The organism is Gilliamella sp. CG13, assembly GCF_046635805.1.
GTDB lineage: Bacteria > Pseudomonadota > Gammaproteobacteria > Enterobacterales > Orbaceae > Gilliamella > Gilliamella apicola_I.
In genome coordinates this window covers 115344-156665 of sequence record NZ_JBIDFM010000003.1, presented here as the reverse complement: position 1 = coordinate 156665, position 41322 = coordinate 115344, and the positions used below count along the sequence as shown (strand labels likewise).

At 36.0% G+C, this 41322-nt stretch carries 35 protein-coding genes and 1 CRISPR repeat array (1 of these 36 cut by a window edge); of the genes, 4 read left to right on the top strand and 31 right to left on the bottom strand.

Translation table 11 applies throughout. From position 1 onward, the window contains the following. Positions 1 to 47: 47 nt before the first annotated feature. Positions 48 to 503: direct repeats of the CRISPR family, unit length 29 nt; unit sequence CGGTTTATCCCTGTGTATACAGGGAACAC. Positions 504 to 927: 424 nt separating this feature from the next. The 29 genes from ACGH6R_RS06225 to tssB form a co-directional block, all read right to left on the bottom strand. Further along, on the bottom strand, positions 928 to 1551 hold the full coding sequence (locus ACGH6R_RS06225; RefSeq protein ID WP_411599180.1) for an XRE family transcriptional regulator: 624 nt from the start codon (positions 1549 to 1551) through the stop codon (positions 928 to 930). A gap of 169 nt (positions 1552 to 1720) precedes the next feature. Then, complete coding sequence (gene tssE, locus ACGH6R_RS06220) at positions 1721 to 2146, bottom strand: type VI secretion system baseplate subunit TssE (RefSeq protein WP_065557844.1); 426 nt, start codon at positions 2144 to 2146, stop codon at positions 1721 to 1723. Further along, positions 2147 to 2662 (bottom strand): type VI secretion system lipoprotein TssJ, encoded by a 516-nt coding sequence (gene tssJ / locus ACGH6R_RS06215; protein WP_267379321.1) that lies wholly within the window; start codon positions 2660 to 2662, stop codon positions 2147 to 2149. 2 nt (positions 2663 to 2664) lie between these two features. Next, the gene (gene tssG / locus ACGH6R_RS06210) at positions 2665 to 3726 is read right to left on the bottom strand and encodes a type VI secretion system baseplate subunit TssG (protein ID WP_065557842.1); all 1062 of its coding nucleotides are present in this window, start codon (positions 3724 to 3726) and stop codon (positions 2665 to 2667) included. Further along, positions 3690 to 5453, bottom strand: a complete 1764-nt coding sequence (tssF, locus tag ACGH6R_RS06205; protein WP_065557841.1) for a type VI secretion system baseplate subunit TssF — start codon at positions 5451 to 5453, stop codon at positions 3690 to 3692. Before tssF ends, tssG begins: the two co-directional genes overlap by 37 nt. A gap of 87 nt (positions 5454 to 5540) precedes the next feature. Beyond that, positions 5541 to 7151, bottom strand: a complete 1611-nt coding sequence (gene tssA / locus ACGH6R_RS06200) for a type VI secretion system protein TssA (RefSeq protein WP_411599179.1) — start codon at positions 7149 to 7151, stop codon at positions 5541 to 5543. A gap of 20 nt (positions 7152 to 7171) precedes the next feature. Beyond that, the gene (locus ACGH6R_RS06195; protein WP_411599178.1) at positions 7172 to 10504 is read right to left on the bottom strand and encodes an ImcF-related family protein; all 3333 of its coding nucleotides are present in this window, start codon (positions 10502 to 10504) and stop codon (positions 7172 to 7174) included. Further along, entirely contained in the window at positions 10491 to 11726 is a 1236-nt protein-coding gene (locus ACGH6R_RS06190) for a hypothetical protein (RefSeq protein ID WP_411599177.1), read from the bottom strand. Before ACGH6R_RS06190 ends, ACGH6R_RS06195 begins: the two co-directional genes overlap by 14 nt. Further along, a complete protein-coding gene (locus tag ACGH6R_RS06185) occupies positions 11726 to 11998 on the bottom strand; it encodes a PAAR domain-containing protein (protein WP_411599176.1) in 273 nt (90 codons plus the stop codon). Before ACGH6R_RS06185 ends, ACGH6R_RS06190 begins: the two co-directional genes overlap by 1 nt. Positions 11999 to 12432: 434 nt before the next feature. Beyond that, positions 12433 to 13101: a hypothetical protein gene (locus ACGH6R_RS06180; protein WP_411599175.1), complete on the bottom strand. Its 669-nt coding sequence runs from the start codon at positions 13099 to 13101 to the stop codon at positions 12433 to 12435. A gap of 207 nt (positions 13102 to 13308) precedes the next feature. Further along, complete coding sequence (locus tag ACGH6R_RS06175) at positions 13309 to 13977, bottom strand: hypothetical protein (protein ID WP_411599174.1); 669 nt, start codon at positions 13975 to 13977, stop codon at positions 13309 to 13311. Between the two features lie 46 nt (positions 13978 to 14023). Next, entirely contained in the window at positions 14024 to 14149 is a 126-nt protein-coding gene (locus tag ACGH6R_RS06170) for a hypothetical protein (RefSeq protein ID WP_411599173.1), read from the bottom strand. A 34-nt stretch (positions 14150 to 14183) separates the two neighbouring features. Beyond that, positions 14184 to 14852, bottom strand: coding sequence for a hypothetical protein (locus ACGH6R_RS06165; protein ID WP_411599172.1), 669 nt, complete (start codon positions 14850 to 14852; stop codon positions 14184 to 14186). Positions 14853 to 14877: 25 nt separating this feature from the next. Then, complete coding sequence (locus tag ACGH6R_RS06160; protein ID WP_411599171.1) at positions 14878 to 15021, bottom strand: hypothetical protein; 144 nt, start codon at positions 15019 to 15021, stop codon at positions 14878 to 14880. Positions 15022 to 15055: 34 nt separating this feature from the next. Beyond that, the gene (locus tag ACGH6R_RS06155) at positions 15056 to 15724 is read right to left on the bottom strand and encodes a hypothetical protein (RefSeq protein ID WP_411599170.1); all 669 of its coding nucleotides are present in this window, start codon (positions 15722 to 15724) and stop codon (positions 15056 to 15058) included. Between the two features lie 45 nt (positions 15725 to 15769). Then, positions 15770 to 15895, bottom strand: a complete 126-nt coding sequence (locus ACGH6R_RS06150) for a hypothetical protein (protein ID WP_411599169.1) — start codon at positions 15893 to 15895, stop codon at positions 15770 to 15772. Between the two features lie 34 nt (positions 15896 to 15929). Further along, complete coding sequence (locus ACGH6R_RS06145; protein ID WP_411599168.1) at positions 15930 to 16598, bottom strand: hypothetical protein; 669 nt, start codon at positions 16596 to 16598, stop codon at positions 15930 to 15932. 46 nt (positions 16599 to 16644) lie between these two features. Beyond that, positions 16645 to 16770, bottom strand: a complete 126-nt coding sequence (locus ACGH6R_RS06140; RefSeq protein WP_411599167.1) for a hypothetical protein — start codon at positions 16768 to 16770, stop codon at positions 16645 to 16647. Between the two features lie 34 nt (positions 16771 to 16804). Further along, positions 16805 to 17473: a hypothetical protein gene (locus tag ACGH6R_RS06135; protein WP_411599166.1), complete on the bottom strand. Its 669-nt coding sequence runs from the start codon at positions 17471 to 17473 to the stop codon at positions 16805 to 16807. 46 nt (positions 17474 to 17519) lie between these two features. After that, positions 17520 to 22304, bottom strand: coding sequence for a toxin VasX (locus tag ACGH6R_RS06130; protein ID WP_411599165.1), 4785 nt, complete (start codon positions 22302 to 22304; stop codon positions 17520 to 17522). A 35-nt stretch (positions 22305 to 22339) separates the two neighbouring features. Then, a complete protein-coding gene (locus ACGH6R_RS06125; RefSeq protein WP_411599164.1) occupies positions 22340 to 23251 on the bottom strand; it encodes a hypothetical protein in 912 nt (303 codons plus the stop codon). Further along, positions 23233 to 25668, bottom strand: coding sequence for a type VI secretion system Vgr family protein (locus ACGH6R_RS06120; RefSeq protein ID WP_411599163.1), 2436 nt, complete (start codon positions 25666 to 25668; stop codon positions 23233 to 23235). Before ACGH6R_RS06120 ends, ACGH6R_RS06125 begins: the two co-directional genes overlap by 19 nt. Positions 25669 to 25722: 54 nt before the next feature. Next, positions 25723 to 28590 (bottom strand): type VI secretion system ATPase TssH, encoded by a 2868-nt coding sequence (gene tssH / locus ACGH6R_RS06115; protein ID WP_411599162.1) that lies wholly within the window; start codon positions 28588 to 28590, stop codon positions 25723 to 25725. A gap of 70 nt (positions 28591 to 28660) precedes the next feature. Beyond that, positions 28661 to 29149, bottom strand: a complete 489-nt coding sequence (locus tag ACGH6R_RS06110) for an Hcp family type VI secretion system effector (RefSeq protein WP_065559516.1) — start codon at positions 29147 to 29149, stop codon at positions 28661 to 28663. A gap of 35 nt (positions 29150 to 29184) precedes the next feature. Next, entirely contained in the window at positions 29185 to 30945 is a 1761-nt protein-coding gene (locus tag ACGH6R_RS06105) for an OmpA family protein (protein WP_411599161.1), read from the bottom strand. Positions 30946 to 30956: 11 nt separating this feature from the next. Beyond that, entirely contained in the window at positions 30957 to 31622 is a 666-nt protein-coding gene (gene tssL / locus ACGH6R_RS06100; protein ID WP_267379293.1) for a type VI secretion system protein TssL, short form, read from the bottom strand. 9 nt (positions 31623 to 31631) lie between these two features. After that, positions 31632 to 32984, bottom strand: coding sequence for a type VI secretion system baseplate subunit TssK (gene tssK, locus ACGH6R_RS06095; protein ID WP_065559519.1), 1353 nt, complete (start codon positions 32982 to 32984; stop codon positions 31632 to 31634). Between the two features lie 52 nt (positions 32985 to 33036). Beyond that, positions 33037 to 34569: a type VI secretion system contractile sheath large subunit gene (gene tssC, locus ACGH6R_RS06090; RefSeq protein ID WP_065559520.1), complete on the bottom strand. Its 1533-nt coding sequence runs from the start codon at positions 34567 to 34569 to the stop codon at positions 33037 to 33039. Positions 34570 to 34640: 71 nt separating this feature from the next. Continuing rightward, positions 34641 to 35141 (bottom strand): type VI secretion system contractile sheath small subunit, encoded by a 501-nt coding sequence (tssB, locus tag ACGH6R_RS06085; protein ID WP_065559521.1) that lies wholly within the window; start codon positions 35139 to 35141, stop codon positions 34641 to 34643. 601 nt (positions 35142 to 35742) lie between these two features. On the opposite strand from tssB, the gene ACGH6R_RS06080 reads away from it, so the two are divergent. The 4 genes from ACGH6R_RS06080 to ACGH6R_RS06065 are packed head-to-tail and all read left to right on the top strand — an operon-like array spanning position 35743 to position 39253. Beyond that, the gene (locus ACGH6R_RS06080) at positions 35743 to 36663 is read left to right on the top strand and encodes a metal ABC transporter substrate-binding protein (protein WP_267360655.1); all 921 of its coding nucleotides are present in this window, start codon (positions 35743 to 35745) and stop codon (positions 36661 to 36663) included. Continuing rightward, positions 36663 to 37559 carry a manganese/iron ABC transporter ATP-binding protein gene (locus ACGH6R_RS06075; protein WP_411599160.1) on the top strand — a complete coding sequence of 299 codons (897 nt, stop codon included), beginning with the start codon at positions 36663 to 36665 and terminating at the stop codon, positions 37557 to 37559. The genes ACGH6R_RS06080 and ACGH6R_RS06075 overlap by 1 nt, the downstream gene beginning before the upstream one ends. After that, a complete protein-coding gene (locus tag ACGH6R_RS06070; protein ID WP_267350507.1) occupies positions 37560 to 38420 on the top strand; it encodes a metal ABC transporter permease in 861 nt (286 codons plus the stop codon). A gap of 2 nt (positions 38421 to 38422) precedes the next feature. After that, positions 38423 to 39253 (top strand): metal ABC transporter permease, encoded by an 831-nt coding sequence (locus tag ACGH6R_RS06065; protein WP_411599159.1) that lies wholly within the window; start codon positions 38423 to 38425, stop codon positions 39251 to 39253. Positions 39254 to 39329: 76 nt separating this feature from the next. Here the strand turns inward: ACGH6R_RS06065 and dnaB are convergent, their stop codons facing one another. Further along, the gene (gene dnaB, locus ACGH6R_RS06060; RefSeq protein ID WP_411599245.1) at positions 39330 to 40739 is read right to left on the bottom strand and encodes a replicative DNA helicase; all 1410 of its coding nucleotides are present in this window, start codon (positions 40737 to 40739) and stop codon (positions 39330 to 39332) included. 62 nt (positions 40740 to 40801) lie between these two features. Continuing rightward, on the bottom strand, positions 40802 to 41322 hold the 3' portion of the coding sequence (gene truA, locus ACGH6R_RS06055) for a tRNA pseudouridine(38-40) synthase TruA (RefSeq protein ID WP_267350512.1). It continues 271 nt past the right edge of the window; the window shows 521 of its 792 coding nt (coding positions 272-792); the start codon falls outside the window, past its right edge; its stop codon occupies positions 40802 to 40804.

Genomic DNA, 41322 nt, shown 5'->3' with positions numbered 1-41322 from the left:
GTATACAGGGAACACCTCGGAGTAACACGTTATAAAATCGCTCCAATCGGTTTATCCCTGTGTATACAGGGAACACAACCTCTAATTCGTATTGACGATCAACCGGCACGGTTTATCCCTGTGTATACAGGGAACACCTCGGAGTAACACGTTATAAAATCGCTCCAATCGGTTTATCCCTGTGTATACAGGGAACACAATATTGGCGGTAAAGTGGCGGTCGAGCTGACTGGTTTATCCCTGTGTATACAGGGAACACTTAGCATCATTACCGTTTGTCTCCCAATTTTGCGGTTTATCCCTGTGTATACAGGGAACACTTTATATCGGCATCAGTTTTACTTTTCGAGTGCGGTTTATCCCTGTGTATACAGGGAACACAATGACATAAAACCTCCTAATTTTTAATTTTGCGGTTTATCCCTGTGTATACAGGGAACACACAATATGTTTTACTTTGAATACTGAATATAGCGGTTTATCCCTGTGTATACAGGGAACACTCTAATTATAACCTATTGTTTATTAAATAAAATAGGAGCATGTAAAATTCTACCGGTTTTTTGTTGTTTTTTTAGGCACTTTGTTTCAAGACGCATTTTAAATTTAATTTGAAGCTTATCAAATAGTTACCTATATTTAAAACGATTTTTTAATGGCGTACACTTTTATAATTTTTCAGCGCACCGACCAATTTTGTTGACTACATCAAATCTTACTTTTTGGTGTTTGATTTTGAGGAACTATTCTATATTGATTTTGCCTTTGCGTCTTTGCTTTATTCGGCTTATGCCGAATGTTATAACCATTAACTGTCCTGACAAACGTTGTAAAAATAACAGAAAAAGTAGTTAAGAGTTTAAACAAAGTATTACATATTAGATTTTTTAAAAAATGATTAACCTCGTATTTATTAAAAACACTCATTTAATCCAACTCAAATGCGCAATGAAAAACTTTACCAATAATTTTTATTTTTTCTGAATCTTCTATTTCATCGGGATATTCCAACGAATTGTAAGAGACTATCCTAATTCTATTATTCGACAATCTGTATAAACGTCTTAGTCTACAGAAATCAGATTGACATATTGCGTAAACAGAACCATCATTTATTTGTTGCTTGCCTTTATTAACTGCAACAATAGCGCCCTTAGGTATAACTGGCTTCATTCCGTTATCGTTAACGAGAAAACAGAATATATTATTCTCGTCTATATTTTGTTTTATTAATAAAGATCGGGAAAATCTCAATTGTTCCTTTTTATAATTGGGGTTGATTGTTTGTGCTTCATTATTTATAGCTAGCTCGATTGATTTATATAAAACAACTTCGACTTCGCTATCGTTTAAGCTAGTACTGATATCGGACGTTTTAGAATTGTTATTATTCAGTTTGTATTTTGAAACGCCATTAGATTCCATTGCTCCTTTATTATACCGTAGCCAGTTGATATCCACTCTTAAGATATGTGCCAATAAATCGAGGTCTTTTGGCTTGTTTGTTCCGTTTTCCCATTTAGAAACCGCTGCCCTTGAAATGTTACCCATTTTTTTCCGATCTCTGCCTGGCTCAATCCCCGTTTACATCTAGCTATTTTTATTCGTTCTCCAAGCATTTTTACTCCGATATGCTGTTCATTGTTAACACAGATATAAACGGTTTATTTTTATTTTATTATTAACTAATTTGTTATGCTTTTTATTTATCTATCCTTCATTAATTTCGAGCTGTTTTTTTGGTATATCTTAATTGTGCTTTACCATCGGGCATAAAATAAGTACCGTATTTGACTAGTCCACCTTCTTTAAAATAACAGACTAATTCATAGCTAAGCACCATAGAATCTTTATTTTTCTCATCAATATTGATATTTATTGATTCAAGTCGTGGCTCATAAATGAGTAATGTTTGTTCTATGGCTCTCATTAATACGTAAGCTGATGACGGTAATGCCTGAAAGATAGTGGACATGTCCGGTAGCCCATAATCAGGCATATGGTTGATAGCCCCTGCCCGACTATTTAGAATACGCTCGATATTATCCATTACACTTATAATGGTTTGTTCATTTTCGGCTATTTCATCTATCGGGATACCAGACTCAAAATAGCCATATAAGATGTCATATAATGAAGCACTCATTTACTTTTCTTCCACAAGTTTAATGCTATATTGGCTCGCGATAATTTCGCGTGGTTCAGTGATATAAAGATCGCCACGTTCCAATACTATTCGCCAACTGTTATCTTTTAGATTTGGTTCTTTGAAAAGCGCTATCACGCCTACTACATCTGCTTTTTTATCAAATGGTGTATCAATTGAAATAGATGTATCGGGTTTTAGTACAACTTCTTTGCTTTCAATGAGTGATTCTTGTAATATTTCACTGTCATTATCAACGAGTTCCTGATAAGAAGCAGCGTTAAAATTATCAGCATCTTTTAATTGATAAATTCGGATCACAACGGGTGATGAGCGTCCATCATCATCTGTATTTAATTCAGCCCTTGCTTTTAGATCTAAATGTAATGTTCTGACATTCCATTTAAAGACAGAATCCGTGATTTCAACCGCTGTTTCACTTACACTCTGAGCTATACCACAACCCATTAGCGAAATGATTAATAAACTAGCAAGTAATGTTTTCATTATTCTCATTTTTAGTCCCTTGATTGATATACTTGATAATCAACACCAGAATAGCTACCCAAATTCACTTTGATTTCGTCTTCAACAGGTTGATTATTTTCGTCAGTTTTATTAAATGAAGCAGTTAATCCTAATCTGCTATTTCTTGATTTTAGTTGGCTTCTTGGTAGAAAAATTCGCTTAATACACAGCGTTATTTTGGCATCTACACGATAGCCTAAATAAGCACGTAATAAAGCTAAAATATCATGAAATAATTGTCCGTCGGGCAATAGCTCAGCAATTTGATGTTCGTGTTGAGGCGTGATAACAAGATGAATACTTTGATTACACTCTTTAAAACGTGAACCCAATGCAGCACCACCATCTAATCCGATTCGATGTGGCCCTTGACCGCCTAATTTTGCTGGATAATCAATTGACTGCCAAATAGGATAAAATTCGCTTACACTCACTTGAGCATCATCGACCATCACACGCACTAATCCGATAATGCCTTCTGCTGTACGTGTTTTTTGAGACATTAATCCTAATAATGCAAAACATCGAGATAGTGGTGTACCTATTTGTTCAATAGTACCTTTTACACCTAATCCTATTAAACCAGACAAACATTTTGATACTGGATCACGCCCACCACTTAAATAACATGCTGGATAATGATACTTCAACCAAATACGATAAAATTGAGTAATGACCCGATGATTGAACATATCCAAAAAATCAGTCATGGATTGATAATTTTCGTCTCGCCGAATAATCTTATCAAGCAAACCAAGCGGTAATACAGCATCAACCCCATACAACCCTAAAAAACGTGTTCTAACTGTTGTTGGACGATTTATGTAGGGTGCTTTTTCTATATATTTCAGCTCACTTGCAGGGAAAGACATATCCACCGAAGGTGCAAAACGCAACGGATCTGCAGCTGGTGATTCGCTTTTACCCAATATAGGCTCGTCTGCATATAACTGCTCAAGTAACTGACAAAAACGATAAAAATTAATTTTTGGCAGTTGCTTTTCAAGCATCTGCATTAAAGGGCTGTTTTCGATGTTTTGCTCTGGTTCCATACAATTTTATTTCCTGTAGGTAGACTAATAATAACCAATTGTGTAAATAGATTAACATCGGCATATAAAGCAAAAAACTGATGTAATAATTCGCCGAACAGCATTACATCACCTTCCCCAGTAAATTGAAAACTATTGATAGTGACTTCTATTTCAATACCTCGTTGCAACATACCTTTAACTGTGCGTTTAATCATTCGATGAGAAACTTCAACGATACCTTCTAAGCGTCTACGATTAAGTTCGTTATCTGTCCAATCATATAATGCGAGTGTTCCACGTAGAACTTCAGCATTCATTAGTGACAAATAATTCGGGGCAAGATGCGAAAGAACACGCCAATAAAAGCGATCCTCAGTTGGTGGATAGCAAGGTATTGTTGGAGAACAAAGATTTCGTACTTTAGCAATATTACCATTTGAGTCAGAAAGATCATGAATTCGAGCATTACGTAAAGCTTTACGAGGTAACATACCATTAGTACCTGTTATACGTAACGATAAAGTCTCGGTTTCGAGCATTTCGTTTTTATCCCAAATTTTACCGCCCAAAATCAGCCATGTGTCATGTAAACCGGAAGCTCCTCTTCTCACTCGAGTATGATAATACCTTTCTGGCGCATCATGACGTAGCATACCTCCACGGTGTTTAAAACTCGTGAATGGAACATATCGATAACGTCCATCACGCGTAATAGCTTCTACATGTTCAACAGAATAAACTTCAACATGCCCATCTTGGCGTAATAAAGGGCGAAGTAAATATTCGCTTTCTAGCTGATTTACCACAATAGGATCGGCTTCCATATCAAATAAATTGATGACTGGTACGCAATGCAAACGAATATTATCATCTCCAAAAGGCATATCGGTTGGCCATGATTGATTGAGCGTCAATTCAATATCAATATAAGTACATGCTTCTGATATATTGCTCGTTTTTAAACCATGCAAGTCAACAAACATAAATTTTTCACGAAATGCAAAATATTCTAGTAAAAGTTGATAGCCAGAAAATGCATTATCTGGTTTTAACCATAAGCGATCGTCTTCGCTGAATCCAACGGGAGTAATATGACCATTTAACGAAACTCTTGTTTCAGGATCATCAGAGTAACGAACGTGAATTGAGCCAACTTTCTGCGTTAAAACATGATGTAGTGTTGATGCGATGGGGGCATCTGCATTTAAATAAAGGCGTAAACATGATAAATCCAACTGTTCAAAGTCTGCCAGTTCAGTAATACTCAACCGAATAGTAATCATGCTACGACCATCATGGCTTAGCCCTAATCTAGCTTGACTTATTTTAATAGGTCGTAAAGTGACGTCTTGTGTTGTTCTAAATGGACACCGTGTACCGACATGCCCCAATGGCTCAGATTGCACTTGCAATCCCTTTGGAATGACTTCTTCACGTGATAATGTCGTATAATTTGGCGTTAGTTCCACGATCGATAATGATGGGATCAGTCGTAAATAGTGAGGCCAAAGTAATGTCACTAAACTTTCCGTTAATTCGGGTAAGTCATCATCAATTTTTTGACGTAAACGACCAGTTAGAAAGGCAAACCCTTCAAATAAACGCTCTACATAAGGATCACGATCACCGACACGATCTAAGTTTAACAAACTAGCTCTATCAGGATGTATTTTGGCGAATTCTTTTCCTGCTTCTCGCAAATACCGCATTTCTGATTCGTAATAGCGTAAAATTAAATCATCCATTTTTCATCTCTTTATTTTTTTGTATATTCTGTTTAGTAATATCGTTATTGAAACTAACTACCCCATAAATAAGGTGCTTGATTAACGCTACATAACACTTAATGCTCTAGCTGGATCGAGTTGCATTAATTCGTGCTGTAACAAATCAATTTTTTCTGAAAGCTCGGGTTTAAAGCCATCTTTCAGTTGATTTTTTTGCTTCATTAGTTTTAATAAAAAACGTTTAACATCAAATATTAATTCTGGTTCCCACTGTAAAAGTGTCATTGTTTGCTGCTGACTATTGAGACCAAGCAATAATTTCATAGCGATATCTTGTTTACCCATTTGCTCAGCGACTCTTGCTTGCGTATATTGCAGCAAATAACGTTGTTTAGGTGAGCGTAAAGTAGGTAAATTTTGCAACCACTGAAATGCCTTTTCAATACTTTCACTATGCGCCAATTCTAACGCTTGTTTTTCAATTTCATTCCAATCGTTTTCGCCAGAAATCGAAATTGGTTCAATACTGTCACCTTCATCTAAATGATGAATGCGCGCATTGGTTGCAATCCAATTGAGCGTTTCATCATCGGCAAACGGTGTGCCATTATCGAATGAAAGCCGTTCTATGCCGTTTAATCTTTCAAGCATCAACCCAATATCCGTTAAAAATATGTCTGCCCAAGCTTGATGAGGTGCACCCATTTTCTGTAATGCCATTACTGTTGCTCGTTGTAAATCAAGCCAAAAATGGTTCGCACCTTCCATAAAAGCCGCTTCCACCCGTTCAAAAAGCTCTGACCATTGTTGTTGGATGATTAAACGACTAATATTTTGTTTAAGTTCTGCTCTTGGTGCAGGTAAACGAGTTCGTCCTCGATGATCTGCTGGAGGTAAATCGACAATGGTATCCCAGCGTAATATTCGTAAAAAACGACCTGCTGCAAGATAGCCTTCTGGCTTTTCTCTTAAAAATGCAGCCATTTTGCGAGCTTGATCAAGTAAGTCTCGTTGTGAACCAATTTTAGCATCCGATAGTTTAGGAAAAGATTCTGGCATTGATTCAGAAACAGGCATAGAAGATGATGCGTTTTCTGGTTGAGTACTTTTAACGGGTTGCTTTAAATTATTGCTAAAAAAGTGAACAAGCGCAGAAAGATCTGGCGCTTCAAGCTTCTGCTCTGGAGTTTCGCCAACAAACAATTTTTGACAAATACTATCGATCTGATTTAGCGCTAAAATAATTCGCGAAAGACATTCTTCTGAAATTGGCTGTAATTGGGTAAGCGGCTCAAGAAACCTTGCATTTGCTAGCCATTCTATCGCATTTTTACGAATATTATGCCGTGAAGGGTAAACAGAGGTTCCAAATTTTTCAAGTAAACCTGCTAATATTTCAACACCGTCGGCATAACCATTGGCGCCATCAATATGTAACCGAGCCAAACAATAATAAGTAACAACACGTACATCTTTACTATTCTTCTTTAAGATATTTTCACTTTCCGTCGCAACTAACTCATAATCAATTCCGGAAAGTTTAGCGATTTCTTCTTTTATTTCCTGAAAAGTATCGTGGTAAGTTAAATCTTCACCCGTTGGTTTATCAACACTAATTGGCTCTAACCAATCAGCCCACTGTAAACTTAGATTTTTTTTAGCTGATTCACTTGAATCTTGCGATCCAAATAAACGGTTTAACAATTGGCTAAACATAATAATCTTCCATCATATAATTAATTTTCAAAAACTCTATTCGGTAATGTAAAGTTACGCAATTTTAATAACGTTAGTGGTCCTTGCCCCAACTGTGTACGTAAAATATATCGTAATCTACCTTCCTCAGATACTTTCCAAACCAGCTCATAGCGACTTGAATCAAGTGGTTTAACTGATGCTTTTTCAAGTAGTCTAATCAAAGACCAATCACCATTGAAATAATCATAGAGTTTTAATCCTGTTTCATCAGAACTCCAACTTAACTGTGAATAAGGTGAATAACCATCACCAGGCCAATTGAATCGTTGCCAAGTTGGTGCTTGGTTATAATATTCTAATTTTTGTTTATTAATGATTAATTCAGTTCGGACAATATTATTACCACTGCGTGGCATTAGATCAAAGGCTAAACTAACATCACCTGATGTAATTAATTCAGATGATAAATCGTTAAATAACTCCAATGCGTTGATAAATTTCGGTGAAAAATTAAGTCCTTGAGCGTTCACCGTATTAACAACCCATCTGCCCCCTTTCTTTTCTAAGACGCCACCTAATTCATTTATAATAAAATTGTCGATAATGCCTGTATCACTACGTAAAAAACGAGCAAGTTCAGCAAACGACGCTTCGTTTTCACTATTTTTGAAAGGATAACGACCCGCAAATGACTTTTCCCATTGATGCACAATATAATTTTGCCAAATTTCGTTAAAACTTTCAGTCGCTGGGGTCAATACGACCTGCCACGATTGCTCAAGCGGTTGCTTAAATAAACTATGTCCAAATCCAGACCATTCATTACCTAAATTAGCGGCAATTAAATTTCCGTAATCTCGTGTTTCGGTCAAGTCAACTGACGTGCCTTTAAATACACTTTTAGCAAGTCCTTGCATCATTGCTTTAGGATCTGCGCTATTGGTCACATTTTGCAATTTTAAGCGGACTTGTGTGACTCGTGAAAGATAGGTTTGTAATGAAAGATTATTATTTTCATTTTTGATTAAGTTCACGATAGGTGAAAAAGTTTCTGTTAAAGGTCCTGAAGCCTCATTATTTGCTAAAGGAATAACAGATTGATTCTTTTTGCCTATGATTTGCTGTGCAGTACGAATTAAATTATCGGACAGTCCATCGCCAGAATAATCAACTTCAGACTGATATTTAACGACATTAATTAATGCAATCAAAGGGGATTGACGATTATCAGCCAATAAAGTCAATTGCTCAATAACATCAGACACATTATTAGCTGGTTGCCATTGAATATTATTTAAAAAATACGCCCAAGATGCTCCATATTCACTAAAATAACGATCTTTTAATTGCTGTCTTAACACATCGGGCGATATTGAAGCAATTAAATTGCTTTGGCTATCTTCGCCCAATACCCAGTCAATTTGCTCTTTACGTGATTTAGCTGCGCTATTAATTTCATTTTTAATAGTATCTTCCCATGCTTTACGGGTAAAAATACCGGGAACTTCAACATCATTAATAAAGAGAATATTACTATCAATTCCTTCAAGTAATTGATTTAAATTTTGATTGGTATATTGTTGACTTGCACGCTGAATAATATCTTGATAAAGCGTGTTAACGGCATTTTGAACACCAATTTTATTAATCAATATTTTTTGTATACCATTGACCAAACGTTTGTCTTCTTGAAGCGCCCAGTCTGGCTTACTTTTTAATACTTGTCCCCAAAAACGGACCAGATCTGGCATTAATCGTTGCCAATCACCATCACTAATACCTTCTGGTGCTCGCCATTTTTGTGAAGCGAACTGACTTAAGTAAATACCATCACTTTTATCCGGATGACTTAACATTAAATAAGCCTTTAAAAAATCATAAGCTGAATCGGCTAATTTTAAACGCTCTGGACTATCTGGTGGTAGCTCTGTTAGCAAGGTTAAATAATCTGTCATTAGATTATGAAACGGAGTGGCAATATTTCTAGAATTGGTCACTCGATAAGAAAGCCACAAATTTTCTAAAAGCTCATTATTATGATTCAAACCAAATCGATAGCTAAATGGCGCACCGTGTTGTTTACGATAAAGTAACTGCTCAATACGTTGTTGTAATTCAAATTGGTTTTGTAATTTGGTTGTTAAGTCTTGTTGAACCGAACTATCCGCATTTTTTACTAATTTAATACTATCGTTGATAAGGGTTGAATTTCGGAAATACGAGTTTAAAACACCTAAACCAAGCAACGTAGACACACCAAGTAAAAAGATGCAAGACACCATTCCCCAACGAATGCCCATACGTTTTCCTAACTGTGCATTGGCATCATCACTAATTGATTGCCAAGTTGGGGTCATCACTAAATAGTTATCAAAATTTAATTCTTCATTTTCTGAAAAGACTTGATGAGGTACAAAAAATAGCCCTCGAACATAAGGTGAATACGGAAAAGCGGTAAACATTCCCAAATAACGCTTAATGTGTTCAATATCACCTTTAGTTAATTTTTGACTTATTTTTAATAAAAAATCGTGAGTAATTGAGCCTTTAACTTGTTGCATTCCACGTATACAACACTCTTGGGACAATTGATACAATGACGTGTCGATTGATTGCAACGATTCTTGATTTAATGATGGGAAAATGACGCCTACACTTTGTTCGATACGACCTACTTGATGCCATTCACTATTTTGTGGCGCAACTAAATAAAGCGGAGCAGACCACTTCAATAATTTGTCACGTGCTTCTATTTGCTGTAAAGCTTTTTCAATCAACACTTGCTGTTGACGATTACTGTCAAGATAATATTTAGGCATTACCCATATAATGGCATTCAACGGTTTAGCCGCAAAAGGAATACAGCGAGAAAAACGTTTTTTTAATGCCAATAACCAAGATGTATCAAGTTCATGTTCAATATCACCACCATAAACCATCAACGTTTTATCACATAATTGCCATTTATCGTCTTGTAAATTAGGGAATACGGACTCGACATCAGTATATGATCCAATAACAAGACACTTTCTAATTTTATAACGCCAAAAAAGGCCATGACGATGACGCATAAATTTGACTGGTTCCCAAAAAGAATCAGTAACGCTTTCTTTTTTTTGTTTTTTGTTATCAATATCAATATTCGTTTTATCGTCTTCACGGAAAGTTAATTTTAAAACTTTACGTAGCCCCCAATATGTAAGACTATCAATGTGACTTAGAAGTAGCGCAATAACTAAAACGGTCAAAGATCCAATAACTTTTTCAGTTGGCCAAATCAAAAAAGAAAAGGTATCTTGCCAAATCAAAAAAATTAAAACGATTGCAATTATTAGCAACATCATCATCCACACAAATCTAAACTTTTTCATTTTTTTCGCTTCTCTTATTTTCTTCTTGCAAACAGGACACAACCGAAGCCACAAGGTTAGGCTTACCTATTACTATTAATTGTTTATTTTTCGTAAGAAATGCATTATCAATCGCCAATGCTAACCCTAACATATACGTACAACAGCCTGCATAACCTATCGAAGATTCAATATTAAAAATATTTTCAGATCCAAACTCGATTTTATTTAAATGATCCTTAACAATTGATTCTAATTCATATGAAACACCGTTAAACCAAACAGCATCAAAATTAGAATCAATGTTATTTGCCCAGTGCAAGGCATCATCAATTGTTTGGGTGAGTGTGGATTTTTTTTCACAACGATGAACTTTAATCAAAAATGGATGATCATTTAAAAGAAACCGTTTTTTATCAACTTTTTCGCCTGCTAACAAAAACATCGAAGCAAATTCACCATCTTTATCAGCGGGTGCATAAAACATTCGGGCGGTAATAAGTAATAATAATTCATGATCATGATCGCTATCGTCTAACCATGATTCAATAAAGGTGTCTGATTTATTGGGATTTTCAATGATAAAACTTGACGGTCGTCGAACAATTTTACCTAATGTTTTCGACCATAATTCGGTTATCTTATCGCTTGATTCTGTGGGCTCAATAAATAATCTTACATGTAATTTTATATCACGAGGAATTGAAGACAGCTTTTGATCTAATAACTCTTTCCAGGTGATAAAAAAAGGTTTTAAGCGTTCACAAAAATCATCACTATTACAATTATCAGGAATAGGTAAACTTGAATGATTAGTCGGACTAGAAGATTTAGGGTGAGACTTTTTAGTCATGACTATTTTGTTTTCTTTTAGTTTATTGGCATTTTCAAACTTACCATATTCAGTAACAAGAGAATGCTCTAAAACATATAAACCTCGTTGCGCATAATTAATCAATTCTTGTTTACGCGCTTCACGATGGATATTCCATTCTCGATTATAAATTTTACGATAACCATAAAGATAATAGTTATATAAAAAAAGCAAAACCCAAGCCAATAAAGGATAAATAATTATTCCTGATACAAATTGTTCGTTAGGAATGCTATAACTTAAACTCAAAACAATCGTGATGATACTTCCAATCAAAATAAATACCAGAAGTAAAATTCCCCAAAACCAACGATTAAATTTTTTTACTTCAGGTTTAGGATCAGATAATAATGTTAAATCAACTGGCATTAACCTTTCCCTACTTTTGGTACAGATGAGATTAAAGAACAACCACATGCACTTTTATGACCGTCTAAAGCAACCTTTTTGCCTTGATCAGTAAAAGTTGATTCACCTTCGATAATAGGGTTAATTCCATGATTTTTTTTGGGGCAGCTGACTAAATCACCTTCCCTTGCTACAGGTATACCTAAAACTTTCATTGTTGATGATGCAGTGATAACTTTTCCTCCATGATCCGTTGCATCACCAAGACGAATCACGCCTTTTAAATTACTCATTCTTTTTATTTCCTTTATTATTTCCTTAAATTTTTTACATATATTAACCTAATTTTATAGAAAACAATAATATTTTTTTACAAAATGGCATTCTTAACCGATTAATTTTACTGTGTTTTTAATTTTTGTTATTGAACCATAATAAAATTAAATAATTGCAAAAAAATTTAATTCGTAATTAAAAGGATTGTAACCGTTACCATGGTTTATAGAAATCGCTTACAAAATTAATAGTATAGTATTCGATTATTAAAACAATAGTCGTCGTTTAACAAAAAGTTATTTATTATCTTAAAAACTAATTTAATTCAGCTACAATAACATAAGGAACATAAAGTAACGTTTTATTACCTTGGTTGTCTGTTACAATTTTGAGTGAACAGCGTGTCGTATAATTCATGTTTTAAACAAGTAACCTAATAATGATAAGAAAGTTATAAAAGATATTTGCCACTTACACCTACTCTTAATTTTAAAGTACCATCACTTTTTTTAGAGTAATACTGGATCCCTGTCAGAAGGCTTTTACCTTCTCCCACAGACTGTATTGCACCATTAGCTTTGTATAAGCTATAAATATCTTTATTTTTTATCCAATTTGGCACATTTTCCATATGGTAACTAAAAATTATCATTGGTTTATCTTCCCATTGATTATCCACTTTCTGTATTTTTTCTACTACCACTTTGCCAAAACAGAAGTTAGTGCCACCCCACCAATCTTTATCGAGATATTTACGCCCCTCATCGGTTAGATCATAACGATATAGTGGTTTATCACCATCATACCCCACCAGTTCTTCGGTAAATAACCCTTCTTTGGCATATAACGATAGCTTTAAATTGAGTCTTTTATTCTGCTTAATTTTATCATAGGGATCTTTCGGGTTTATCTCACCTTCCAAATAGTGAATAGTATAGGGATACATATCTTTATAAATTTTTCCCACTGCAAGACAAAAAGCTCTATTACCATCCGGATTATCCCAATCATTTTCTTCCTGAATTCGGGTTTTATAATCGGTGTTATCACAACCCGTCAGTAGCGATAATAGGATTAAACTACAACTGAATAGTGAGTGTTTTATTGTTTGATTGTTCATTATCATTACCTGTTTATTAATTCGTTTATTTTATGACCTGACCACGCTATCGACCAACTAAGTTTTCAAACCAGCTAATCACCTTATATTGATAAGAAAGCAGATAAGGAAAGGCTTTATTGCCTTGAGTTTCAGTTTCAATTTTGACTAAAAAGCGTGCTATATAATTCGTGTTTTAAACAAGTAACTTAAATAATGCTAAGAAAGTTATAAAACATATTTGCCACTTACACCTACTCTTAATTTTAAAGTACCATCACTTTTTTTAGAGTAATACTGGATCCCTGTCAGAAGGCTTTTACCTTCTCCCGCAGATTGTACTGCACCATTACCTTTGTATAAGCTATAAATATCTTTATTTTTTAGCCAGTTGGGTACATTTTCCAGATGATAACTAAAAATTATCATTGGTTTATCTTTCCATTGATTATCGATTTCCAATATTTTTTCTACCACCACTTTGCCAAAACAGAAGTTAGTGCCACCCCACCAATCTTTATCGAGATATTTACGCCCCTCATCGGTTAAGTCATAACGATATAGTGGTTTGTCACCGTCATATCCCACCAGTTCTTCGGTAAATAACCCTTCTTTGGCATATAGCGCTAATCGGTGATTTAATTTATGATTAATATAAATAGGATCTTTATAATTCATATTTTTATCATAACCAGCCATATATTTAATTGTATAGGGATACATATTTTTATAAATTTCACCCACTGCCAGACAGAAAGCTCTATTACCATCCGGATTATACCAATCATTTTCTTCTTGAATTCGGGTTTTATAATCAGTGTTATCACAACCGGTTAGTAGTGATAATAGAATTAAACTGCAACTGAATAGTGAGTGTTTTATTGTTTGATTGTTCATTATCATTACCTGTTTTTTTATTCGTTTATTTTATGATCTGACCACGCTATCGACCAACTAAGTTTTCAAACCAGCTAACTACTTTATATTGATAAGAAAGCAGATAAGGGAACGCTTTATTGCCTTGACTGTCCGTTTCTATTTTGACTAAAAAGCGTGCTATATAATTCATGTTTTAAACAAGTAACCTAATAATGTTAATAAAGTTATAAAATATAATGACCACTTACACCTAAACTCAATCGTAAACTTCCATCACTTTTTATGGAGTAATAGTGGATCCCTTTTAGAAGAGTTTTACCTTCTCCCGCTGCTCGTACTGCACCATTGCTTTTATATAAGCTATAAATATCTTTATTTCTTAACCAGTTTGGAACGTTTTCCAGATGATAGCTAAATCTAACCATGGGTTTGCCTTCCCATTGATTATCAATTTCCAATATTTTTTCTACCACCACTTTGCCAAAACAGAAGTTAGTGCCACCCCACCAATCTTTATCAATATATTTGCGACCTTCATCGGTTAGATCATAACGATAAAGTGGTTTGTCACCGTCATATCCCACCAGTTCTTCGGTAAATAACCCTTCTTTGGCATATAACGATAGTTTTAAATTAAGTCTTTTATTCTGCTTAATTTTATCATACGGATCTTTAGGGTTTATCTCACCTTCCAGATAGTGAATAGTATAGGGATACATATTTTTATAAATTTCACCCACTGCCAGACAGAAAGCTCTATTACCATTCGGATTATCCCAATCATTTTCTTCCTGAATTCGGGTTTTATAATCGGTGTTATCACAACCCGTCAGTAGCGATAATAGGATTAAACTGCAACTGAATAGTAAGTGTTTTATCTTTTGATTGTTCATTATCATTACCTGTTTTTTTATTCGTTTATTTTATTATACTGCCCACGCTATCGACCAAGCCATCAAACCAGCTGACAACCTTATATTGATAAGAAAGCAGATATGGGAACGCTTTATTGCCTTGGCTGTCAGTTTCAATTTTGAGTGAACAGCGTGTCGTATAATTCATGTTTTAAACAAATAACCTAATAATGATAAGAAAGTTATAAAAGATATTTGCCACTTACACCTACTCTTAATATTAAAGTACCATCACTTTTTTTAGAGTAATACTGGATCCCTGTCAGAAGGCTTTTACCTTCTCCCACAGACTGTATTGCACCATTACCTTTGTATAAGCTATAAATATCTTTATTTTTTATCCAATTTGGCACATTTTCCATATGGTAACTAAAAATTACCATTGGCTTATCTTTCCATTGATTATCCACTTTCTGTATTTTTTCTACCACCACCTTGCCAAAACAGAAGTTAGTGCCACCCCACCAATCTTTATCAATATATTTGCGACCTTCATCGGTTAAGTCATAACGATATAGTGGTTTATCACCGTCATACCCCACTAGTTCTTCAGTAAATAACCCTTCTTTGGCATATAGCGCTAATCGGTAATTTAATTTGTGATTGATATAAATAGGATCTCTATAATTCATATCCTCATGATAACCAGCCATATATTTAATTGTATAGGGGTACATATTTTTAAATATTTTGCCAACTCTTAAGCAAAAAGCTCTATTACCATCCGGATTATACCAATCATTTTCTTCCTGAATTCGGGTTTTAAAATCGGTGTTATCACAACCCGTCAGTAACGATAATAGGATTAAACTGCAACTTAACAGCGAGTGTTTTATTTTTTGATTGTTCATTATCATTACCTGTTTTTTATTCGTTTATTTTATGACCTGACCACGCTATCGACCAACTAAGTTTTCAAACCAGCTAACCACCTTATATTGATAAGAAAGCAGATAAGGGAACGCTTTATTACCTTGGCTGTCCGTTTCTATTTTAAGTAAAAAGCGTGTCGTATAATTCATGTTTTAAACAAGTAACCTAATAATGATAAGAAAGTTATAAAACATAAAGACCACTTACGCCCATGCGTAATCGTAAAGTTCCATCACTCTTTTTAGAATAATAGTGAATTCCTTCTGCTAACTCATTTCCGGTGACTGCGGCTTCCATACTGCCATAACCTTTATATATGCTATAAATGTCTTTATTTTTTATCCAGTTGGGTACATTGTCCATATGATAACTAAATATCACCATTGGCATATCTTTCCATTGATTATCCACTTTCAGTATTTTTTCTACCACCACTTTGCCAAAACAGAAGTTAGTGCCCCCCCACCAATCTTTATCCAGATATTTACGCCCCTCATCGGTTAAGTCATAACGATACAGCGGTTTATCACCGTCATACCCCACCAGTTCTTCGGTAAATAACCCTTCTTTGGCATATAGCGATAGTTTTAAATTAACCTCATTATTTGCAGCAATTTTATCCCACGGATCTTTCGGGTTTATCTCACCGTCTAAATAATGAATAGTATAGGGGTACATATTTTTAAATATTTTGCCAACTCTTAAGCAAATGGCTCTATTACCACTGGGATTAACGTTGTCATTTTCTTTCTGGATTCGTGTTTTATAATCGGTATTATCACAACCGGTTAGTAGCGATAATAGAATTAAACTGCAACTGAATAGTGAGTGTTTTATTTTTTGATTGTTCATTAACATTACCTGTTTTTTTATTCGTTTATTTTATGACCTGCACACGCTATCGACCAACTAAGTTTTCAAACCAGCTAACCACCTTATATTGATAAGAAAGCAGATAAGGAAAGGCTTTATTACCTTGACTGTCCGTTTCTATTTTGAGTGAACAGCGTGTCGTATAATTCATGTTTTAAACAAGTAACCTAATAATGATAATAAAGTTATAAAACATAATGACCACTTACGCCCATGCGTAATCGTAAAGTTCCATCACTCTTTTTAGAATAATAGTGAATTCCTTCTGCTAGCTCATTTCCGGTGACTGCGGCTTCCATACTGCCATAACCTTTATATATGCTATAAATGTCTTTATTTTTTATCCAGTTGGGTACATTGTCCATATGATAACTAAATATCACCATTGGCATATCTTTCCATTGATTATCCACTTTCAGTATTTTTTCTACCACCACTTTGCCAAAACAGAAGTTAGTGCCCCCCCACCAATCTTTATCAAGATATTTGCGCCCCTCATCGGTTAGATCATAACGATACAGTGGTTTATCACCATCATACCCCACCAGTTCTTCGGTAAATAACCCTTCTTTGGCATATAACGATAGCTTTAAATTAAGTCTTTTATTCTGCTTAATTTTATCATACGGATCTTTGGGGTTTATCTCACCTTCCAAATAGTGAATGGTATAGGGATACATATCATTAAAAATCTTGCCAACCCTTAAGCAAATCGCTTTATTACCACTTGGGTTATTTATGTCATTTTCTTTTTGAATTCGGGTTTTATAATCGGTATTATCACAACCCGTCAGTAGCGATAATAGGATTAAACTGCAACTTAACAGCGAGTATTTTATTTTTTGATTGTTCATTATCATTACCTGTTTTTTTATTCGTTTATTTTATGACCTGACCACGCTATCGACCAACTAAGTTTTCAAACCAGCTAACCACCTTATATTGATAAGAAAGCAGATAAGGGAACGCTTTATTGCCTTGGCTGTCTGTGTCGCCTTCCGGTAAATATTCGAAGGTACAAATCACTTCAAATTTATCCACTACACGACCTATTAGTTGGTTAATGGCAAATAAACCAACGTTAGGTGGTGTTGCTATTGACGCACTATTTTCAGTGTTTGGTGATGATTCTGTGGCGGTGTCGTGATTTACCTCTTCCTGTTTTTTCTGTTCTTCTTTTTTATCTTCTTCGGTTTTGCTGTCTTTTGAAGGTGGCGTACTTATTGCCTCTTTCATTTGATACCACAATTGATTATCGCTGTTTGATTGTTCATTATTCTCTTCATTATTTTCGTTATTTTTGGCTGAATCTTTTAAATAGTCATACAGTTCTTTCTTTTTATCTCTTATCATATCACTATTGAGTATTTCAAAATATTTAGCATTTACCTGAACAGCTTCTATTACTAATTCTTCCCCTCCATGACTTATTGCTAATATGGTTTCCATTTCGCCTTCACCATGACGGATCACTACTTTCCCTTTAAATGTTGCTTTATCTTCCACAAAATCGGGCAACTGCATCACCAAATGTAGATTATACTTGGTGCCTTTATTTGCCCTTTTTATATGTTCACTGATTTCTCTCTGATCATCCGTTCCAAAATCGATTGTGAATGATCTTTTTGCGTGAGGTATCTTTGCATTTTTGTTTCTTGCTTCTTTAACAAAGTCTGTCAATTCAAATTCGTAATGTGCCGTGCGACAAAACCCTTTGCGTGACGCTAAATAAAAATCTTGTTCGGACAAGTAGTTACCTGTATCACTGATTGGATATGGCGGAAACAAATCAACATGGTTAAACTTGCCAAATATTGAGCGGTTCATCCATTTTTCCATTTCGTCCCATTCACTGGCGTCATCGTAGGTGCCAAACAGAAAATTGATGATATGCGGTGCCAACATTAAGGCTATGCCCCATGGTCCTGACAGCCCTAACATTAACCCAATTCCAGCTGCCGCAAATCCAATGATCGACGTCACCATGTAAACCACTGAACCGTCATCCCCCCGTGCCAGTGCTTTAAATGCTTTTACCAACTCGCCGATACTATCCACTAAGGCAAGCACTTTAGCCACGCCCCCAATCACTGCACCGGCTTTGTTCAGTTCTTTAAGAATTTTTGACAGGTTGTCGCCACGTTCACCAAATAAGGCGACCAGTTTTGTCCCCGTGATAATGGCTTCTGATACCGATAAGGCAATATCAAGGTGTGTTCTTAATATCGCTTTTGATACTTTATCAATCAAGGCTGAATCTGTTAATGTTTTAAGTTTTTTGTTTAACTCGCTGATTTGAATAAATTGATAGGTCAGCGTGAGAGCATTAACGACACCTGTTGCTGAGGTGTCTAACACTTCTTTGCGCCAATTTTTTTCTGCCCCAAATTTTGCGGCTTGTAATTCTTCATATTCAATCGCTTTTACGTCTTCGAATGCATCAACGTTGGCAGTGCCACGGCTGGTGGTCTTTTTGCTTTCAAAGTCAAGTCGTTCAATGTCATTTTCGAAGGTGAGCAGTATATCAAACTCGACAAATTGCCCCTTCGCTCTGGTTATGTCGCGTCCTTTCAGCTTAAACCGGTCACGAGTTGCCGAATAACGCCCACGAATACGGTCGCCTGCGGTAGTAACCAGATTACCACCGTGCTGATTTGGGTAGACCACTTTGGCTGAACTGCCCAGTTTGTCTAAAAAATCTTGTAAATTGGTTACCGGCACTTTTACGCGATAGCTCCCGTGACTTGCGGTGGTAAACATGTTCATCGCTCTGATAAGGTGCTGATTGGTCACCGGCCTGCTTAAATTATAAGTTCCATTATGTGAAAGCGTTTTCGCTACATTGGTCATGGAGAGTTTGACCAGCTCTTCGGTTAAATAAGCCCCAACTCTGACATTGTTAGGTAGTTTTAGATTACTGATCGGATCGATATAATCCGTTAAGGTATTAACACCGGACAGCGGATTATCAACGTCGGTTGTTTCTTGTTCTTGCCCTGCCTCTTGATTTGCCATTATCGCTTTGACATCTTCAGTTAATTGCAGGTCGGCTTCAGCCACATTACCTGAAGCCACATTGAACAGTGAATATGGATGACCTTCAAGAAAATGGCGATAAATACTCGTTTTATTATTGATTAATTGTGACCATAGCTGGGCTTGCTCATCAAGGTATAGATTACCGGTAAAATCACTGTCTAAAATAACCAATAAGCTGTTTAAAGCATTAATATGCCGGTCTGACGTGTCGGGTGTACATTCTTTTAACCAAAATTGTACAGGGTTTTTATTGCCAAACAACCATAACAGATATGTAAAATAGTCCTTCGATACATTTTTTACATACTTAGTTAAGTTGTTATAAAGCAACTTATCGAGTTGTTGATATTTTTGTATAGAATCATCATTGACACGTTTACCATGTTTGTTTTTCCAAACTTGATTCTTTTTCCATTCGGCAACACTTTCTTTGGCATTCGGGAATTTTACGGCAACGACATCATGATTAATCATATTAATGTTTAATGCGTCAGACTTTTGTTTATAAATAGCGAAGATTTGTTGTTTTTGTTCATCTGTCAGTTTTATGACTTCATAATCACCTAATGGTGGATTAGTTACGCCTGTATGACTAAATCCTTTTTCTTTGACTAATCGAAAATAGTAGTAGCGTCCAACCATTGACAATGCATTTTGAAATGTCCTACCATGATAGTTGAGTTGATTTTCCATACAGAATTCTTGTTCACCTACAACCTCAACAATAATCAATGGATCGAGTGCTTTTTCGTGATCTTTGCCCATCCCCGGTTGATTACCCGGCGATAGTTTATATTTAGCTTCAGAGTTTGCTCGTTTTCTATCGCTGAGTTCCACCAGATCTGGCGACGAACCTTGCGGCGGTTCTTTTATATGAAATCCAAATAATACACATTCTGAGGCGTCCTGAATCTGATTTTCACTTTTTAAAATATCTTTATAGCTTTCAATACTGGTATATTGATTACGCGCGTAACTGGTTTCGGGTTTGAAGTATAGTAAGGGTTTGTCCTCGGCATCGGTTATCTGTTTATTAAAGTAATCTTCAATGGCCTTTTTGCGTGGCCCCATAACTTTCGCCTTTATATTCGATATCCCTTGATTGATTTTTTCATTTAACCAGTACTCAACAGGCCATTTATACCGCAAATATTCAGGGATGCGATTGACATATCGGTACTGTTTGTTGTAGTCCAAATCAATCAGGTTTTCGGTATAAAAGGATTGAATAATGCTTGGGTCTATTTCGTCACCAATCTCGTCTTTTCCTTCCAGTATCAGATCTTTAACGGTTTTGCCTAAATTGGCTTGTAACCTTTTTTGAATGGCAAGGGTTTGCTCTTGACTGCGACCGGCTAAACCATCCACCACCGGTGACAATAGCTGTCTGCGCTGAACGGCAAGCTCTTCAGCTATCCCTAAGCTGTCTTCAACTAAGATAACACCGATTTCGGTCGTTTTGTAATTCGAGTTATCGTAAGCTTCGCCTTTATAGCCGTCTATTGTTTTGCTGAAATCGTCATTGAGTCCACCGACTTCTTTTTTTAAGGTATTAAACTGACTGGCTGAGCAAAATAGTTTACGGTAGTTTTCTATTATGCTTGCTTCGGTGTTTTCAAGCTGATTTTTTAAATCATAATTTTGTGCATAAAAACTGCCTTTGGCTATCTCTTTATTTAATTTGGTATCTTTTATGCCAACCGAAGCAGGTTTGCTTTGTGCCTGTGTATTGCTGTTTTGGGGTGCATTTTGTTGTGCTTTGTCTTGCTCTTCTTTTGATTTTTGACGTCTTTCATCTAGCTGTTCTTTATTGAAATAATCCAGCACTTCTTGTTTATTGCATTCCATTTCCAGCAGATAGCGTTTTGTTGGACCTTCAACTGCTTTTGTTGATTCACTCCCTTGTTTTTCGCCTTCAACAGGCGCTGCTTTGACCGGCTCTCGAGTAAAATCGCTGAATGAAAAGCTACGTTCCCCATTAGCCGTTAACTTTGATGGCTCGGTTTGTGTTAAATCAACCACCGTGAAACGTTCATTTCGGTCGTCTTCACTTTTGCGGTAGTGCTCCACCACGTCTTTATCCCAGCGGTAAGGACTGTAGGCTATCCACGCTTTGTCATAAATTTTGTTGTCCAGCGTGATAAATTTAGCTTTAAATTGGTGCCCTTCTGTAATACAGCTTTCCGGTAACTCTTTTGGTCTGGTGCCTTTAACGTCACGAAACTCTCTTAATCTAAATGCGCCAGATTTTGTCACTTCAAACACTTTGACTTTTAATAAGTTTAGATCAGTACCTTGCCACCCTTTAGCCGATTTGTTTTTTTGAAGCAAGATATAGACATAACCTTCACGTAAGGTTCGATAAACGTAGCTAAAGTGAGTAAAGGCGGTGGTCGGCTCGTGATCGGTTAGTGGCAACATGCCACTTTCCCAAATATTGGTTTTGCTATTTTTAAAAAATTTAGGCACCACACTTTTTCGAACTAAAAATAGTGGAAATCCCGTTCGTTCACAGGCGCCACATTTTCCGTTACTTAGCGCCATGTTTTCTTTCGCTTCGTGTATGAGTTCGGTTGTGACAACAGGGGCATCGGTGTTCGATTGAATGTCACTATCGTTAAAATCCGTATTGGTGGTGCTTGTCATTTTTTATCCTTATATACTCATAATTGGCTTTTGCATTATTTCAATAGCTTTTTAAAATCTGATTCAATCGCTAAAAACTGTTCTGCTAATGTTCCGGGTGCATTAAAAATAACATCATTAATAATATTTTTGATATGTTCGTGTTGCTTTAAATTGCCGTATAGCATTGAGTAAAAGACATAAATTGTTCTGTCCTTAATGTCTTGTAAACCAAGTAAACTTGATTCGTAGTAATATTCAATTATGTTGATTAAATCATTATCGCCGACTGTACTGTTGGTTTGCTCTTTAATGTCATACCAATTAATATAAAGATTAAATAGGTTTGCTGATTCATTTTGACAAAAAACAATTTTAGGATCTATTTTTGATGGCAATAATTTGCTTTCTTTATTTGCTTGAATTGCTCTCACTTTTTTTTGTATATCAACATAATAGTAGGTTAATCCTAAAGGGAACAATACATTTATCCAATCAAGATCGGTTAAATTTGTATCTTGCAAAAGTTGCATTCTAAATGGTTCGTAAAAAGGTAAAAAACGCATGTCACATAATTGACCACTCATTAAGCCTGCTTTAGGTATCCATTCTGCCATTTCATCAATAGATTGGTGTGTCACAAGCCAACCACAAACATATGATTTTGTTGTTAAAAAATCTAGATTCATTTGCAAAAGTGAGGAATGCAATAGATCCGTGTTGATATCTTTGTTTGGATATCCAATACATATCAAATGTGGACAAGAAGATAATTCATGTAATAAGCCTGGTCGCTCGACTACCGCGATATCTTTTTGTGGTAACTGTTGCTTTAAACTTGGTAGATAAAGTTTACTCAATTCACTGGTTATACCAAGCATATCGAGCAATAAATAACGATAGTTTTTTCGGTTTTGTTCATTATTTAATATTGTTTGTAAATTATCCATTAATTTGACTCCGAGCATGTACTTCCTTCCGGTAACTGAACTTTAGGTGCTTCGTAAGAAGCTGGACCGATTACAGCAAAGCTTGCTGCTTCAACTTCTACATTACCTGGTGCCATTAATTTTATCATTCCATTTTCAAGGATAATTGCTGCCCCACCGCAGGTTAATGTCAGTTTTTTGTTAGCTGATATGATTACTTCACTATCGGTACTGGTAATTTTCATATCTTGTTTTGAAGTTAAAAGCATCTGATCATTTTGCGCCTGTATATCAACATTTCCTTTTGAAGCAAAAATCTTGATACCCATTTTATTGGCAAACAAGCTTATTAAGTTGCCCGCGGTAACCATAAAACGTTTAAATGCGTTAACATCAATGGTATTTTGAGCTGTTTGAATAATATTTTCACCCGCAGTGTGTTGTATCGATTTAGGACTGACATCCGCCATGCCAGCTGGCGCATAAGTTAAAATTCCGGGTTCTTTAAGATCTTTTAGACTTTGTTCAAATAGCTGTTTTTGAACTTGTAAATCAGCAAGTTCAGCTTGTGCGGCTTCGGCTAGTTCATTAAGCCTTTTTACCATTTCGCTCGCTTGTGCTAGTTGTTTAACTGCACTGTCCATTTGTAATTGAACATGACTTGCCTGTGTTTGCTCTTCACTGGTTATATATAACCCTTTGCCTGCTCTGATTGCGCCCCATTCATCAGTGCGTAGTTCAAACCCTTCGCCACGTTTTTCTTTCTTTTCATTAACTAAGTGACCGATATTGACTTGAGTTTTACCGTATTCGGTTGCTAATTTGATGTGTTCTTGACCACGTTTGTCGTCCATACGGAGCTTGTTATTGGCAGGTGTTCGAATCACATTGCGGTGTTTATTAATCGTTGCCACATGATCAGGATGCGAACTGTCATGCATTGCATGGGCTATGTAAGGTCTGTCCGGGTTACCATTTGTAAACCCTATCATTACCCCTGTTCCGTCTATTAGCGGAAAGTGAAAACCATATGTATCACCAGAGTAAGGTTTAGCAAGTCTTAACCATAAACTTTCTTCCCCTTTTTTCCAATTTTTTAAGTCAAAATTGAATTTAACTCGATAACGTCCCATAGTGTCAATGTAACCATAGGTGTCGTTATTTGGACTTGTCACGTTGGCAGGTAAGGTGCCGCTCACTTCAGGCCAACGAATAGGTGCTGGTCGATACGGTATTAATACTTTAAATGGTATTGCCGTAAAAGATAATTCATAAGAATCCGTACGATTACCATGTCCTTCTACACTTAAAATTATAATGCCATCATCAATGTCCGATATTGGCGCACCGCTAATGGTAATACATTGACCCGGTATAAGGCTGTAGCGGTTTGTTCGACCTTTTATGATAATTTGTTTACTGATCATATGCTCATGACGTATTCGAGCATACCACTTACCACTTTCTATACTGTTTTCGTTGTTGGTTTGACTATTGTCGTTGTTATTGTTTTGTTTTTTGGCATGACCGTTATCATTCAAACCTTTATAGTGTTCTTCATAACGGTAATCAGTACCATAAGTTGTGATGTATTTAGGTTGTGTATTTTCATCACCTTTTAAATTTGCCCCTGCATTACGATAGTTGAAATCTTGAACTTTTACTGATTTTTCAACAATTTGTGTATGTAGCGACAGATCCCAAACACTTTCGGTATTACCGTCAAGTGTGCCGCTTGGTTGTTTGTAATCGATATTACCAACTTGGTGATAACCTTGCTCGTAATCGCTTATCACCATGACATCACAATTATGTTCCGCATGACTTTCAAATCGGAACCAGATTCCGACATCCGCTAATAAGCGTTGGATGAATTCGAGGTCGCTTTCTTCCCATTGGGTAATAAATTCTCGCGCCGGATAGCTGTCTTTTAATTCTAAGCGGTAGTCAATGCCTGAGAATTCATGACTTCGTAATACTTCTTCTACGACACTTACTATGCTTTGATTTTGATAGATGGCACTATTACGATTAAGTGCAAGTCTTGCTAATCTTGGCGATAATACAACCTGATAATGTGCTTCGTCTTTATTTACTGAAAGCTGATTAAATTCTGTGACAATACCATAGATAGCACGAGAATCACTTTCTGTAGGTAAATCACTGAGTGATCGGATTGCATTTCCTAGCGCTTTATTCGCTACAGGATTGAATGAGAATGAACCCTTTTTATTGAGAATCGTGTTTATTGATATACTTTTATCAGCACTGGTAAATGTGATTGTGTATTTCCACGGTTCATTGAGCTTTTCTTCTCCCTTGACTTTAAGTACTGAAATTGGCGAATCGAGACCATCAACCTTTAACGTGTAACGGTTGTGGCTAACCTCACCTGTTAGCCCATTCATTAAACCTTCGCCAAATTGACTAATGAGGTTAGTTAACTCTTTCGCCATATTTTTCTCCTTATATCCTTTTATTTAGGTTTTTCATTCAACGTCTGTAACATTTTAGGCTTTTTTAACGGCCTTTTTTTTACCTTTGCTTTCTTCTGCTGGCTTTGTTTTTGCTGACTTAACAACTTTCGCTTTAGTCGGTTTTGGTTCGTCCGAGTCAGCTTTTGTTGTTTTAGCTTTAGCAGATTTTGCTTTAGTTTGCTCACTTTCCCATTCAAGTACGATTCCTTCTGATTCGTCAAAATCAAGGATTAACGTTGGTACTTGATTGTTAGTTGTACTGCTTCGTTGTAGTAATAAATTTGATACCACAGGTAAAATTTGTTGATTTAAGATACTGTCAATGTTTCGTGCACCTGTATCTGGTAGTAAACACGCTGATACCAAGGTGTCGTAAAGTTTTTCGCCCACATTAAATACAATTTTGTAATGTTTTTGTAGTCGGCTGGCAACTTTATTGAGTTTCATTTCAACAATTTTGCGTAATGCGTCTTTACCAAGTGGTGTATAGATTACTGTTTGGAAACGTGCTAATAATGCCGGTTGGAAATGTTCACGAATGATCGGACGTAGAAGTTCTTGTTGTGTCGCAATATCGGCGTCTGGCATTTCTTCGAAAAGCGCCATAAGCTCATCACTACCTAAATTAGATGTCATTAATATTAAGGTATTACGGAAATCGATTTCACGACCTTCACCGTCACGCATAAAGCCACGATCAAAGACTTGATAGAATAAGTTAAGTACATCACGGTGTGCTTTTTCGACTTCGTCTAGTAACACAACACTGTATGGTCGTTTGCGAACGGCTTCGGTTAATACCCCACCTTGACCATAACCTACGTATCCCGGAGGTGATCCTTTAAGTTGTGATACGGTGTGCGCTTCTTGGTATTCTGACATGTTAATGGTTACCAGTGATTGTTCACCACCAAATAAGGTATCTGCTAACGCTAAAGCTGTTTCGGTTTTACCCACACCTGACGGACCAACTAATAAAAATACGCCCATTGGTGCATCTTCTGATGTCAGTCCAGTTTTTGCTGCACGAATACGTTTAGCTAATTCAAATAGGGCATTATCTTGTCCCACAACACGTTGACGTAAATCATCTTCAAGCGCAAGTAAGTGGCTTTGCTCATCTTTTAGTAAACTTTCTAATGGAACACCTGTCCAGTCTGATATAACAGATGAGACTGTGCGACTGTCAACATCAAGTGAAAGTAATGGATTATGACCTTGTAGCTCATTTAATTCTTGCTGTGCATCACTAAGTTTTTTAAGTAGCTTACTATCTGATTTATTGGTGAGTTTTTGACGTAATTCTATCAATGTTTCAATTTGTTTTTTCTCTTTTTCAAATTGAGTTTGTTGAATAGTTAATTTGTCTTGTAGTTTGGCTAACTGGATGTCTATTTCTTTTAAGCGATCGCTCGTTAAATTTTCACCTAATGCCAGATCTGCGTTAATTGCATCTTGTTCAATTTTCAGTGAGGCAATTTTAGCTTCAAGCTGTGTAATTGATTCTGGTATCGTATCTAGCCCCATACGTACACGTGCTGACGCTGTATCAAGCAGGTCAACCGCTTTATCGGGTAGTTGACGTCCACTGATATAACGTCTTGATAGTGAAACGGCTGTTTTGACAGCTTCGTCTAGGATATGTACGCCATGGTGTTTAGCATAACGTGATTTTAAGCCACGCAACATTAAACATGCTCGATCGTCATCAGGTTCGTCTACTTTAACCATTTGGAAACGACGCTCTAAAGCGGCATCTTTTTCAAAATATTGTTTGTATTCAGACCATGTGGTCGCTGCAATAGTGCGTAGTTCTCCACGTGCTAATGCAGGTTTTAGTAAGTTTGCCGCATCTGCGCCACCGGCTGAATTACCTGCACCGATAATAGTATGAGCTTCGTCAATAAATAGTAATATTGGGGTTGGAGACTGTTGTACGGCATCAATTACATTTTTTAATCTTTGTTCAAATTCACCTTTTACGCCAGCGCCCGCTTGTAATAAGCCAAGATCTAACGTTAGGATGCTAACATCCGCAAGATTTTTTGGTACGTTTCCTTCAGCAATTCGAAGTGCTAAACCTTCAACTAGTGCAGTTTTACCTACCCCTGGTTCACCGACAAGAATTGGGTTATTTTTACGACGACGGGATAGAATATCGACCATTTGTCTGATTTCACTGTCACGACCAAACACTGGGTCAATTTTACCTGATTTGGCTTTTTCAGTGACATTTTCGGTAAAGCGTTCAAGCGCTGCTTGATGATGCTTTTGTTGTGCGATTTGATTGTCATTATTACTTTTAGCATCATTCGCATCATTTTTTTGTGTTTTGTTTGCAGCTAATGCTGAGTTGGCAGTTGAGTCAATACCAAAACTGTCTGTAGCATTCATTACGCTATCTGATTGATAACTGTATTGATTAGCTGGGTTTTCGTCTGATGTTTCGTCCAGTTGTAAACGCATTTTTTGTAATGAAACTGGCGATAAGCTAAGTAGTTGCCATGCATCTTGTGCTTTTAAGCAATGTGGCATTTCTTGCAATGCTTGCAATATATGAACTGAGCGAATAACTTCTTCATGATTTTCTAGCGACGCTTTTAACCATGCTGATTGCATTACTGCTATCAACGATGGCGATAAACTTGGTTTTGTGTTAATAGTATGCGGTAGTGCGTCTAGATAATTGAGTAATCCAGTCCAAATTTTATCCATATCGAGTTGATAATGTCTTGAAATTATCGTTATGTCACCTGAACCCTGTTCTAGTAATTTTAATAACCAATGTTCAAGTGTAATTTCGGTATGTGCTCGTGTTTGGCATAATCCAGCCGCAGCTTCAAGCGATTTCGCACAGTACGGATTTAGTCGTCTTAATAAAACAGAGGGATCAGCTATCATTACTATTTCTTTCCTTAATCATTAATAAAATAAATACAGCCCCTATAAATAGGGACTGTGTAAGTTAAAATTAACCTCGGCTTTCTACCCAGCTGTCTGAGTGGATGATGTTGCCATCTTTATAAGTCCAAGTAATTTTTTCATAACGAAGTTCAATACGTTCTAAGTGGTTGTATTGTTCTTTCGTTGGATCTTTGATGTTGTGCATTTCAGGTTTAACAGATACGACTTTTACACCGTCCATTAATGTATTGAAATATTCAACTTCTTGTCCTGCATCGTTGATTTTGTACCATTTGATCTCAACTGATTTTAAGTTTTGACCAGTAGTTACAGCTTTGTATAGGTAAGGTGAAGATGCATCAACTTCTTTAACAAATTCAAGTGCTTTATGTACACGAGTTCCTGTTAATTTACCTGTATTACCATCGGTTGGGATGTATACTCGGTGATCGAATTCAACCACTTCTACACTTCCTTCACGACCAACAACGGTTACAGAACCTTTGATTTCGGCACCGCCGTCATCTTTTAAAAACATATAAGCTGGTACAGCCATTGTTTATCTCCTTTTATTGTTTTTGTTTCACACTCTTAGTTTTCATTCGTCAAAATACATGTTGACGCCTGAGGAACTAAATTTATTTCTACCCTTCGGTTTTTTGCACGATTTTCTGGAGTATCGTTATCCACTAAAGGTTTTTTTGCACCATACCCTTGGATGGCGAAACAAGTCTCTGGTATGTCACTCGCTTTTAATATCCAATCACGTACTGACATGGCTCGATTAAATGATAGTTGTTGATTTTTGGTTTCATCGCCAACTGAGTCGGTATGACCCGTTATGATCATTAACCAACCTGTACCAGGATTTGCATTAATCTGTTTTTGTATTTCCATTAATGCGTTAATTAACACTTTTTCTGAACCCGATTTTAAACTTGCTTGTCCACTTTCAAATAACGCTAAGCTATCTAGACGAATTGGCGGAGGTGGCTCTTTAACAATAACCTGCGTTTTTTCAACAATTACTTTTTCAGGCTCTGGTGGTTTTGCTACGTAGTCACTCATGGCTACATTGAGCGGTTCAACTAGCTGTAATCCACGATATAACCCCATTCCTAAACGTATAGGTTCACCTTTAGCATAGTATTCATTTAGCATGGTTTTATCATTTCGTAGTACTTCAAGTGCCTCTTTTTTCTCATCATAATTGCCCATTGGGACTAAATGGTAATGATGAATATCATTTTGAATTCTATCGATTAATTTGATGTTATTCCAATATGACGCCCCCATACTTCCCATTAAAAATAATGATGTGATAATAACTAAACCACAGATCATTGAGCTAATAGGCGAAAATGGATATGCAATTGGCATAAATTTAACTAATGCATCTGGCGGGGTGACACCGTCTTGTATTTTATGCGTATTTGGTAATGATAAACTTGTCGCATTTTCCCATATTTTTTGCATGAGATTATCGTGAACAATCGATTGGTTGGTAGGATAGATTGCTACACCAGTCGGTACACATTTAGCAATAGGTTGCTTGTCATTAACTAAAGTGGTTAATACTACGTCTTCAATCCAACTTTCTGTTTCACTTAAAAATGGACGAAGTCTTAATCGTCGTTCACGTTCATCTGTTGGAATTTTGATGTCATTAACCCAATTTGTAATTGGCGACAAATAACGATCTAACAAATATAATTTTTGATTTAATAATTGAAACCAATATACAGGTAACGGGTTATTTTCGTCATAGATTAAGTCGTTCAGTCCAACATGGGTTGAAAGATAAACAGGCATTTGGTATTTAGCTATTCGACAAGTATCCACCCATGATTGACGAAATGCTTGTAATTTAGCTACAAATAAGCCCTGTTTGTCTTCTGTTTCTGGTGTTAAGGCAAGAAAAATACCTACACGACCCAGCATATCAGGCCATTTCGCCACTAATGAATCGTAAACTATCGGTAGATGTGAAAATTCATCAACGTAGATCCAAACTGCTTCGGACGAAACTAATACATTAGATTCGGCAAGCGATAAATCCTCAGGAAAAAAATCTTTAGCCGCGCTACCCGTAACCATGAGTATTGGTAAACGATAACGCTGTCTTGCCGGTAATAAATCAAGTTTTTGAGTTAAAAATTGGATATTTGCTGTTGATGATGCTAGCACTCGTCGATAACGTCGCATTTGCCAAAGAAAACCTCCGGCAATAGCAAAGACGAGAATCGATCCAAGTATTTTCCAGCCAATTGTTATTGGTAGGAAAACAAACAATAATAATAAACTCAATACGACTGCATATATAATTTGAATGCGCTTAGGGTAATCGCTCATAATAAACCTTTTTAACCAACAAGTTGCTTAACTAAGTTGTCTAGTTGATTATCCAATAAAAAGTAAAGCCCAATAACGACAATAACCGATACGACAGTACAAGCTAGTAGAATGGTTTTTCTAAACTGATAACGATATGTTTTGGTCTGTTCAATGATTGGATATGATTGTTCTGGCTCATATTCTCGTAAAGCTTCACGTAGCGCGAGTATCAGGTGCTCTCGTTCCATTTGAGGTCTATCAAGATAACAGCCTTGGAAACCAAGTCCTAATACTCGGTCAAAACAAGCTAAAACAATTCCTTCTTTTCTATCAGCTCTTAAGCGAGAACGAATTTTATCGAATAGGTCATCACCTGCGCTGTGCGTGTTGAAATAGATAACTTGTAATGGCGAACCTAACCATTCATCATAGTCTTGATTTTTCGGATTATCTCGATGACAAAGTAATACAGTTTCATCTAATAAAGCACATAAAGCATAACTGATATCATCAATTACATCTTGGCTATACTGCGCTTGATGTAATTTGTCTCGTACGGTTATAACTTGTTGCTTACAAAGTTCGTACAATTTATGTCCCGATGGAATATCAGCTTTTGCTTTTAACTGCACTACAACTAAGATGGAGTCTCGTAGTAATTCGTCAATATTAATTGCTTTTGATTCTATACTCATAATTTGATCCTATGACCGCAATACGGCGAACAATTCTAACGAAATATCAGGCATTGCACGTGGTACATAAAATTCACAACAGCGTGTAAGTAACATATTTTTTGCCGCTTCATGTGAAAGATCTAATGCAAAATATTGATTGTCCAAACGCACAGGTATAGCAGCCGGAACATGGCTAAGTGCTTTAATTGGAATACCAGATAACGCAGAATGTATGATTTGCCTTACATCATCAGGTGCACCTGCTTTACATAAGATTGGGAATCGTGATTGTAATTGATGACCTGGCATACTTGAGCGTACTGAAAGATAGAAGTCAGCATCTTCAACTAGACGAGAATCATTTAGTCGTCCAGTCCATAATGTGTCTTTGTCATGAACTAATTCAATTTTAATTACTCGAGACGGTAAGCTTTCTTCCAGTAAGTTGCGTACTAATCCAAATAATGGAGGGAAAACTTCATTAAGATTATCATGCTGATAAGCCGGAATACCATCCACATTATTTAATAATGAGAATGTTAATAACGCACCTGTCAAGGCTGTTAATGTTTGATAAAGCTTTTCAGGATGAATCGTTGGATTATCTCGTAAAAATTTGAGTTGAGGTTCATAGGTATTTAATGCATTTAATAACCAGAATAATGACACATCAGCGGTGGCAAATTCAGCCATTTGTTGATTTCGCTCATGGCGCATTCCTGTTAAATGTTGCCGTTTGGCTTGCATTTGAACACATAATAATTCAAGTTCTTTAACTAATGTTCCGCTTTGTGTATGCAGATTTAACATTGGTGGAAGGTATTCTTGATCAAGTACAAATCGCCCGTTTAGATCTCGTTTTAAACGAGCTACAGGACAAGTTAGGTAGTCACTATGATTTTCAAAATCAAATAAGAATGTTAGCGCATAATGCTCAACAGCTATAGTTTCGACATTTTGCCCCAATAGGTCGGTAACTTCTACCCATTCTTGTCTATATCGTAGTGGACGTTCAAGACGTTGATTTTCTTGTAAACAGTTACCGCCGTTAGCTTGCAGTAATGGTATACCAATAAATACGGTTACTTCTTCAAGTTCGACCGGTATATCGGTATTTAATATTCTTGCTTCCGGTAGTTTGTCTGCTATATCGGTATTGATAACAACGCCATCAGAAAATCGGATACTAATTGATTCTGCTTGTAATCGATCGAAGGTTAGTGCCTGCAAATCAATAGATAGGCTTTCAATTCCCCATGGGTTAGCCACCGCTAGAGTGGCTAATTTTTGTGAAGTGAATTGATCCCACAACGCTTGTTGTTGAAATTGTTGAGGCGTCAAAAAGACGCCTTCATTCCATAAAGGACGAAATATTTTCATGTGTCCTAACACTCCTTAAAAGATATTAATGAAATCAAGTAAAAGCTAATACTTATGATTTAGCTTTTGGCATCTGTGATACCATTGATAAATTAATATCCATTCCTTCGATTTGGAAATGAGGAATTAAGAATGTTTTAACACGGAAGAATCCTGGATTATCTTCAATATCTTCAACAATGACTTTTGCTTCTCTTAATGGGTGAGCCGCTTGAACTTCATCACTTGGATCTGTCATTTCAGTGACAAGGTTGCTTATCCATTTATTTAATTCAAGTTCTAACATACGGCGGTCTTTAGTTGCACCGATATTTTCACGTTGAATAACTTTTAAGTAGTGAGCAATTCGTGACAATAAGAAGATATAAGGTAAACGAGCATTAATACGGCTGTTTGCTGTTGCTTCTTTTGTATCATAAAGTGCTGGTTTTTGCGTTGAGTTCGCAGAGAAGAAACATGCATAATCTCTGTTTTTATAGAAAGATAATGGGATGAATCCTAAATTAGCAAATTCAAATTCGCGTGTTTCTGGGATAAGCACTTCGGTAGGAATTTTTACTTGATTACCAGTACCTAAATCATAAAGGTGAATTGGTAAATCTTCAACTAGTCCACCTGCTTGCGGTCCACGAATTTGTACACACCAACCATTACGAATGAAGCTTTGAGTCATGTTTGCTGCAAACGCATAAGATGCATTAGTCCATAAATAACGGTTGTGATCAAGTCCTTTAACATCTTCAACATAATTGAAGCTACGTACTGGAATTGTATCTGGTCCATAAGGCAGACGAGCAAGTACTCTCGGTAAAGTCAAGCCGATGTAACGTGAATCATCAGTTTCACGGAAGCTGTTCCATTTGGTGTATTCTGCACGGTCGAAATAGTTGCCAATATCTTTAATTGCGGCAACTTCTTCCATGGTTTCTTTACCAAAGAATTTTGGACCAACAGAGCTTACAAATGGCATGTGTGCAGCAGCTGCAACTTTAGAGATATTACGTAATAAAGCAATATCTTGTGAATTGCGATCAAACTCGTAATTTGAAATTGTTACACCAATTGGTTCACCACCCGGTGTGTCATATTCTTGAATATAGGTATGACGGTAGAAACCTGTTTGGATGATTTCTGGCGCATCTTCGAAATCTTGACGTAACTCTTCTTTTGAGACATCTAGAAGTTCAATTTTAACATTACGACGGAAATCAGTACGGTCAACTAAGAATTTTAAACCACGCCATGTTCCTTCGATTTCTTGGAACGTTTCGTGATGCATAATAGCATCAAGTTGGCGACTTAATTTTTGGTCTATTTGACTGATATGATAATCTAATAGGTGTTTATCTAATTTTTCAATTTTTTGTGATGAACTTTGGATCAATTTTAGCAATATATCAATCGCCATTGTGACACGTTCATCTTGTGAAGCTTCGAATAATACTTCGTTATCTTCAAATTTATCAATTTCACCCGCTTTTTTGATTGGACTTAGATTGATTTTATCGAATAAAGATTGGTAAACACTACCATTCTCTTCTACTACGGTTGCTTTACTAGCATTGCTTTGTTTTTGTACGTTCATTACTTTTATCTCTTAATTTTTATCAAACTTTATATTTTGCTGTGCAAATTGAGTTTTGATTGATTAAAATTTTATTTTTTACTTTCAGATACAATTGATTCTAATTCAGCACGGAGCTCATCAGAGAGTTGTTGATCTTTCACTATTTTTTCAAGTTCATAGCGGAAAGTAGCGTTATCTAGTAGATTTGATTTCAAATCTCTTAATAGATTGCGCATTGCAAGTAAAGAACGTAGTTGTGGGATTTTTTTAGCGACTTGTTCTGGTGAAAAATCTTTCATAGATTCAAACACCAAATCAACACTGATGTCACTACCATCATCTGCAAGTGTATTAGGTACACTTATTTTAGCTTCTGGTCTAAAATCGTTTAACACTGCATCGAAATTATTTTTATTAATCGATACTTTTTCTTTTTCAGAAAGTGAACGTTTGTCTTTTCCACGACCATAATCGCCAATTGACAATATTTTAAGTGGTAGTTCAACTTTCTTTGAGGCTCCGCCAGTGTGTAAATCTAAACTGATATTCACGCGGGCAGCTGGGACTTCATTTTGATAACTGTTTGACATAATTTCTCCTAAATTTCCATTCCCTTTAAAGGCTAAAATAAATAATTACCCTTAAGTTGTGAATAAATTACACGATTTACGAATTAATTACAATCTTAACGCTTAAATTAATTAATTTTTTCATAAAGAATTTTTTTTAAAATTTGCTTATTTTTCTAGCAAAATAAAGGGTTTTTATGATGTCGCAGATGTGAACTGATGGATTGTTTTTTAATCATTTTTAAATAAATTTTATTAAATTTAATGCTAATTCAATTTTTAAAATGTTTTTTAAATTTTTTTAACTATAGTTAACTCAATAAATCAATTATTAAAATGGCTATTATTTTAATAGATAAGGCTATCTCCTTTTTCAATAAATATTTATTTAAAATACGTTATCTAATAATTTAAAAATTGACTAAATTAAACAAATTTATTTGACTTTAGCGACTTAAATGATAATAATTCTCATTAATATTTAAAGTGTATTTATTTTTATCACTTTATTAGATAGTTAAAGGAAGCTATTATGAAAAGGATTTCTTTTTAGCTTTCACGTTTTCCTTGATTTCTCGGTATCTTGAAGATGATTGAGTATATTATTAAATAGGAGTTGCTAATGAAATTCAATTCTATCAAAAGTCGTAAAACTTTATTAAATTTAATTTTTACATCATTAATTATTCTTACTGGCGTGGCTAACTCTGCAATCGCTGAAGAAAAAAAATTTAAAGTTGTTACGACATTTACCGTGATTCAAGATATCGCACAAAATATTGCGGGCGATGCAGCGATAGTTGAGTCAATCACTAAAGTTGGTGCCGAGATTCATGAATATGATCCAACCCCTCAAGATATTACCAAAGCACTTTCTGCCGATTTAGTATTATGGAATGGACTTAATTTAGAACTTTGGTTTAAGCGTTTTTTTGAAGATATTAAAGATGTTCCTTCGGTTACGGTAACAGAAGGAATTGACCCTATGCCGATTCAGGAAGGAAGTTATAAAGGTAATCCTAATCCACATGCTTGGATGTCTCCGACACTTGCTTTAACTTATATTGAAAATATTCGTGCTGCTTTTGTTAAATATGATCCGAAACATGCCGATATTTACAATAAGAATGCTGCCGATTATGTTGCTAAGATTAAAGCTCTTGATGCGCCTTTAAGAGAACGCCTAGCCAAAATTCCAGAATCTCAGCGTTGGTTAGTCACCAGTGAAGGGGCTTTTAGTTATTTGGCAAGAGATTATAATCTTAAAGAAGCGTATTTGTGGCCGATTAATGCTGAGCAGCAAGGCACACCTAAACAAGTTAAAAATCTGATTGATACTGTTCGTAAAAATAATATTCCGGTTGTTTTTAGTGAAAGTACGATTTCGGATAAACCGGCTAAGCAGGTAAGTAAAGAGACAGGTGCTAAGTATGGAGGTGTGTTATATGTTGATTCACTTTCAACTAAAGATGGCCCAGTACCAACCTATATCGATTTATTAAAAGTGACTGTTGAAACAATAGCTAAGGGGTTTGAAAACTGATGACTCAAATTTGCCTAAACGTTGATGATATTACTGTGACTTATAATAATGGTCACACTGCTATTCATGATGCAAGTTTTAGCTTACATGGTGGCACTATATGTGCACTGGTTGGCGTTAATGGTAGTGGTAAATCTACACTGTTTAAAAGCATTATGGGGATGATACGACCAACTAAGGGACAAGTGACTTTTAATAATACGCCTGTAAAACAAGCATTAAAACAAAATATTATTGCTTATGTACCCCAAACAGAAGAGGTTGATTGGGATTTTCCTGTGTTAGTGTCTGACGTAGTAATGATGGGACGTTATGGACATATGTCTTTTTTACGTATTCCAAGTAAAGAGGATAAAAGACAAGTTGATATTGCCCTAAAGCGTGTAAATATGCTCGAATTTAAACATCGACAAATTGGCGAGCTTTCTGGCGGTCAAAAAAAACGTGTATTTTTAGCCAGAGCGTTAGCTCAACAAGGTAAAGTACTTTTATTAGATGAGCCTTTTACTGGGGTTGATGTTAAAACAGAAAATGCCATTATTGAACTTTTGAAGGATCTTCGTGATGAGGGGCATTTAATTTTAGTTTCTACCCATAATTTAGGTAGTGTGCCTGAATTTTGTGATCAAGTTGTTTTGATTAATCAAACTGTTCTGGCTTTTGGATCAACCCAATCCACGTTTACCCCTCAAAATTTAATGACTACTTTTGGCGGTGCTTTGCGTTATTTAAGTCTTTCGGGTGAAAAGTTACATGAAGATGAAGATCCTCGCAAGGTATCTATTTTAACCGATGATGAACGTGCAGCAATATTTTATGGTGAAGGTAAAGATGATTCCCCTCATCAAGATTTACTTGTTGAACATCATGATCATGAACCAAAAGGACAGCTATAAATGGAACTCCTTCTTGAACCATTTAGTTATGACTTTATGCTAAAAGCCATCTGGGTAAGTAGCATTGTCGGCGCAGCTTGTGCTTTTTTATCTGCCTTTTTAATGTTAAAGGGCTGGTCATTAATGGGCGATGCTTTATCTCATTCAGTGGTCCCTGGTGTTGCCGGAGCTTATGCACTGGGTTTACCTTATTCGGTAGGCGCTTTTTTTACGGGATTATTGGCTGCACTTTCTATTACCATGGTAAGAGCAATGACCCGATTAAAAGAAGATGCCATTATTGGTTTTATTTTTTCTACTTTTTTTGCGATTGGTTTATTAATTCTTTCATTAAATCCGACTTCTATTAATGCCCAGACAATTATTTTTGGTAATATTTTAGGTATTGATGATAGTGATATGTGGCAAGTACAGATTATCATATTGGTTTCGGTTGTACTTTTATTATTATTCTGGAAGGATTTATTAGTTGTGTTTTTTGATGAAATTCATGCCAGATCAATCGGTTTAAGACCTTTGCCTTTAAAAATCCTTTTTTTTACTATTTTAAGTGCTTGCACAGTTGCAGCTTTACAAACGGTTGGGGCAATTTTAGTTATTGCAATGGTTGTCACGCCCGGTGCAACCGCTTATTTGCTGACTAATCGATTTTCACATTTATTGATTATTTCGGTAATAATTGGTGCACTAACCAGTGCTATTGGAGCGTGGTTTAGTTACTTTTTAAATGGTGAAACAGGTGGTGTTATTGTCACATTGCAAACGTTAGTTTTTATTTTTGCTTTTTTATTTGCGCCTAAACAAGGATTAATTTCTAATCGCCGCAAAATTAGACAACTTCGCTTAAGTAAAGGGGATTAAGTATGACTGATATAGGGTATTTTATTTTTCATCCTTTTACAATTCCTCTTATGCAAAGAGCCATTTTAGCCGCGCTTGCAACCGGTATAGTTTGTGCCCTACTATCGTGCTTTTTAGTTTTGAAAGGGTGGTCATTGATGGGCGATGCTATATCACATGCAGTATTACCCGGTATTGTACTTGCCTTCTTAGCCGGAATTCCCATTATTATCGGGGCTTTTGTGTCAGGTTTATTTTGCTCAGTCGCTACCGGTTATATAAAAGAAAACAGCCGAATTAAAGAAGATACCGTCATGGGAATTGTGTTTTCCGGTATGTTTGCATTCGGTTTAGTGTTATTTTCTAAAGTTGATACGTCGCAACATTTGAACCATATATTATTTGGTAGTGTACTTGGTACAAGTTATGCAGAATTAATACAGATTATTTTTATTGCTGCTGTCGTGTCTATTATTGTTATCATTAAGCGTCGTGATCTCATGCTTTATTGTTTTGATCCTGTTCAAGCAAGAGTGGTTGGATTACCCGTTCGATTATTACATTATGGATTACTGAGTATTCTAGCTTTAACTATTGTAGGATCGCTAAAAGCAGCTGGGGTTATATTGGTCATTGCTATGTTGATTGCACCGGGTATTACTGCTTTTTTAATCAGTAAACGATTTGAAAGAATGTTAGTTATTGCGGTGTTAATTTCTGTCTTTTCAACCGTTATGGGAACATTGATCAGTTATCATTTAGATGCTTCTACCAGTGCTTGCATTGTGATTCTACAAGCTACTATTTTTGTTTTTACACAAAGTTATGCCTATATTAAAAGCCGTCAAAATTAACCATTAATAAAATTGCGTAAATGTGACATGTTAGTCGTTATGACATTTACGCAATTTTCGCTTTGGAATTTTTTAACTATTCATCATCCATATATTTGCTGGAATCAGCATAATTATCAAAGCGTGAAAATTGACCTTGGAATTTTAATCTTACTTTACCTATTGGACCATTACGCTGTTTACCTAAAATAATTTCGGCAATTCCTTTGTGTTCAGATGCTTCGTTATACACTTCATCACGATAAATAAACATGATTACATCGGCATCTTGTTCAATCGATCCGGATTCACGTAAATCCGAATTCACTGGTCTTTTATCTGCCCGTTGTTCAAGACTACGATTTAACTGTGATAGTGCAACAACCGGAATTTGTAATTCTTTTGCTAATGCTTTTAATGATCGTGATATTTCAGCAATTTCCAACGTTCGATTTTCAGACATATTCGGTACACGCATCAGCTGTAGATAATCGACCATGATCATACTTAACCCTTTATGTTCCCGATAAATACGTCTGGCACGTGAACGTAATTCCATTGGCGTTAATCCGGAAGAGTCATCGATGTAAATATTTTTCTTTTCAAGCAAAATACCCATGGTACTTGAAATACGAGCCCAATCATCATCTTGTAATTGACCAGTACGAATACGTGTTTGGTCTACTCGAGAAAGTGAAGCGAGCATACGCATCATAATTTGTTCTGAAGGCATTTCTAAACTGAATATTAATACCGGTTTTTCTTGCATCATTGCTGCATTTTCACACAAATTCATGGCGAAAGTTGTTTTTCCCATAGAAGGACGTGCGGCAATAATGATTAAATCTGAACGTTGCAAGCCAGCTGTCTTTTTGTCTAAATCAAGAAAACCTGTAGAAACACCAGTGACACCATCATGTGGGCGTTGGAAAAGTTCTTCGATTTTAGCAACCGTCGCTTCCAGCACTTCAGTTATGCTTTTTGGCCCCTCTCCTTGCTTGGTACGGCTTTCAGCAATTTGAAAGATTTTACTTTCAGCTAAATCCAATATTTCACTACTGTCTCGCCCTTCTGTCGCATAACAGTTATCTGCAATCTCATTTGATGCGCTGATAAGTTCACGTAATATAGCTTGTTGCCGAATAATATCACTATATGCCACAACATTGATGGCGCTCGGGGTGTTTTTGGATAATTCAGCTAAATAAGCAAATCCCCCCACGTCAGCAAGCAAATCCTTACTTTCTAAACTTTCTGAAAGCGTAATTAAATCTATTGGTGTTCCTTTACCCACTAAAATATGCATTTCAGCGAAGATAAGTTGATGATGACGTGAATAAAAATCCCGTTCAGTTATCATTTCAGCAACGACATCCCAACGCAGATTATCCAGCATTAAACTACCGAGAACAGCTTGCTCTGCCTCTATGGAATGGGGAGGCAATTTTAAGCTATGTAGTTTTGCGTTTTTCGCATTTTGATTATTGCCGTCTTTATTGGTAATGATTTCATCAGTATTCATTAGATTCATCTTTTTTAATTTAATTCATATTTAAGCTTATCATTTAGCTAGCTCAAAAATAAGGGGCCTAATGCAAGATTGGGTATTTGATATTCTAGTGGATAATCCACCTGAACTAAATACAAACCTTCCGGTTTTGCTGTTGCTGCCGCCCGTGTTCTATCTTTAGCTTTCAATAAATCATCAATCCATTGCGGCTTTTGATTTTCAGCGCCAACTTCTAGCAAACTGCCGACGATATTCCTTACCATATGATGTACGAACGCATTCGCTTTTATATCCACAATCACATAATCACCCTGTCTGGTTACACTAATTTGATGAATGTTTCGCCAAGGCGTTAACGACTGACATTGTGCGGCTCTAAATGATGAAAAGTCGTTTTCTCCTAACAGATATTGTGCAGCTTCATGCATGAGCTTTTCATTAAGGGGTAAATAGTAATGCGTAACCCCTTTTGATAAAATTGCAGGACGGTAACGGTGATTATAAATCACATAACGATAACGTCGAGCAGTTGCGCTGAATCTTGCATGAAAACTTTCCGCAACAGGTTGAGACCACCGCA

Coding starts and splice junctions, on each gene's coding strand:
- ACGH6R_RS06225 (WP_411599180.1), bottom strand. CDS start 1,551: ATGGGTAACATTTCAAGGGCAGCGGTTTCTAAATGGGAAAACGGAACA.
- tssE (WP_065557844.1), bottom strand. CDS start 2,146: ATGAGTGCTTCATTATATGACATCTTATATGGCTATTTTGAGTCTGGT.
- tssJ (WP_267379321.1), bottom strand. CDS start 2,662: ATGAGAATAATGAAAACATTACTTGCTAGTTTATTAATCATTTCGCTA.
- tssG (WP_065557842.1), bottom strand. CDS start 3,726: ATGGAACCAGAGCAAAACATCGAAAACAGCCCTTTAATGCAGATGCTT.
- tssF (WP_065557841.1), bottom strand. CDS start 5,453: ATGGATGATTTAATTTTACGCTATTACGAATCAGAAATGCGGTATTTG.
- tssA (WP_411599179.1), bottom strand. CDS start 7,151: ATGTTTAGCCAATTGTTAAACCGTTTATTTGGATCGCAAGATTCAAGT.
- ACGH6R_RS06195 (WP_411599178.1), bottom strand. CDS start 10,504: ATGAAAAAGTTTAGATTTGTGTGGATGATGATGTTGCTAATAATTGCA.
- ACGH6R_RS06190 (WP_411599177.1), bottom strand. CDS start 11,726: ATGCCAGTTGATTTAACATTATTATCTGATCCTAAACCTGAAGTAAAA.
- ACGH6R_RS06185 (WP_411599176.1), bottom strand. CDS start 11,998: ATGAGTAATTTAAAAGGCGTGATTCGTCTTGGTGATGCAACGGATCAT.
- ACGH6R_RS06180 (WP_411599175.1), bottom strand. CDS start 13,101: ATGAACAATCAAACAATAAAACACTCACTATTCAGTTGTAGTTTAATC.
- ACGH6R_RS06175 (WP_411599174.1), bottom strand. CDS start 13,977: ATGAACAATCAAACAATAAAACACTCACTATTCAGTTGCAGTTTAATT.
- ACGH6R_RS06170 (WP_411599173.1), bottom strand. CDS start 14,149: ATGAATTATATAGCACGCTTTTTAGTCAAAATAGAAACGGACAGTCAA.
- ACGH6R_RS06165 (WP_411599172.1), bottom strand. CDS start 14,852: ATGAACAATCAAAAGATAAAACACTTACTATTCAGTTGCAGTTTAATC.
- ACGH6R_RS06160 (WP_411599171.1), bottom strand. CDS start 15,021: ATGAATTATACGACACGCTGTTCACTCAAAATTGAAACTGACAGCCAA.
- ACGH6R_RS06155 (WP_411599170.1), bottom strand. CDS start 15,724: ATGAACAATCAAAAAATAAAACACTCGCTGTTAAGTTGCAGTTTAATC.
- ACGH6R_RS06150 (WP_411599169.1), bottom strand. CDS start 15,895: ATGAATTATACGACACGCTTTTTACTTAAAATAGAAACGGACAGCCAA.
- ACGH6R_RS06145 (WP_411599168.1), bottom strand. CDS start 16,598: ATGAACAATCAAAAAATAAAACACTCACTATTCAGTTGCAGTTTAATT.
- ACGH6R_RS06140 (WP_411599167.1), bottom strand. CDS start 16,770: ATGAATTATACGACACGCTGTTCACTCAAAATAGAAACGGACAGTCAA.
- ACGH6R_RS06135 (WP_411599166.1), bottom strand. CDS start 17,473: ATGAACAATCAAAAAATAAAATACTCGCTGTTAAGTTGCAGTTTAATC.
- ACGH6R_RS06130 (WP_411599165.1), bottom strand. CDS start 22,304: ATGACAAGCACCACCAATACGGATTTTAACGATAGTGACATTCAATCG.
- ACGH6R_RS06125 (WP_411599164.1), bottom strand. CDS start 23,251: ATGCTCGGAGTCAAATTAATGGATAATTTACAAACAATATTAAATAAT.
- ACGH6R_RS06120 (WP_411599163.1), bottom strand. CDS start 25,668: ATGGCGAAAGAGTTAACTAACCTCATTAGTCAATTTGGCGAAGGTTTA.
- tssH (WP_411599162.1), bottom strand. CDS start 28,590: ATGATAGCTGATCCCTCTGTTTTATTAAGACGACTAAATCCGTACTGT.
- ACGH6R_RS06110 (WP_065559516.1), bottom strand. CDS start 29,149: ATGGCTGTACCAGCTTATATGTTTTTAAAAGATGACGGCGGTGCCGAA.
- ACGH6R_RS06105 (WP_411599161.1), bottom strand. CDS start 30,945: ATGAGCGATTACCCTAAGCGCATTCAAATTATATATGCAGTCGTATTG.
- tssL (WP_267379293.1), bottom strand. CDS start 31,622: ATGAGTATAGAATCAAAAGCAATTAATATTGACGAATTACTACGAGAC.
- tssK (WP_065559519.1), bottom strand. CDS start 32,984: ATGAAAATATTTCGTCCTTTATGGAATGAAGGCGTCTTTTTGACGCCT.
- tssC (WP_065559520.1), bottom strand. CDS start 34,569: ATGAACGTACAAAAACAAAGCAATGCTAGTAAAGCAACCGTAGTAGAA.
- tssB (WP_065559521.1), bottom strand. CDS start 35,141: ATGTCAAACAGTTATCAAAATGAAGTCCCAGCTGCCCGCGTGAATATC.
- ACGH6R_RS06080 (WP_267360655.1), top strand. CDS start 35,743: ATGAAATTCAATTCTATCAAAAGTCGTAAAACTTTATTAAATTTAATT.
- ACGH6R_RS06075 (WP_411599160.1), top strand. CDS start 36,663: ATGACTCAAATTTGCCTAAACGTTGATGATATTACTGTGACTTATAAT.
- ACGH6R_RS06070 (WP_267350507.1), top strand. CDS start 37,560: ATGGAACTCCTTCTTGAACCATTTAGTTATGACTTTATGCTAAAAGCC.
- ACGH6R_RS06065 (WP_411599159.1), top strand. CDS start 38,423: ATGACTGATATAGGGTATTTTATTTTTCATCCTTTTACAATTCCTCTT.